61 protein-coding genes, 1 pseudogene and 1 riboswitch (2 of these 63 cut by a window edge) are annotated in these 57,671 nt (G+C 39.3%); of the genes and pseudogenes, 14 read left to right on the top strand and 48 right to left on the bottom strand.

Translation table 11 applies throughout. From position 1 onward, the window contains the following. From ribD to FZC76_RS11300, 23 genes are all read right to left on the bottom strand, one after another. Positions 1-35, bottom strand: the 5' portion of a protein-coding gene (gene ribD / locus FZC76_RS11415) for a bifunctional diaminohydroxyphosphoribosylaminopyrimidine deaminase/5-amino-6-(5-phosphoribosylamino)uracil reductase RibD (RefSeq protein WP_187442043.1). 1,069 nt of this gene lie to the left of the window's left edge; the window shows 35 of its 1,104 coding nt (coding positions 1-35); it begins with the start codon at positions 33-35; its stop codon lies beyond the left edge, outside the window. A gap of 134 nt (positions 36-169) precedes the next feature. After that, a riboswitch (FMN riboswitch) is annotated at positions 170-320 on the bottom strand. A gap of 228 nt (positions 321-548) precedes the next feature. Then, positions 549-989, bottom strand: a complete 441-nt coding sequence (locus FZC76_RS11410) for a peptidylprolyl isomerase (protein WP_060667024.1) — start codon at positions 987-989, stop codon at positions 549-551. 321 nt (positions 990-1,310) lie between these two features. Then, positions 1,311-2,636: a diaminopimelate decarboxylase gene (gene lysA / locus FZC76_RS11400; RefSeq protein ID WP_148988301.1), complete on the bottom strand. Its 1,326-nt coding sequence runs from the start codon at positions 2,634-2,636 to the stop codon at positions 1,311-1,313. A 222-nt stretch (positions 2,637-2,858) separates the two neighbouring features. Next, entirely contained in the window at positions 2,859-4,334 is a 1,476-nt protein-coding gene (locus FZC76_RS11395) for a spore germination protein (RefSeq protein ID WP_148988480.1), read from the bottom strand. Further along, positions 4,282-4,893 (bottom strand): stage V sporulation protein AE, encoded by a 612-nt coding sequence (locus FZC76_RS11390; RefSeq protein ID WP_148988300.1) that lies wholly within the window; start codon positions 4,891-4,893, stop codon positions 4,282-4,284. Before FZC76_RS11390 ends, FZC76_RS11395 begins: the two co-directional genes overlap by 53 nt. A 6-nt stretch (positions 4,894-4,899) precedes the next feature. Then, on the bottom strand, positions 4,900-5,250 hold the full coding sequence (gene spoVAE, locus FZC76_RS11385; protein WP_148988299.1) for a stage V sporulation protein AE: 351 nt from the start codon (positions 5,248-5,250) through the stop codon (positions 4,900-4,902). Continuing rightward, on the bottom strand, positions 5,250-6,260 hold the full coding sequence (gene spoVAD, locus FZC76_RS11380; protein WP_148988298.1) for a stage V sporulation protein AD: 1,011 nt from the start codon (positions 6,258-6,260) through the stop codon (positions 5,250-5,252). The genes spoVAE and spoVAD overlap by 1 nt, the downstream gene beginning before the upstream one ends. Positions 6,261-6,272: 12 nt before the next feature. After that, positions 6,273-6,731 carry a stage V sporulation protein AC gene (spoVAC, locus tag FZC76_RS11375; RefSeq protein ID WP_148988297.1) on the bottom strand — a complete coding sequence of 153 codons (459 nt, stop codon included), beginning with the start codon at positions 6,729-6,731 and terminating at the stop codon, positions 6,273-6,275. A gap of 14 nt (positions 6,732-6,745) precedes the next feature. Next, positions 6,746-7,168 (bottom strand): stage V sporulation protein AB, encoded by a 423-nt coding sequence (locus FZC76_RS11370; RefSeq protein ID WP_148988479.1) that lies wholly within the window; start codon positions 7,166-7,168, stop codon positions 6,746-6,748. Further along, a complete protein-coding gene (locus FZC76_RS11365) occupies positions 7,158-7,778 on the bottom strand; it encodes a stage V sporulation protein AA (protein WP_148988296.1) in 621 nt (206 codons plus the stop codon). Before FZC76_RS11365 ends, FZC76_RS11370 begins: the two co-directional genes overlap by 11 nt. Before the next feature lie 127 nt (positions 7,779-7,905). Then, positions 7,906-8,661 carry an RNA polymerase sporulation sigma factor SigF gene (gene sigF / locus FZC76_RS11360; RefSeq protein WP_010194391.1) on the bottom strand — a complete coding sequence of 252 codons (756 nt, stop codon included), beginning with the start codon at positions 8,659-8,661 and terminating at the stop codon, positions 7,906-7,908. A gap of 12 nt (positions 8,662-8,673) precedes the next feature. Continuing rightward, positions 8,674-9,114, bottom strand: coding sequence for an anti-sigma F factor (gene spoIIAB, locus FZC76_RS11355; protein WP_148988295.1), 441 nt, complete (start codon positions 9,112-9,114; stop codon positions 8,674-8,676). Beyond that, on the bottom strand, positions 9,114-9,464 hold the full coding sequence (gene spoIIAA, locus FZC76_RS11350) for an anti-sigma F factor antagonist (RefSeq protein WP_060667032.1): 351 nt from the start codon (positions 9,462-9,464) through the stop codon (positions 9,114-9,116). The genes spoIIAB and spoIIAA overlap by 1 nt, the downstream gene beginning before the upstream one ends. Before the next feature lie 131 nt (positions 9,465-9,595). Next, the gene (locus FZC76_RS11345; RefSeq protein ID WP_148988294.1) at positions 9,596-10,759 is read right to left on the bottom strand and encodes a D-alanyl-D-alanine carboxypeptidase family protein; all 1,164 of its coding nucleotides are present in this window, start codon (positions 10,757-10,759) and stop codon (positions 9,596-9,598) included. Between the two features lie 350 nt (positions 10,760-11,109). Further along, positions 11,110-12,414 carry a pyrimidine-nucleoside phosphorylase gene (locus FZC76_RS11340; protein ID WP_148988293.1) on the bottom strand — a complete coding sequence of 435 codons (1,305 nt, stop codon included), beginning with the start codon at positions 12,412-12,414 and terminating at the stop codon, positions 11,110-11,112. Between the two features lie 186 nt (positions 12,415-12,600). Then, complete coding sequence (locus FZC76_RS11335; protein ID WP_148988292.1) at positions 12,601-13,416, bottom strand: purine-nucleoside phosphorylase; 816 nt, start codon at positions 13,414-13,416, stop codon at positions 12,601-12,603. A gap of 13 nt (positions 13,417-13,429) precedes the next feature. Further along, on the bottom strand, positions 13,430-14,614 hold the full coding sequence (gene deoB / locus FZC76_RS11330; RefSeq protein WP_148988291.1) for a phosphopentomutase: 1,185 nt from the start codon (positions 14,612-14,614) through the stop codon (positions 13,430-13,432). A 219-nt stretch (positions 14,615-14,833) separates the two neighbouring features. Then, positions 14,834-15,724 carry a site-specific tyrosine recombinase XerD gene (xerD, locus tag FZC76_RS11325; RefSeq protein WP_148988290.1) on the bottom strand — a complete coding sequence of 297 codons (891 nt, stop codon included), beginning with the start codon at positions 15,722-15,724 and terminating at the stop codon, positions 14,834-14,836. A gap of 6 nt (positions 15,725-15,730) precedes the next feature. Then, positions 15,731-15,958, bottom strand: coding sequence for a YqzK family protein (locus tag FZC76_RS11320; protein ID WP_148988289.1), 228 nt, complete (start codon positions 15,956-15,958; stop codon positions 15,731-15,733). A 126-nt stretch (positions 15,959-16,084) separates the two neighbouring features. After that, complete coding sequence (gene fur / locus FZC76_RS11315; protein WP_148988288.1) at positions 16,085-16,552, bottom strand: ferric iron uptake transcriptional regulator; 468 nt, start codon at positions 16,550-16,552, stop codon at positions 16,085-16,087. Positions 16,553-16,662: 110 nt separating this feature from the next. Continuing rightward, complete coding sequence (gene spoIIM, locus FZC76_RS11310; protein WP_148988287.1) at positions 16,663-17,304, bottom strand: stage II sporulation protein M; 642 nt, start codon at positions 17,302-17,304, stop codon at positions 16,663-16,665. A 533-nt stretch (positions 17,305-17,837) separates the two neighbouring features. Beyond that, positions 17,838-19,004, bottom strand: a complete 1,167-nt coding sequence (locus FZC76_RS11305) for an endonuclease Q family protein (RefSeq protein WP_148988286.1) — start codon at positions 19,002-19,004, stop codon at positions 17,838-17,840. 9 nt (positions 19,005-19,013) lie between these two features. Continuing rightward, positions 19,014-19,565, bottom strand: coding sequence for an NUDIX hydrolase (locus FZC76_RS11300; RefSeq protein ID WP_148988285.1), 552 nt, complete (start codon positions 19,563-19,565; stop codon positions 19,014-19,016). Positions 19,566-19,637: 72 nt separating this feature from the next. On the opposite strand from FZC76_RS11300, the gene mciZ reads away from it, so the two are divergent. The 3 genes from mciZ (at position 19,638) to FZC76_RS11280 (ending at position 21,351) form a co-directional block, all read left to right on the top strand. Continuing rightward, a complete protein-coding gene (gene mciZ / locus FZC76_RS11295; RefSeq protein WP_010194366.1) occupies positions 19,638-19,769 on the top strand; it encodes a Z-ring formation inhibitor MciZ in 132 nt (43 codons plus the stop codon). A gap of 114 nt (positions 19,770-19,883) precedes the next feature. After that, positions 19,884-20,744 (top strand): aldo/keto reductase, encoded by an 861-nt coding sequence (locus FZC76_RS11290; RefSeq protein ID WP_148988478.1) that lies wholly within the window; start codon positions 19,884-19,886, stop codon positions 20,742-20,744. 292 nt (positions 20,745-21,036) lie between these two features. Beyond that, the gene (locus FZC76_RS11280) at positions 21,037-21,351 is read left to right on the top strand and encodes a hypothetical protein (RefSeq protein WP_148988283.1); all 315 of its coding nucleotides are present in this window, start codon (positions 21,037-21,039) and stop codon (positions 21,349-21,351) included. 64 nt (positions 21,352-21,415) lie between these two features. Here the strand turns inward: FZC76_RS11280 and FZC76_RS11275 are convergent, their stop codons facing one another. Next, a complete protein-coding gene (locus FZC76_RS11275) occupies positions 21,416-21,670 on the bottom strand; it encodes a YqkE family protein (RefSeq protein ID WP_148988282.1) in 255 nt (84 codons plus the stop codon). A gap of 199 nt (positions 21,671-21,869) precedes the next feature. Here FZC76_RS11275 and katA point away from each other — a divergent pair, with 199 nt between their 5' ends. Together katA and FZC76_RS11265 are read left to right on the top strand one after the other, a co-directional pair. Further along, positions 21,870-23,327 carry a catalase KatA gene (katA, locus tag FZC76_RS11270; RefSeq protein WP_187442042.1) on the top strand — a complete coding sequence of 486 codons (1,458 nt, stop codon included), beginning with the start codon at positions 21,870-21,872 and terminating at the stop codon, positions 23,325-23,327. A 119-nt stretch (positions 23,328-23,446) separates the two neighbouring features. Beyond that, the gene (locus FZC76_RS11265; RefSeq protein WP_262372551.1) at positions 23,447-24,739 is read left to right on the top strand and encodes an ATP-binding protein; all 1,293 of its coding nucleotides are present in this window, start codon (positions 23,447-23,449) and stop codon (positions 24,737-24,739) included. Positions 24,740-24,792: 53 nt separating this feature from the next. Here the strand turns inward: FZC76_RS11265 and FZC76_RS11260 are convergent, their stop codons facing one another. The 4 genes from FZC76_RS11260 to FZC76_RS11245 form a co-directional block, all read right to left on the bottom strand. Continuing rightward, positions 24,793-26,514 (bottom strand): WG repeat-containing protein, encoded by a 1,722-nt coding sequence (locus FZC76_RS11260; RefSeq protein ID WP_148988280.1) that lies wholly within the window; start codon positions 26,512-26,514, stop codon positions 24,793-24,795. A gap of 153 nt (positions 26,515-26,667) precedes the next feature. Then, on the bottom strand, positions 26,668-27,816 hold the full coding sequence (locus tag FZC76_RS11255) for an SMP-30/gluconolactonase/LRE family protein (protein WP_148988279.1): 1,149 nt from the start codon (positions 27,814-27,816) through the stop codon (positions 26,668-26,670). A 235-nt stretch (positions 27,817-28,051) separates the two neighbouring features. Continuing rightward, complete coding sequence (locus FZC76_RS11250) at positions 28,052-28,609, bottom strand: dihydrofolate reductase family protein (protein ID WP_148988278.1); 558 nt, start codon at positions 28,607-28,609, stop codon at positions 28,052-28,054. A 98-nt stretch (positions 28,610-28,707) separates the two neighbouring features. Continuing rightward, positions 28,708-32,934: a tetratricopeptide repeat protein gene (locus tag FZC76_RS11245; RefSeq protein WP_148988277.1), complete on the bottom strand. Its 4,227-nt coding sequence runs from the start codon at positions 32,932-32,934 to the stop codon at positions 28,708-28,710. A 196-nt stretch (positions 32,935-33,130) separates the two neighbouring features. On the opposite strand from FZC76_RS11245, the gene FZC76_RS11240 reads away from it, so the two are divergent. Beyond that, positions 33,131-33,436, top strand: a complete 306-nt coding sequence (locus FZC76_RS11240) for a hypothetical protein (protein ID WP_148988476.1) — start codon at positions 33,131-33,133, stop codon at positions 33,434-33,436. A gap of 29 nt (positions 33,437-33,465) precedes the next feature. On the opposite strand, the gene FZC76_RS11235 is transcribed toward FZC76_RS11240, so the two are convergent. Continuing rightward, positions 33,466-34,746 (bottom strand): MFS transporter, encoded by a 1,281-nt coding sequence (locus tag FZC76_RS11235; RefSeq protein ID WP_392396835.1) that lies wholly within the window; start codon positions 34,744-34,746, stop codon positions 33,466-33,468. Positions 34,747-34,898: 152 nt separating this feature from the next. Here FZC76_RS11235 and FZC76_RS11230 point away from each other — a divergent pair, with 152 nt between their 5' ends. Beyond that, complete coding sequence (locus FZC76_RS11230) at positions 34,899-35,609, top strand: vanadium-dependent haloperoxidase (RefSeq protein WP_148988275.1); 711 nt, start codon at positions 34,899-34,901, stop codon at positions 35,607-35,609. 73 nt (positions 35,610-35,682) lie between these two features. Here the strand turns inward: FZC76_RS11230 and FZC76_RS11225 are convergent, their stop codons facing one another. Next, the gene (locus FZC76_RS11225; RefSeq protein ID WP_148988274.1) at positions 35,683-36,510 is read right to left on the bottom strand and encodes an EcsC family protein; all 828 of its coding nucleotides are present in this window, start codon (positions 36,508-36,510) and stop codon (positions 35,683-35,685) included. A gap of 108 nt (positions 36,511-36,618) precedes the next feature. Here FZC76_RS11225 and FZC76_RS11220 point away from each other — a divergent pair, with 108 nt between their 5' ends. After that, positions 36,619-36,930 carry a hypothetical protein gene (locus FZC76_RS11220; protein WP_148988273.1) on the top strand — a complete coding sequence of 104 codons (312 nt, stop codon included), beginning with the start codon at positions 36,619-36,621 and terminating at the stop codon, positions 36,928-36,930. A 140-nt stretch (positions 36,931-37,070) separates the two neighbouring features. Here FZC76_RS11220 and FZC76_RS11215 read toward each other — a convergent pair whose 3' ends face one another. The 14 genes and pseudogenes from FZC76_RS11215 to FZC76_RS11155 all read right to left on the bottom strand — a co-directional run bounded on the left by FZC76_RS11215 (position 37,071) and on the right by FZC76_RS11155 (position 50,830). After that, positions 37,071-40,310: a hypothetical protein gene (locus tag FZC76_RS11215; RefSeq protein ID WP_316246605.1), complete on the bottom strand. Its 3,240-nt coding sequence runs from the start codon at positions 40,308-40,310 to the stop codon at positions 37,071-37,073. Positions 40,311-40,387: 77 nt separating this feature from the next. Next, positions 40,388-40,732, bottom strand: a complete 345-nt coding sequence (locus tag FZC76_RS23765; protein ID WP_455771344.1) for a YunG family protein — start codon at positions 40,730-40,732, stop codon at positions 40,388-40,390. 30 nt (positions 40,733-40,762) lie between these two features. Then, positions 40,763-41,482: pseudogene (locus FZC76_RS11210) on the bottom strand (alpha/beta fold hydrolase); the annotation flags it as partial. An 11-nt stretch (positions 41,483-41,493) separates the two neighbouring features. Continuing rightward, complete coding sequence (locus FZC76_RS11205; RefSeq protein ID WP_148988271.1) at positions 41,494-42,318, bottom strand: DUF4037 domain-containing protein; 825 nt, start codon at positions 42,316-42,318, stop codon at positions 41,494-41,496. A gap of 16 nt (positions 42,319-42,334) precedes the next feature. After that, complete coding sequence (locus FZC76_RS11200; RefSeq protein ID WP_148988270.1) at positions 42,335-42,742, bottom strand: GNAT family N-acetyltransferase; 408 nt, start codon at positions 42,740-42,742, stop codon at positions 42,335-42,337. 100 nt (positions 42,743-42,842) lie between these two features. Further along, complete coding sequence (locus tag FZC76_RS11195) at positions 42,843-43,325, bottom strand: NUDIX domain-containing protein (protein WP_148988269.1); 483 nt, start codon at positions 43,323-43,325, stop codon at positions 42,843-42,845. 26 nt (positions 43,326-43,351) lie between these two features. Then, on the bottom strand, positions 43,352-44,164 hold the full coding sequence (locus FZC76_RS11190) for a protein phosphatase 2C domain-containing protein (RefSeq protein WP_148988268.1): 813 nt from the start codon (positions 44,162-44,164) through the stop codon (positions 43,352-43,354). Positions 44,165-44,174: 10 nt separating this feature from the next. Continuing rightward, positions 44,175-44,867, bottom strand: a complete 693-nt coding sequence (locus FZC76_RS11185; protein WP_148988267.1) for a Type 1 glutamine amidotransferase-like domain-containing protein — start codon at positions 44,865-44,867, stop codon at positions 44,175-44,177. Then, positions 44,864-45,454 carry a YdcF family protein gene (locus FZC76_RS11180; RefSeq protein WP_148988266.1) on the bottom strand — a complete coding sequence of 197 codons (591 nt, stop codon included), beginning with the start codon at positions 45,452-45,454 and terminating at the stop codon, positions 44,864-44,866. Before FZC76_RS11180 ends, FZC76_RS11185 begins: the two co-directional genes overlap by 4 nt. A gap of 1,180 nt (positions 45,455-46,634) precedes the next feature. Continuing rightward, the gene (locus tag FZC76_RS23690; RefSeq protein WP_148988265.1) at positions 46,635-47,027 is read right to left on the bottom strand and encodes a tryptophan-rich sensory protein; all 393 of its coding nucleotides are present in this window, start codon (positions 47,025-47,027) and stop codon (positions 46,635-46,637) included. 500 nt (positions 47,028-47,527) lie between these two features. Then, the gene (locus FZC76_RS11170; RefSeq protein ID WP_148988264.1) at positions 47,528-47,818 is read right to left on the bottom strand and encodes a hypothetical protein; all 291 of its coding nucleotides are present in this window, start codon (positions 47,816-47,818) and stop codon (positions 47,528-47,530) included. Between the two features lie 436 nt (positions 47,819-48,254). Then, the gene (locus FZC76_RS11165; protein WP_148988263.1) at positions 48,255-48,917 is read right to left on the bottom strand and encodes a CoA transferase subunit B; all 663 of its coding nucleotides are present in this window, start codon (positions 48,915-48,917) and stop codon (positions 48,255-48,257) included. Positions 48,918-48,935: 18 nt separating this feature from the next. Beyond that, positions 48,936-49,625 carry a CoA transferase subunit A gene (locus FZC76_RS11160; RefSeq protein WP_148988262.1) on the bottom strand — a complete coding sequence of 230 codons (690 nt, stop codon included), beginning with the start codon at positions 49,623-49,625 and terminating at the stop codon, positions 48,936-48,938. Between the two features lie 20 nt (positions 49,626-49,645). Then, positions 49,646-50,830: an acetyl-CoA C-acetyltransferase gene (locus FZC76_RS11155; protein ID WP_148988261.1), complete on the bottom strand. Its 1,185-nt coding sequence runs from the start codon at positions 50,828-50,830 to the stop codon at positions 49,646-49,648. Positions 50,831-50,975: 145 nt separating this feature from the next. On the opposite strand from FZC76_RS11155, the gene FZC76_RS11150 reads away from it, so the two are divergent. Both FZC76_RS11150 and FZC76_RS23460 read left to right on the top strand, forming a co-directional pair. Further along, positions 50,976-51,896: a hydroxymethylglutaryl-CoA lyase gene (locus FZC76_RS11150; protein WP_148988260.1), complete on the top strand. Its 921-nt coding sequence runs from the start codon at positions 50,976-50,978 to the stop codon at positions 51,894-51,896. A gap of 55 nt (positions 51,897-51,951) precedes the next feature. Next, on the top strand, positions 51,952-52,086 hold the full coding sequence (locus FZC76_RS23460) for a hypothetical protein (RefSeq protein WP_262372548.1): 135 nt from the start codon (positions 51,952-51,954) through the stop codon (positions 52,084-52,086). Between the two features lie 356 nt (positions 52,087-52,442). Here the strand turns inward: FZC76_RS23460 and FZC76_RS11145 are convergent, their stop codons facing one another. Then, positions 52,443-52,769 (bottom strand): YnfA family protein, encoded by a 327-nt coding sequence (locus FZC76_RS11145; RefSeq protein WP_148988259.1) that lies wholly within the window; start codon positions 52,767-52,769, stop codon positions 52,443-52,445. Between the two features lie 146 nt (positions 52,770-52,915). Here FZC76_RS11145 and FZC76_RS11140 point away from each other — a divergent pair, with 146 nt between their 5' ends. Further along, positions 52,916-53,131, top strand: a complete 216-nt coding sequence (locus FZC76_RS11140; protein ID WP_148988258.1) for a hypothetical protein — start codon at positions 52,916-52,918, stop codon at positions 53,129-53,131. Positions 53,132-53,710: 579 nt separating this feature from the next. On the opposite strand, the gene FZC76_RS11135 is transcribed toward FZC76_RS11140, so the two are convergent. Next, entirely contained in the window at positions 53,711-54,619 is a 909-nt protein-coding gene (locus FZC76_RS11135) for an aminoglycoside phosphotransferase family protein (protein ID WP_148988257.1), read from the bottom strand. Positions 54,620-55,523: 904 nt separating this feature from the next. On the opposite strand from FZC76_RS11135, the gene FZC76_RS11130 reads away from it, so the two are divergent. Beyond that, positions 55,524-55,706: a hypothetical protein gene (locus tag FZC76_RS11130; protein WP_148988256.1), complete on the top strand. Its 183-nt coding sequence runs from the start codon at positions 55,524-55,526 to the stop codon at positions 55,704-55,706. A gap of 53 nt (positions 55,707-55,759) precedes the next feature. Here the strand turns inward: FZC76_RS11130 and FZC76_RS11125 are convergent, their stop codons facing one another. After that, on the bottom strand, positions 55,760-56,131 hold the full coding sequence (locus FZC76_RS11125) for a VOC family protein (protein ID WP_148988255.1): 372 nt from the start codon (positions 56,129-56,131) through the stop codon (positions 55,760-55,762). Between the two features lie 130 nt (positions 56,132-56,261). On the opposite strand from FZC76_RS11125, the gene FZC76_RS11120 reads away from it, so the two are divergent. Then, positions 56,262-56,798, top strand: coding sequence for a GNAT family N-acetyltransferase (locus FZC76_RS11120; RefSeq protein ID WP_148988254.1), 537 nt, complete (start codon positions 56,262-56,264; stop codon positions 56,796-56,798). Next, complete coding sequence (locus FZC76_RS11115; RefSeq protein WP_148988253.1) at positions 56,795-57,556, top strand: class I SAM-dependent methyltransferase; 762 nt, start codon at positions 56,795-56,797, stop codon at positions 57,554-57,556. Before FZC76_RS11120 ends, FZC76_RS11115 begins: the two co-directional genes overlap by 4 nt. A 7-nt stretch (positions 57,557-57,563) precedes the next feature. On the opposite strand, the gene FZC76_RS11110 is transcribed toward FZC76_RS11115, so the two are convergent. Further along, positions 57,564-57,671: the end of a VOC family protein gene (locus tag FZC76_RS11110; RefSeq protein WP_148988252.1), read on the bottom strand. The gene runs 291 nt beyond the window's last position; only the last 108 of its 399 coding nucleotides appear in the window; the start codon falls outside the window, past its right edge; its stop codon occupies positions 57,564-57,566.

Here is a 57,671-nt window from a genome sequence, read left to right as displayed (position 1 = left end):
TCAATAGCAAATTTCATATAATACTGATCTTCCAAAACTAATCCCCTCCTAAATACATCAAAAAATAATAAAAACCTCTAAGCATATCGCCTTAGAGGTTTGAGTGGATTAAAATTGCGTATAGGAAAATAAACAGTGTCATAAATAAATTTTTCACTGCTTGCAATCTATAATCCTTCTCCCATCCAGACTTTCACTGTCGGCCCTGGAGTTACACCAGATCCACCGCTTTTCTTTTACAAGAAAACCGGGTCACGGACTAAGAAACATAATGCTTCATCACCGCCGGTAGGGAATTTCACCCACCCCCGAAGGACATTCATATGTAGTTGTATACCGTTATTATTTTAGCATATCTTCCTGATAAGTAAAATTTAAAGTTTCAGATAGGTTTGTTAAACGATGAAAAACCAGTAAATGATGCCCCAGACTAGGGACATTGCCAGCAACACGCCTAGTAAGATCAAATTCTTTTTATTCATGGTAGCTACCTGCTTTCTTTTCTTGTAAAAAAAGAGAGAGCATCTCTGCTCCCGCTTTTAAAACTATTATTCAGCGTCAGTTACTTCTACTTTCTCCATAACGTCGCCATTTTTCATGTTTCTAGCTGTTTCAAGTCCAGAAGTCACTTTACCAAAAACAGTATGAACACCGTTTAAGTGAGGTTGTGGCTGGTGTACGATGAAGAATTGGCTAGAACCAGTATCTCTTCCAGCGTGAGCCATAGAAAGGCTTCCTGCTTCATGCTTATGTGGGTTACCTTCTGTTTCACATTTGATTGTAGTGCCGCTACCGCCTGCACCTGTACCAGTTGGGTCTCCACCTTGGCTAACGAAACCAGGGATAACGCGGTGGAATGTCACACCGTTGTAGAATCCTTCGTTTGCTAATTTTTCAAAGTTTGCAACTGTGTTAGGAGCTTCGTTTGGGTAAAGTTCGAATTCGATTTTTTCTCCGTTTTCCATAAGTATGTATCCTGTTTTTGCCATTATGAACATCTCCTTGTATATAAAATTAAAATGAACCAGTTATTATCATACATGATTATAGTAGGAAAAGGAAGTCAGACGGCCGGTCAAGCTGCTATTTCGTTAGCAGACCTCATAGTAACCGCTGTTGATTGGAGTGGAAGGTGCATAGACGCCCGCGGGAGGAAGGGACAGGTGAGACCCCGCAACGGAGTGAGGAGGCTCACGAACCGCACGCAGGCAAGCGGAGCGCCTGGAACGGAAATCAATATTGTTTAATATTTCTTACCTCTAAAAAAAGCCCACCCTTATTTAAAAGGGTGAGCTTTTGTTGGAATGGGCTTATTTCGTTAGCTTGGTTTTTGCTTGGAAAGGCAAATCCAATCTTACCAAGTCTTCAAAGGTTTCTCTGCGGATGACGAGTTGAGCTTCGCCGTCTTCTACAAATACAACTGCCGGTTTGGTGATTCGGTTATAGTTGTTTGCCATTGCATACCCATATGCTCCGGTACAGAATACTGCCAAATAGTCTTCATGATTAGCTTTTGGTAACGGAAGGTCCCAAATCAACATGTCACCAGATTCGCAGCATTTTCCTGCTATGGAAACCTTGTCATCTGCTTCGTCTTCCACTCTGTTCGCAAGTACTGCTTCGTATTTTGCCTGATACAACGCCGGACGGATATTATCCGTCATTCCGCCATCGATGGCCAAATAATGCCTAATATTAGGAATCTCTTTTTTGGAGCCGACAGAATAGATGGTCGTCCCCGCATCTCCAACTAATGAACGGCCGGGTTCAATCCATATTTCCGGCATTTTTAATCCATGATCTTTTACAAAGGATTTAACATCGGTGATAATTTCTTCAACGTAAACAGATGCAGGTAGGGGATTGTCTTCTTCCGTGTATCGAATTCCAAATCCACCGCCAAGGTTTACTACGCGTGCTTCGAATCCATCTTTATCGTTCCATTCATTTAACGTTTCAAACAGTTTGCCTGCTGCAAGTTTGAATCCTGTTGTTTCAAAGATTTGAGAACCAATATGACAATGAATTCCCAGCAAGTCCAAATGAGTCGCATTAGAAGCAATCTTCATTGCTTTGTGCGCCTGACCGCTTTGCAAGTCAAACCCAAATTTGGAATCCTCTTGGCCTGTCAAAATATAGTCATGTGTATGTGCGTTGATTCCCGGTGTAACACGAAGCAAGATTGGCATAGTATAATCATGCTTTTCACATATATCCTGTAGCAATGTCAATTCCAAAAAGTTATCTACAACAACACAACCAATTTTCTTCTCCACAGCCATTTCAAGCTCTTCTACACTTTTGTTGTTGCCATGAAAGTGGATGCGATCTACAGGAAAATCCGCAACGAGTGCCGTATAAAGCTCGCCACCAGATACTACATCTAGAGACAACCCTTCTTCTTTTATAAGCTGAAACATAGCAACAGAAGAAAATGCTTTGCTTGCATATGCCACCTGTGCTTTGACACCAAGATTTTTGAAAGTGGTTTGAAAATCTCGTGCACGCTCTCGAATTAGTGCTACATCATAAACATATAGTGGAGTGCCATAATCGCCTGCAAGTGTAATTGTGTCGACTCCTCCTATTTCTAAGTGTCCTTTTGCGTTTACTTTACTAGTTCCATGAAAATACATATGCCGTTTCCCCTCGCGCAGTTAGTTTATAAGTAACTCTATTTAATACCATATTCTCTATTAGAGGATTGTGGATGTGTTCTAGCCCTGATTAAAAAATTTAAGCAAAAGACAGCTAAACAGAATCTTTAGCTGCCTACAAACTCTTTCATTCTGTACTTGATTAAACTAAACTTTACCACACATGAATGCCTCTATCAAGCGAATATTCTTACTAGTTTGTTATTGAGGTTGCCTAAAACGATTTCTTGGATGAACGATACTCGGACGAATTTTTGCACCCGGTGTACTTCTTCTTACTAGGATCATTAGCAATGCTTTTGGACTGAATGGAATGAATGGCCATAAGTAAGGCGTATTTAACGAACGAGTTCCTGCAAGGAATAATATTAATAATGTGATCCCGACAACCAGTCCTGGTACGTGGAATAAAGCAACCAGTGCTAAAAGAGCCAATCGCATTATTTTATTGGCGACACTAAGTTCATAACTTGGGGTTGTAAACGAACCAATAGCTGCTACCGCAACGTATAGGATAACCTCAGGTACGAAAAGTCCGACATCAATAGCAATTTGCCCAATCAAAACGGCGGCAATTAAACCCATCGCAGTGGATAGCGCGGTTGGTGTGTGAATTGCTGCCAGTCTTAGAAACTCCACCCCGATATCAGCAAGAAATATTTGAAATACCACAGGAATATTAGACTCTTCATTTGGTCCTATAAAACTAATCTGTTCAGGAAGTAGACTTGGTTCTAAAATCATTAAGAACCAAAGCGGCAAAAGGAACAAAGAAGCAAAGATACCGCAAAAGCGAACCCAGCGGACAAAGGTACCTACAGCTGGAGACTGCCTGTATTCCTCTACATGTTGCACATGGTGGAAGAATGTAGTCGGGGTGATGATGACACTTGGGGACGTATCTACCATCACAATGACATGGCCTTCCAACAGGTGAGTCGCTGCAATATCAGGCCTCTCTGTGTAACGTACGAGCGGGAATGGATTATAGCCTTGTTTTACAATAAACTCTTCTACCGTTTTATCTGCCATGGTAAGCCCGTCAATATCAATATTTTTCGTTTCTTTACGAACTATATCTACCAAATCAGGGTCTGCTACATCTTTTATGTACGCAAGACAAATGTCTGTTTTTGATCGTTCGCCTACTTGGAAAATTTCATAGCGAAGCCTCTCATCTCTTATCCTTCTTCGTGTTAAGGCCGTGTTCACAATAATATTTTCAACATACCCATCCCTAGCTCCCCTGACCACTTTCTCTGTGTCAGGCTCTTCTGGACTTCTTCCCGGGTATGCACGAGTATCAATGACAAAGCCGCTGTCTTCGCCTTCAAGTAAAATGACTACGAGTCCGCTAAGCACTTGGTCGACCACTTCATCCATATACTCAATATTGTTCACTTGCTGATTGACCAAACGATTGTTTACAATCTCTTTTACTTTGTAAGTCTTTTTTTCAAAGTCATTGATATGAAGCAATTCTTCCATAAGTTCGATGATAAACATTGTGTCACAAAGACCATTTACATAATAGAGGTTCAACTCTTTTCCAAGAATGGTGAACTTCCTTACGCCAAGGTCAAAGCTGACATTTAACCCAACCTCGTCTTTGAAAAATTTCTCATTAATCGTCAGCTTCGGTGATATCGGTACTTTTTCCATTCCATTGTGAGACATCATACCCATTCCTCTCTAAAATGATTTCGACCGCTTTGCTGGTAATGGGAGCTCCTCGTTTTACATCATCTCGCCTTGCCATCTTGCCTATATCGCCAATTCCGACAATAAGAGGAAAATGCAATTCATCTAAACAATACACGGTATCTCCATTTATTCTTCCAATATCCATTTCCTGTATTCCACTTTTGTCAACTCCATAAGAGGAGACTTCCAAATCACGATCAACTGTCAGGTGCACTTTTGTCCATTCCGATTGATGGGTTTTAGAAGCAACCGCGATTACTCCTAAGACTTCAATTTGTTCATGGGTGGCAACATAACGGAGAGCCCGTTCTCCTGCCCCCTCTCCAAGAAAGCCACTATCATCAAACATTACAAAAACGGGTTCACTTTTCGCCTGCAATATCAGCTTTACTAACTCCTCCCCACTTAACAGGGTAGGATTTCCAAAGGAAGCGGAAATACATCTGCCACCATAATGTTTAGCAACAAGCTGTATCGTCTTCTTGGCATATACATCTCCATCCGTTATTAAGATGACCCGTTTTGTAATCACATCTATCTACCCTTTCGGTTTAAAGATAAGTGCGGCGATAAAAGCGAACAGAATGGCAGCTGAAATTCCCGCAGAGGTTAATTCAAATATCCCCATCCCAATCCCGATAAAGCCATGTTTCTCTGACTGGTGCATGGCACCATGTAATAACGAATGACCAAAGCTCGTAATTGGAACGGTTGCGCCTGCACCAGCAAAGTCAATCAGCTTATCGTATATCCCAAAACCGTCCAGGATTGCTCCAGCTACAACAAACGTACTCATCACATGCGCAGGTGTAAGCTTGGCAAAATCCAATAATAATTGTCCAATTACACAAATTAATCCTCCGACTACAAATGCGATTAGATATTCCATTATGGATCCACCCTCTCTAATACCACTCCATGTGCGATCGTTGGAATCGATTCCTTTTGTTGTATCATCGTAGGGCTTAGCAATGCTCCAGTTGCAACTACAAGAACTTTCTTCATCATTCCAGTCATAAGCTCATTAATCAGATGGGCATAGGTTACAACTGCACAACATCCACAACCGCTTCCCCCGGCAAAAACCTCCTGATCTGGCCTGAAAATCATCAACCCGCAATCACTATGCTTCACCGTTATATCATAGCCTTCTTCTTTTAGAAGTTCTTTGAGAATAGGACTTCCTACACCAGATAAGTCCCCTGTCACAATCAAGTCATAAGTATCAGGATTGACATTTAGATCTTCAAAATGTGCTTGAATAGTATCAGCTGCAGCAGGTGCCATGGCAGAACCCATATCAAATGGGTCTGTGATGCCAAGATCCATGACCCTTCCAATGGTCGCTGAGGTAATGCGTATTGGGCTTGGCTCTTTGCTGACTAGCGCAGTTCCGGATCCTGTTACAGTAAAGGTTGCAGAATCCGGTTTTTGCCCGCCATATTCAGTCGGATAGCGGAACTGCCTTTCTGCAGTGGCATTATGGCTGCTAGTCGAGGCAAGTACCCTGTTTGCAAAGCCACCGTCCACAAGCGCTGCACCGACTGCCAATGTTTCCATCGAAGTAGAACATGCACCAAACATACATAAAAATGGAATTTGATGATGCCTGGCCACATAATTAGCCGTTACATTTTGATTGAGTAAATCTCCGGCAAGGAAAAAGTCAATGTCCTTATATTCCAAATTCACTTTATTAAGACATGTTTGAACGGAATGTTCCATCAATCTTCTTTCTGCAAGCTCCCAATTTTCCTCCCCGCAGTGGAGCTCATCATATGTTTTATCAAACAAGGAACCAAGCGGTCCTTCCGCTTCTTTAGGTCCAACGACGGTCCCAGTTGAGTTGATATAGATTGGTTGTTCGAATACCCAACTTTGTTTTCCAGTGAGTCGCACTACTTTTACCCCCTAACCAGTAAAGCTCATATTTAATAGATATCTGATCATGCCTACCACATAAGCAGCCACCACTCCAAAAACAATCACACTGCCTGCAAGCTTAAACATATTTGTCGCCACTCCAAGGACTATGCCTTCACTTCTATGTTCCATTGCTGCGCTTGTCATGGAATTTGCAAAGCCAGTTACAGGTACTGCAGAACCAGCTCCAGCAAATTGCCCAAGTTTATCGTAAATGCCAAGACCTGTTAGCAAGGCAGATATTAGAATAAGAGTAGCAACAGTTGGGTTTCCTACATTTTTTTCAGAGAAGTCAAACACCTTCATGTAAAAATTCTGAATACCTTGGCCAATTAAACAAATTAGCCCTCCTACAAGAAAAGCCTTCACACAATTAATAACGTAAGGTGTTTTAGGCTGATATTTTTTTATGTTATTTTTATAATTATCCTTAAGCTTTTCACTCATGATTGTCCTGCCTCCTACAAATTGACAAACACTAGCCAGTGATATAATGATCCAATTATTTTTCCGAATACAATGGCCATTAAAAGAATTGCCATCTGACCATCCACCCCGATTCTTTTTGCCAGAATCGGCAACACATTCAATACTTCCGTCAAAGCTGCAGCCAGTAAACCTACAAACACCCCACAAAACAACCCAATTGGTATCGCAAGAATGGAAGGAAGATGAAAAGTCACACTGTTTAAACTGATCCAACTTCCAAACAACGCGCCCCCAATTACTCCCCATTCATAGCCATACACAAACTTTGTTGTTTTGGTCAATTGGGTCAACCTTGGAATAATCCCCAGCACCGCAAGAAACGCAACAAAGCCAGATCCAACAGCAAGCCCCCCAGCCAAACCGAGAAATACAACAAATACGATATTAATCGTCATCAATTTTCTTCGAGCTCTCCTTGTTTTCATGCATAATTACATATTGATCAAGGTCCTGTTGATAGTTGAACATTTCCACTTCGAGGGGGCTTGGCTCTTCATTAATCCGTTTACGGAAAACATGATTAAAAAACAAGATCATTCCCAAACCCAAACCAATGGAATAGGGAATCTGAAGTAGAAGCGGTTTGTCATCCTCAAGGCCAGTGATGGTTTTGAAAATCTTCTGATGAACAATTCGCATGCTAACATCTTCATGAAAATTCATGATGGCGAGTGCTGCACCTAGAAAAAGCAAGAGCCAAACACCGACAAAAAACATTGGACGGAATCGTTTTTTCTTATATACAATCTCCACAATGGTCTGAGCAGGTCCAAAAGTCTGAATATCCACTTCTCCATCCACTTTTCTAATCTCTTTAATCAACCGCATTACATCTAACACGACGATGGACTTATCACTCATGTTTATTTGATGTATAGAAATATTCCGTACCTTGTCCAAAATTTCTTTATCTGCAACTAACTGGGCTATATCTTCTATTTTTATCATTTGATTGGGACGAGCTTGAATACGATGACGAAGGCGAACATATAGCGATTTATCCATCTTCCAAACACATCCTGCCAAAAGATATTGTATATGTAGTATGGATTAGCGGGAGAATTACCATGCAAAGGAAAAAAGAACACCAAGAATTACCACGTTTGCTCCACAAGAAAAAACCGTACGGACATCATTCATCCATACGGTCTTTCATTTGTTGCAATATTTTCTTTTCCAATCGGCTTACCTGCACCTGGGATATACCAAGACGCTGGGCAACTTCGGTTTGAGTCTGGTCTTTATAGTAACGCAGATACACAATTAGCTTTTCTCGTTCATCCAGCTCTTCAATAGCCTCTTTTAAGGCAATCTTATCAAACCAGCGATGCTCAGAATGATCAGCGATTTGATCCAATAGCGTTATAGGGTCCCCATCATTTTCATAGACGGTTTCATGGATAGAGGAAGGTGCGCGTGCAGCTTCTTGTGCTAGCACCACTTCTTCCGCTGTGATCTCCAAGAATTCCGCTATTTCATTGATGGTCGGCACTCTACCATATCTTTTGGATAACTCATCTTTCGCTTTTCTGATCTTGTTTGCTACTTCCTTCAACGAGCGGCTAACCTTCACACTTCCGTCATCCCTGATGAATCGCTGAATTTCTCCAATGATCATGGGAACGGCGTAGGTGGAAAATTTTACGTCATAGGAAAGGTCAAACTTATCGACTGATTTTAAAAGGCCGATGCAGCCTATCTGAAACAGGTCGTCCGGCTCATAGCCTCTGTTCATAAAGCGTTGAACCACCGACCAGACAAGCCTCATATTCTTTTGCACTATCGTATCTCGCGCTTCTTGTTCGCCAGATTGACTTCTTTTTATCAGTTCTTTCACTTCATGATCTTTTAGGTATGTTTGTGTTTGGTTCTTGACCTCAACATCCATAGGCTTAGCTCCTTAATTACAAAGCGCTTTGCTCTTAGCTAAATACTTGGTCATACGGATTGAGGTGCCTGTTTCTCTAGATGAATGAATTTCTACATAATCCATAAAGTTTTCCATGATGGTAAACCCCATACCAGAACGCTCGAGCTCAGGCTTAGTAGTATATAACGGCTGTCTAGCTTCCTCTACATCATCAATTCCCATACCTTCATCCTTGATGGTGATATGGACAGCTCCGTCTTCTAGTTCGACAGAAATGTAAACAGTGGCATTAGGGTCATTGTCATAACCATGAATAATAGCATTTGTCACTGCTTCTGAAACGACTGTTTTGATCTCAGTCAACTCATCCATGGTCGGGTCCAATTGCATGATGAAAGCCGCTACTGTTACCCTTGCGAACGATTCATTTTGGCTTAGGGCAGAAAATTGAAGGTTCATGTGATTTTTCATTATGCCACCCCCAATTTTTGCAGGGCGTTTTCTTCACTTTCTTCTAAACGGATAATTTTAAATAGCCCGGACATTTCAAACAAACGCTTAACAGCAGGTGAAATAGAACAAACCACCATTTCTCCCCCATTATTTTTAATTTGTTTATAGCGACCCAATATGACACCGAGTCCTGAGCTATCCATGAAGGACAACTGTTCCAAATTTAAAATAATATGAGTGATCTGATGTTTTTCAATTATAGCTGTAGCTTGGTTACGTAAATTTTCAGCTGTATGGTGATCCAATTCACCTGCTAAACGTACACAAAGAACATTTTGTTTGACTTCCAAATCAACGGTAAGACTCACTGCACTTTCCCCCTTGTGGAAACTTTGTTCAGTGAGTCAATTTCTCTATTCTATTTCCGTTTTCCTGCCTACAGACAAAACTAGTGTTTATTCGCTAAAAAAACATGTTCTATATTTGTGGGAATTCAAAATTATCCTAACTTGGAAAAGTGCCCCATAGAACGTTTGAAGAGTTGCCACCAGCTTGCTTCGTTACTGTCTTTTGCAGCTACAAGGTCACTTTCAGAAAGAACCTTTCCACCTTTTTTAAGGACAATCTTACCTACTTTGTCTCCTTTTTTAACTGGCGCCTTCACATTTTCATCTACCGTGATTTCTTTCTCCACGTCATCGGTATTCTCACCTTTTTTCGTGAGTACAGAGATCGGTTCGCTTGTCACAGCATCTACTTCTTTTTCAGAACCTTTACTGATTTCCACCCTACCTACGGTTACGTTTCGTTCATACATCGGGTGTGTTTTGTACTGACTGAATGCAAAATCCAGCATGTTCGTGATCTGAGCATTCCTGTCTTTTGGTGTCGGTGCACCAAATACAACTGCAATTACTCGCATGTTGTCTTTCTTGGCAGTAGCGGTTAAACAGTATTTTGCTTCTTGAGTAAATCCTGTTTTCACTCCATCTACTCCAGGATAGAATCTGACTAGTTTATTTGTATTCACCAACCAGAATTTCTTTTCGGAATCTTGTCGGAGATAGTCTTCATATTGACCTGTATATTTGGTGATGCCTTCATATTTCAATAGTTCTTTTGCCATTACCGCCATGTCATTTGCCGTGCTGTAATGATCTTTTGCCGGTAAGCCTGTTGGGTTTTGGAATAGTGTGTTTTCTAATCCAAGATCTTTTGTTTTAGCATTCATTCTGTCTACAAATGCAGCTTCAGATCCCGCGATACGCTCTGCCATAGCGACAGAAGCATCATTACCGGATGCAATTGCAATACCGCGAAGCATTTCATCTGTCGTCATTTCTTCACCAGGTTCAAGGAAGATTTGCGATCCTCCCATAGAGGCTGCATATTCACTTGTCCTGATTTTTTCATCCCACGTAAGTTCACCTTTATCAATAGCTTCCATTATTAAGAGCATTGTCATGATTTTTGTCATACTCGCCGGAGGCAATTTTTCGTGTCCGTTTTTTTCATACAGCACTTGACCCGTGTCGCGTTCAATCAATATAGCAGATCTAGCATTTTCAGTAAGTTGAACACTTTTTTCTTCCGCCCCTGCAACAGGACTAAATGCGGAAAAAGCAAAAGCAATTGCAATTATTGCGATGGTTAACTTTTTCATCCTTAGACCTCCATTCATATTCCTACTTCACATTTTTTCCAAAAAGTTAAGTTTTATACTAAGTATTGGTAATGGAGGGAAATAATTTTAAGAAAATAAAAAAGCGCTTAACATCTGGTAACTGCTACAGGGCCAAGATACTTTGAAATATTGGCAGGACCTTGCCTTTGCTCTTTATCCTCTGACGAATGAGGACTTCTCTCATCTTTTTTCCTCGTCACTCAGGACTTCATAACGGGGATGAAGACTTCTCTCCTCCTTTTTTCTCGTCACCGAGGTCATCATAACGACCTAAACAATAAAAAACAGCCCCACCAAAACGGCAGGGCTGCTCTCAACAGTATTCACTATTATTCAGAAATCGTATCATAAACAAGTGGTGGAACCTTTACGTCGCCAATTACCACTTTAATGCTTTCATACAACGCTTCTTTTACTTTCGTTAAATCTTCTTGGTTACTGTGGATCGTTGCAAGAGATTCGCCGGCTTCCACTTTGTCACCAATCTTTTTGCGTAGAACAATTCCTACTGCAAGATCGATTTCAGAGTCTTTTGTTGCGCGGCCAGCACCAAGTAACATAGCTGCAGTTCCAACAGAATCAGCCACAATCTCAGATACTACTCCAGCTTCTTTTGCTTCAAGCTCCACAACATGCTTTGCTTGCGGTAATTTCTCCGGGTTATCTACAACTGACGCGTCTCCACCTTGTGCTTCCAAGAAGGTTTTTAAGGTTTCAATTGCAGCTCCAGAACGAATAACTTCTTCCAGCATACCGCGAGCTTCTTCCAGGGTAGATGCTTTTTCCGCTAAAAGAACCATGTAGCTACCTAACTCTAGGCATAGCTCTTCTAAATCCTTTGGACCTTCACCACGTAATGTGTCGATCGCTTCTTTGATTTCCAAAGCATTACCAATCGCAAAACCAAGTGGCTGACTCATATCAGAAATAACAGCCATTGTTCTGCGTCCCACATTGTTTCCGATATCCACCATTGCTTTTGCAAGTTTTTTCGCTTCATCCAAATCTTTCATAAATGCGCCGGCACCTGTTTTTACGTCCAAAACAATTGCATCTGCACCCGCGGCAATCTTTTTGCTCATGATAGAACTTGCAATTAAAGGAATGCTGTTAACGGTAGCTGTTACATCACGCAATGCATAAAGTTTCTTGTCTGCAGGTGTTAAATTCCCACTTTGTCCGATAACGGCCACTTTATTTTTGTTTACGTAGTCGATGAATTCTTGGTTGTCGATTTCCACGTGGAAGCCTGGTACAGATTCAAGTTTATCAATTGTCCCACCAGTATGACCAAGGCCACGTCCACTCATTTTGGCAACAGGAACACCAACAGCCGCAACTAGTGGTGCAAGTACCAATGTAGTCGTGTCGCCAACGCCGCCTGTACTGTGCTTATCAACTTTGATACCTTCAATAGCAGATAGGTCGATAGTGTCACCAGAGTGTACCATTGCCATGGTAAGGTCTGCACGTTCTTGGTCACTCATTCCTTGGAAGAAGATAGCCATGGAGAAAGCGCTCATTTGATAGTCAGGAATGGATCCGTCTGTGAATCCTGTTACGATGAATTGGATTTCCTCTGTTGTTAGTTCTTTTCCGTCACGTTTCTTTTGAATAAGGTCTACCATTCTCATGCCGAAACACCTCTATTTTCTATAAAATAAATGCCTTAAAACTCCGCTGTTGATTTCCGCACCAGGCTTCACTTTCCGCGGGGCGGTGCTTGAGCCTCCTCGCTGCGCTGCGGGGTCTCAAGTCTACCGCTACTTCCAACCGGAGTCTTAGCCCATTGCTACAATCAACAGCTAATGTATTTTTTTTTACATACCTTTAACGATTGTTTTTACGAATTGTAGGAAGTTTGCTTTTACCATTTCGGTTGTTTCCATTACTTCGTCGTGTGTTAATGGCTGGTCAAGGATTCCTGCAGCCATGTTGGAGATGCAAGAAATTCCAAGTACTTTCATTCCACTATGACGGGCAACGATGACTTCTGGTACAGTGGACATTCCAACTGCGTCTCCACCTAGTGTGCGAAGCATTCTAACTTCTGCAGGAGTTTCATAAGAAGGACCTGTGTTGCCTACGTATACTCCCTCTTGAACCTTTAAGCCGATTTCTGCAGCAACGTCTTTAGCCAATTTGCGAAGATTTTTGCAATATGGTTCTGACATGTCCGGGAAGCGCGCGCCAAGCTCATTATTGTTCGGTCCAATAAGCGGGTTAGTCCCCATATTGTTGATGTGATCAGTAAGAATCATTAAATCTCCCGCTTCGAAGCTTTCATTCACTCCACCGGCAGCATTCGTTACGATTAATTTTTCCACACCAATATATTTCATCACGCGAACTGGGAACGTTACTTTCTCCATTGCATAACCTTCATAGAAATGAAAACGACCTTGCATCGCGATAACAGTTTTTCCTTCCAGTTCACCAATTACAAGCTGGCCAGCATGACCTTCGACAGTGGATACTGGGAACTCAGGAATCTCTGCGTAAGGAATCACGACAGGATTTTGAATCTCTTCTGCTAACACACCTAGACCAGACCCAAGGATTAGGCCGATTTCTGGTTTATTTGATAATTTGGCATTAATATATTCAGCTGATTTTTTGATAGCTTCTAAATTCATTTGTAGGTTCCTCCTAGTTTAAATCTTGTAAAAAGCTTTTTCCGTGCTTAGGCATTCTTGTATTAAAGTTGTCCGCAATTGTAGCGCCGATATCAGCAAAAGTTTTACGGATGTCTAACTGTTTACCTTCTTTATGTTTAGGGGAGTACGCTAATAATGGCACATATTCTCTCGTGTGATCTGTTCCAGGCGCTGTTGGGTCATTGCCGTGGTCAGCGGTAATAATCAAAAGATCATCCTCTTTTAAATTGGCAAAGACTTCAGGAAGGCGTGCATCATACTCTTCCAAAGCTTTCCCATACCCTTCTGGATCTCTTCTGTGACCGTACACTGCATCAAAATCAACCAAGTTCAAGAAACTGATACCAGTAAAGTCCATGGTTGTCGTTTCAACCAATTTGTCCATTCCATCCATGTTAGAGATGGTGCGTAGTGATTCCGTTACCCCTTCACCATCATAAATGTCAGAAATCTTACCGATGGAAATAACATCAAATCCACTATCTTTCAATTCATTCATAACAGTACGTTCAAATGGTTTTAATGCGTAGTCATGACGGTTGGATGTACGTTTCCAGTTACCTGCTTCTCCAATAAATGGGCGTGCAATAATACGACCGACCATGTATTTTTCATCTAACGTTAATTCACGTGCAATTTTACAAATGTCATATAGCTCTTCAATAGGAACAACATCTTCATGCGCTGCAATTTGAAGAACGGAATCAGCAGAAGTATATACAATCAATGCTCCTGAATCTACGTGTTGCTGACCAAGTTGATCAAGAATTTCCGTTCCACTAGCAGGAATATTCCCGATGATTTTACGGCCAGTACGTTCTTCTAGCTCTCCAATTAGCTCATCTGGGAATCCATCAGGGAAGACACGGAATGGTGTATCAATACGCAAACCCATAATCTCCCAGTGACCTGTCATTGTATCTTTTCCACTTGATGCTTCTTCCATTTTCGTAAAATAAGCTAAAGGCTTTTCTGCCTTAGGGACACCTTCCACTTCTTCAATATTACTTAGACCAAGTTTGGCCATATTTGGCATGTTCAGCCCGTTCATGCGTTCTGCAATATGCCCTAATGTATCAGCGCCTTTATCACCAAACTTTTCAGCATCCGGTGCTTCGCCGATTCCAACAGAATCCATCACTACTAGAAACACTCTTTTATATGTATAAGAACTCATTTTTTAACCTCCTACAAACTTTCGATCTGATTTTACCTCTTGTATTTTCCCCTTTTTTATCTAGGATAGTCATACAAGACTACACTTCTACTTGTCAGAAGTCTGACCTCTTATTCCAGTATAAACAAGCGCTTTCAATGTTGCAATTAAAATGATAAAAAAAGACTGTTCAGATAGTTTGAACAGCCCTTTCCACTGTTCCCGCAAAAGAATCTATTGTTAAGCTCTTGGATGGAACATCGAGTAAACATCCTTCATGCGGGTCTTCGTGACATGTGTGTATATTTGAGTAGTAGAAATATCCGCATGACCTAGCATCTCTTGAACGGCACGAAGATCTGCCCCATTTTCCAAAAGATGTGTAGCAAAGGAATGTCGCAATGTATGAGGAGTCAACTCTTTTTCAATACCTGCTTCCTTTGTCAACTTCTTTAATATTTTCCAGAAGCCCTGTCTAGTAAGACGGTTACCATAAAGATTCACAAACAATGCATCAGTGGTCTTTTTCTTTAACAGCTGGCTTCGACTTTCTTCTATATAATTGGTGATGGCATTTTGAGCCATTGATCCAAGTGGAATGATTCTTTCCTTGTTTCCCTTTCCAATACATCGGACGAACCCCATTGTTAAATGCACATCACTAAGATTTAGGGATATTAGCTCAGAGACACGCATACCAGTTGCATACAATAGTTCCAGCATGGCTTTATCGCGAATTCCGAATACTTTGGCTGTATCAGGCGAATCAAGTAATGCTTGCACCTCTTCTAAAGACATCACTTGTGGAAGCTTTTGTTCTTGTTTAGGACGGTCAATATGTACGGTAGGATCTTGAGTTGTGACCTTTTCCCTAAGCAAAAATTGATGAAATGAGCGTATGGAGGCAATATGTCTGGCAATGGTTTTGGATGATTTCCCATTTTCCGTAAGAAACTTTAAAAATTGTATGATGGTAGACCGAGTCACCGCATCTAACGATGACATCTCCTCTACCTTATTCAAATACAAAATGTAAGATTTCAAGTCTCGCTCATAGGAAACGACAGTGTTTGATGCCAGGCCTTTTTCCACTACTAAAAAATGAATAAAATCTTTTAATTGATCCTGCAATACCCTCTACTCCCCGTAATGATAAAAGAAAACCAAGCGCTGCACCCAGCCCTCATCCCTCTCTTCTACCATTTTTGTCACTTTCACCGCTGCCCCTTCAGGCTCGTCATAGCGGTGATAATTTTGATACTCTTGATTAATCCACATAATTCCATAGTAAAATAAGACCGTACAACCGGTGAATAATATAAATACTTTAAATGTATTATAGCATGAATCTATAATTTTCTTCATGAAAGACTACCTCCAAATATGCAAGTTAAGCAAATAAACTTGTCTTATTAGAAGGTATGACAAATTCAAGCACAATTATACCTTTAAAACAAAATAAAAACCTTTTCCGTGTTCGTCGGAAAAGGCTTATGTACTTTCTTCTTCAGTTTGATCTTCCGAATCTTGGCATCGATGGCAAACTCCATGAAAGGTTAAACGATGATCCTTAATTTTGAAGTTCCAATCACGTTCTACAATCGCCTCTACATCTTCTAAGAGATCATCTTGAATTTCATCAACGGCTCCACACTCTATACAAACTAAGTGATGATGGAAATGCTTAGCGCCCTCTTGGCGTAAATCATACCGAGATACTCCATCGCCAAAATTTATTTTATCGACAATTTTCAATTCCGTCAGTAGTTCCAAAGTTCGGTATACAGTAGCCAGTCCAATTTCAGGTGACTTTTCTTTCACGAGGAGGTATACATCTTCCGCGCTCAAATGGTCCTCTTCATGTTCCAGCAAGACCCGGACTGTTGACTCTCGCTGAGGAGTTAGCTTATAGCTTGCGGAATGCAGTAGCTTTTTTATGCGATCTATCCTAGTTTCCATTTTGTTCCCTCCCTCGCTATACCACTTTATTTTATCGAAAGCGTAGGGAACTGTCAAAGAAAAAAAATAATGATTATAAATAAGAGAAGATAATAATTATCATCTAGTTATTATTCCAATATAGAAATGACTGACTTCATGAATACTGGTGATGCCAGCGCTTCAATTAATGATGCACCGACAAGCAGTAAGCAAATAAGCCCCATCGCCATCGTGTACCTCATAAACTGTTGAAAAAACGGTTCTTGTATTCTTTTTAAAAATTGCTGCCTGATCATTTTTAAGGAAAAGGCCACTGATAAAGTCCCGATAATAATGTACGCCGGAATGGCAATCATGTTCTGTGGAAGAATGGCCACAAAGGAAAACAGGAACCCTTTCCAGCTAAGTTGATTCACTAAGAACCCCACAGTAAATCCAACTACCACTCCTTTTAAGAACAGCAGTATTAAAATAACCGGAAGTCCAATGATGGATATCCCGAGTACCCACATGAGAAGAACATATTTAATATTATGAAAATAACTCTGGAAAAATATATCTTTCGAGCTTGCAAACTGCCCTTCTTCCACCTGACCAAAGAAGCGGCTCAAATAGACAAACAGATCTTGTTTTTGTGAAAAGTTCATGCTATTGACCACGATGGCCCCAAAGATTACTCCCATAAAAAAAAGTACCACTATAAACAAATATAGAGAGGAGTGTTCTTTTATATGCCCTAGTAAAATAGTAAACCGCGACTGTTTTTTCATCCCTCTTCCTCCTATCACTCTCTTACTAGATTGTATGATAGAGGCATGGAAGTATGACTTTTTTAAAATTAGAATTTTAAAAAGGGGGATTGCGTCTATGCGAGGGGAACAAGGGGAACAAGTGGAATCTACGGTGTATGAGGACAATGTTTCATGTGTTTTACCTGTTGAGGGAGTCATTGGACCTCTATGAGGACGATGTTTCACGCATTTACCCTCTTGAGGGAGTCATTGGCGCTCTATGGAGACAATGTTCCTCGTGTTTCCTTTCATGAGGGAGTCATTAACACTCTATGAGGACAATGTTCCATGCATTTCCCTTCTTGAGGGAGGCATTGACACTCTATGAGGACAATGTTCCTCGTGTTTCCTTTCATGAGGGAGTCATTAACACTCTATGAGGACAATGTTCCATGCATTTCCCTTCTTGAGGGAGGCATTCACACTCTATGAGGACAATGTTCCTCGTGTTTCCCTTCATGAGGGAGTCATTCGGGTCCTCCCTCCCCACAACCAAGTAGAAACCAATCACGTTATTCATCACTTACCTTACCAAACCTGCCCCCACCGCCAGCTTTAAACGCCAACTTTCCGCTTCGAGCAGCCACTATCAGAGAAGCTACTTTTTCTCCTAGAACTTCCACTAATTCGTCGTAATTTGCTTCATGCAGGATTCCCATCTCGGTTCCAAAAACTCCGCGTAACTTTGATAAAGTTTTAGGGCCTATACCTGGTATGAAATCTAAAGGAACCTGATGAATATATGGCGGGCGGTGCCTCAAGGGGTCTTCATTATCAGCCAGCTCTTCAATCCGATCTGAAACACCTTTAACAAATTTGGTGTAGTCACAATTGGTACATATGTCTTTCCCCTGTAATAAAGGAGTAAAGCACTTTTCGCAAACTGTTGTATAGTACTTTCCTAGCTGCGGACTCAAACCGTAATTTGCCACCACTTTTCGCCCATCTACTTCCTTCAGAGCAAGCCGCAACTCCTCAAAACTTGGTTCCATCATGCGCACCTTCTGATACTCGCGAGCAATTTTCCCCACAGAATGAGCATCAGAATTTGAAAGAAACGCATACCCGGCCAACTCACTTAATCGGCCCGCCATCGACGTGTCCGCACTTAACCCTAGCTCGATTGCATCAATCAGCTCTGGATCGAATACTTCAGACAAACTCTTTTTTACTCCTTTGCCATACAAACTCTTAAAAGGTGTAAAAACATGAGCCGGAATAAAAAGGCCATCTAATCGATGAACTTCATGCTGAATATCAACCGCATTTGCATAAACTCGCTGTGTGGACAATGTGACATTTTTCATTCGCTTGCTTAGCCAGTTTGAGAACTCCACCATTTTCTCTACTGTCTTTATATAACAGAGTGCATGTATTAACCCCTGACAGTTCTCATCATAAATTTCGATTTCCGCACCAAGAATCAACGTAATATCACCCATCCGTACACCGCCATCAACGAGCTCCTCCAACTCACCAGTTGCAATACTATTACGAAGACTGATAAGTACTTCAGGTACCTGGCAATCGATAACTCCGACCACGTCTAAGCCTTTTTTAAAACGAGCCTCTTCCAAAACAGCCTCCAATGTCAATTGATTGGAGGCTGTAATTTTTACTGGCTTACCACTTGCTGTCCGGCCCAAATGTATATGTAAATCGACAAAATAATCTTGCATGGAAGTCCCCTACTTTCGAAGCAATGTTTGCAATTGCAAATACTGCACCGCATAAGCAGTCTTCGCATCAAAAATTTCCTTCTTTTCGATAAGTTCACGTGCTTCATCTATTGATACTTCCAATAGATCTACAAACTCATCTTCATCTAGATGATGTTCTACCGTGTCTTTGCGCAACCCTTTTGCAATGAATAAGTGCACCAATTCATCTGCAAAACCAGGTGAAGTATAAAAAGAAATCAACGGCTCCAATTCATCACATGTATAGCCAGTTTCCTCCTGAAGTTCCCTTTTTGCGGTAACAATCGGCTCTTCCCCTTTTTCTAGCTTACCTGCAGGGATCTCCACCATTACACGTTCCATCGCTTTTCTGTATTGGCGGACCATAATGATTTTGTTCTCTTCCGTTACAGCAATAACCGCCACTGCTCCTGGGTGTTTAATAATTTCTCTTTTACTTGTTTTACCGTTTGGAAGTTCCACATCCTCCAAATATAAATCGATAATTCTTCCTGAGAATAATTTTTCACTATGTAATGTTTTTTCTTTTAAATGATTCATCTGACCGCTCCTTGTTCTGTAGTCATCCATTTCTTCATACATTCTACCATACAAGGGTTAGGAGGGAGCAAATTGAAGGTCTATGTCCGTCCAAACAATATCGTATTAGTAGGTAAGGCATGGGAAATCCGCAACAAGCTTAGGGAATATTCCCTTCATCACGTGTATGTCAAAACATGGATCAACGCCTTAAAAGATGAATGATTTGTAGCAAAACCCTCCTTTTCGGTAAAATAAAGAAAAGGAGGCGTTTTTTTGTTACCTAAAAATCGACTTGGCAATTCAGAACTACTTGTAAGCCAATTGGGACTTGGTTGTATGTCCCTTGGTACGGAAGAAACTAAAGCGGTAGATATCGTAAAAAGAGCACTTGACTTAGGAATCAATTATTTAGATACTGCTGATTTGTACGATTTTGGACAAAATGAGGAACTCGTTGGAAAAGCTATAAAGGGGCAACGTGACAAAGTGGTTCTTGCCACAAAAGCTGGGAACAAATGGACGCAAGGAAAAGAAGGCTGGGAATGGGACCCTTCAAAACAGCTTATTCAATCAGCAGTCAAAGATAGCCTGCGCCGCCTACAAACAGATTACATCGATTTATACCAGCTTCATGGTGGAACAATAGACGACCCAACCGAAGAAACAATCGAGGCATTTGAGGAGTTAAAAAAAGAAGGGTACATCCGCGAATACGGGATATCTTCCATTAGACCGAACGTTATTAAACGATTTGTGGAAAACTCCTCGATAGTTTCGGTAATGATGCAGTACAGTCTGCTTGATACACGTCCAGAAGAATGGTTGGATTATCTTCACGAAAAAAAGATTAGTGTAATAGCTCGAGGCCCATTAGCGAAAGGACTCTTGTCGGACAACGGTCTTGATAAGCTACGGAACAAATTTAAAGGTAAAGATTTTCTTGATTATAGTCACGAGGAATTGGAGAATCTCTTACCAAAGCTATTGAACATTACTGGTGATAATCCTCTTCAGGCAACTGCCTTCCACTATTGTTTGGCACACCCTGCCGTAGCAGCTGTTATCCCTGGTGCAAGCTCTATTGAACAATTGGAAGCTAACGTCAATGCCATGAATAAACAAACACTCTCAGAACAAGAGTACACAATCATCAAAGAACTCGTTAAACGATCTAATTACGACTCACATCGTAATTAATATCAAACAGCTTCCTTTTTAGGGAAGCTGTTTTTTGTGTTTTAGAAAAACGGTAAGTTTTTGAAGGCTCATAGCTGTTGATTGAAGCAAAAAGCGAAGACTCCTGCGGGAAAGTAGCGGCGATGATGAGACCCCTAAAGCGTTATCAGGAGGCTCAAGGTCTCCGCGCGGTAAGCGAGGCCATTTGTGGAAATCAACAGCGGTGTTTGGCGGATATTTATATCAAAATTTTGAAACTTATTCCATTTTTTATACGTAGATTAATATAACTATGTATAAAGGAGGAAACATAATGGTCAAATACCTTATCACTTTAATAATTGTGCTTGCAGTAGAAATTGGCATCTTACTGGGAATCTCCACCTATTTTGCCTTTAACCTCTTAAGCACCATGTTTTTCGGCTCTCTTGCATTTGTCTTCCTTGCCTTCTTCTCTAGTTCCTCAGGAGACATTTTCACTAAAAATTCAGAAGCAGCTGTTTTTGATTCCATGGCTGGTCGTTACACCCCACAACAACAGAAGCCAACACTACACATCGGGCCATTTTTACTAGGATCTCTGTTATGTTTAGCTGTCTACTTCGTCATGGCTTTTTTTCTTTCCTAACAAAAAAGAGAATGGTTATCTAGACAGACCATTCTCCCTTTTCAATTAACCCACCCAGCCAAACTCACTTGAATTCCTTCCAATTTTGACTACTTTCTTCAAACAGTTCTTCAAACGATTTGTTCTTCTCCCTTAATCGCTTTTCTTCCTTTTTTCTTTCAGCTTCTTCTGCTTTTTGTTTTTGTTCTGTTTGAACAAGCTGGTCCTTCATGGATTTTAATTTCGAGAAAACATCGCTTTCTAATTGGTCCTTCAATGATATCTTCTCTTCTCTATTATTCTTTAAAGGTCTTGGATTACTTTTATTCTTTTTCTTCACCGCAAGTCAACTCCTATCATCACGTTTTCTAGTAGTATAGCAAATTCACAATCAACCATAAACAGTCACGTAAAATATACAGATTACTTAAAGATATATATTATTACTTTATAATAATTATAAAAAAGTATTGATTTTCGTCTAATAACTGTTATCATTATGCGTGTAATATATTTTTTTCAATTTGAGGTGAAGGATTTTGACAACTAATAATAAACTTACAACTAGCTGGGGAGCTCCTGTGGGAGATAACCAGAATTCCATGACTGCGGGTTCAAGGGGACCTAGCCTCATACAAGATGTACACCTTTTAGAAAAACTCGCCCATTTCAACCGGGAACGTGTTCCTGAACGTGTAGTGCACGCAAAAGGTGCTGGTGCACACGGGTACTTCGAAGTAACGAAGGATGTTACAAAATACACGAAGGCAAAATTCCTTTCCAAAGTAGGAAAACGAACGCCGCTTTTTGTACGTTTTTCCACGGTAGCAGGTGAAAACGGCTCTGCAGATTCCGTTCGCGATCCACGTGGATTTGCAGTGAAATTCTATACCGAAGACGGGAACTATGATCTTGTCGGAAACAACACACCAGTGTTTTTCATAAGAGATGCCATCAAGTTTCCAGACTTTATTCATACTCAAAAGCGTCACCCTCAAACGCATCGAAAAAACCCTAATGCCGTTTGGGATTTCTGGTCCTTATCGCCAGAATCCCTTCATCAAGTGACCATCTTGATGTCTGATCGTGGAATCCCGGCTACATACCGACATATGCATGGCTTCGGTAGCCACACCTTCAAATGGGTGAACGAAGAAGGCGAAGGTGTTTGGATTAAATATCATTTTAAAACAGAACAAGGTATTAAAAACTTAACTGATGAGGTTGGTACAAAGATTGCAGGTGAAAACCCTGATTATCATACAGAGGATTTATTCAATGCCATCGAAAAAGGTGATTACCCTGCATGGAGGGTTTACGTACAGATTATGCCTTTAAAGGATGCGGATACTTATCGCTTTGATCCATTTGATGTGACAAAAGTTTGGTCACAAAAAGATTATCCGTTGATGGAAGTTGGAAGGATGGTATTGGATCGAAATCCAGAGAATTACTTTGCCGAGGTGGAGCAGGCGACTTTCTCACCAGGAACACTTGTACCTGGAATTGACGTATCTCCAGACAAAATGTTGCAAGGTCGCCTTTTTGCCTACAATGACGCGCATCGCTACCGTGTTGGAGCCAATCATCAGGCGCTACCCATTAACCGAGCAAGAAATGAAGTTCACACCTATCAACGCGATGGCCAGATGAGGTTTGACAACAATGGTGGGAGTTCCGTCTACTATGAACCCAATAGCTATAACGGGCCAAAAGACACACCTGAAAACAAGCAAGCAGCTTACCCTGTATCAGGTATAGCAGATAGCGTTGCCTATAAGCAAGATGATCATTATACTCAAGCAGGTGATTTATATCGTTTGCTAAGTGTGGAAGAACGTACCCGCTTAATTAAAAACATTGTAGCTGCGATGGCACCTGTGGAAAGCGACGAAATTAAACTTCGTCAAATCAACCATTTTTACAAAGCGGATCCAGAATACGGCATGTTAGTTGCTGAAGGTCTTGGTTTGAAAGCTTCACAAGTAGCTCGATAAAATACATTTTCATTTCTCTTTTATTCTCACTTCTGTCAAGCAGGCACTAAAATTTGGTGCCTGTTCCTGTTTGTTAGAAATATTTACACATAGTTACTATTATTAGCTTCAAAATTTTAATGTTTCTGCTATTATTAATGGGAATGGAAGTTGCAACAGAAGGGACGTTTAACCTCTTGATTGAAACATTATTATTGAATTTTCTTTTTTTGATATTACCTATTATCATCTATCTAGTATTTTTTGAAGACAAACATCATACATTTAATAGGTGGATGTACAGTTTATTTGCCACTATTTCCATGGTGCTATGTATGTCTCACCCTATTCATTTACAATTAGGGTTCATTTTCGATTTACGCTATATCCCTTTTTTCATTATTGCGCTATATTCTGGTCATAAGTATGCTTTTCCGCTTTACATAGTCTTAAATTTATTCCGTTTTTATATCGGAGGGGAAGGAACTCTCAATTCTTTCCTTACTTCTACAATTGTATTTTTATTCGTTCCATTTCTAAAAAATATGTTTTTGACATTTAAACCAAAGAATAGATTGATATTTTCAGCTGGTATAATAACGGTGTTTATGGGAATCTACCTTATTCTACTAAGTCTGTATTTCGAAAAATTAACTAGCGAATTTATCATGCTAAGTATATATGCCGTCACAACGCATGCAGCGTTAATGGGAGTTATTATCATACTAATAGAAAAGATCATACTTAATATTCGAAATCGTGAGCGCTACATCAGTGCCGAACGACTAAATGTGGTAAGTGAACTGTCTGCAAGTGTTTCGCATGAGATTAGGAATCCATTAACGGTTACGAGCGGTTTCCTTCAATTACTGGGTAAATCAAAGACAATTGGTGTGGAAGAAAAGAGATATTTAGATCTCTCCTTGCAAGAATTAAAACGAGCAGAAAAAATTGTGAGTGACTACCTATCATTTGCAAAACCACAATCTGAAAATATGGTCTACTCTAATCTAGAAGAAGAGGCTGAATATACAAAAAATCTTATCATCCCATATGCAGCCATGCATCAGGTCGAAGTTCAATATTCCTTTTACAACACATTGAAAACGTCCTATGACCGCAACCAATTGCAACAATGTTTCATTAACCTTTTCAAAAACAGTATAGAGGCGATGAAACCTAATGGAGGTATACTTTCTATTGCAATTACGGAGGTAAAGAACGACATCATTATTACAATAAATGATTCAGGAATTGGCATGACTTCCGATGAAATAAACCGGTTAGGTAAGCCGTATTTCTCAACGAAAGAAGAAGGAACCGGCCTTGGAATGTTGATGGTGTACAGTACAATCAATAAAGTCAAAGGGACCATAAATGTAAAAAGTAAAAAAGGAAAAGGCACCACCTTTATCATCACCATTCCTACATAGAAAAAAGGTAGACTTCTGATGAAGAAGCTACCTTTTTCTTTATATCTATACAATTAATGAAACGACCGCCAAAACGCGCCTTTTTTGTCAATGATGTTATTTATCTGTTTGAAAGGGATTTCAAATGTAGGGAACCCAGCTGCATATGGGGCTATCTCATATGGCGTAAAATAGAGGAACAACGCATCACTAGATAAATAGAATGGCTGATCAGGTTGAATCCCTTTAAATGAATCTGGGAAGTAGTTATCAGGATTTTCCTGTATTTGTTCTTCAACCAAATCACTTAATACTTTCACGTAATCACTGTTGGGTTTGAACAAGTCTTTCAACACGTATATTTTACCTGTGCTGATATCTATTGGCACCATGATTTGTGTTGGCATGCCATGTGCTGCTCCAAAAGGATAGTTGTAGCCATTAAGCTCTAGTATTAGTAAGTTCTTTTTATAAAATTGCACAGAAAAATCACCTGTGTAATTATAATCCAGCTGTTTATCCGGGGGAATAGGAATAATTTGAGATTGTGTACGTAATACTTCGTTGACTTTTTTCTCTGCTTCTTTATTTTTCATTCCCTGTAACTGTGGATAATACACGAGATAATCTTTGTTTGGCCGGTATTTTTCTTCGCGGATTGAGACATTCCTATTTACAGGAATGACTGAATTTTGAGCATACACTAGATTGCCAGCTTTATCATAATAGGACAACCTCTGATCCACAAATGCCCTCACCAACTGCCCTTCGATAGAAAGCGTTCCAATGCCATCTATAACAGGAAGGTCTTTTGCCTGTCTGCCGCTTTTGTTGATAAAGAAACTTTTAAGCCCTTGCGTCACAGAGCTATATTCCCCTTTGTAGTTGTTCACTGTATCATATTGAAACTCAGTCATTATCTGTCCGCTCACCGTATCCGCTATGGCATATGTCGAGCCAACAAATGGTTCTTCAGGGTTAATGGCTCTTCCGATAGCTGCCCTGTTCCCACCAAGTTGGTTCACATCGTTATATCTTGGAGGAATGATATAGTTTCCGCTCTTATCAATTAAACCGAATTTATTTTTATAATCATTGGAAGCATTGACAACTGCCCTCCCCCCCTGAAAAGGTAATGCCATACCAAATTGCGGTTTTATGACGACATTCCCTGACTCATCTACATACCCCGCTTTATCCTGATAGGTTTTCTTGAAGGAGAGTAGCCCTTCACTTAATCCATTCATCTGTTCGTACGGATACGTTTGTAGTTGGGTGCCAGTAGAATTTAATAAAGCATATAAGCTATCTTTCACCTGTACGAGTGCTTTGCCGCTACTCATATCAAAGGCATACTGGAATTGAGCAGGAATTGCTACATTACCGTTCAGATCTAAGTATCCATAAAGTGTGGTTCCCCCATCTTGAGAATCTTGGAAAACTGCACGGCCCCCTTGATAGGGACTAATAAACGAATATGTTTTTTGCGTCAATACTTTACCTTTTTCATTTAAGACTACTGAACCACCCTCATTCAACATAGCTATGGCGCGGCCCTCTGTAAATGGAAAAATGGAGCTGTACTTGGGGCGAACCACAAATTTACCGGTTTGTGTAATAACCCCTGCCCCACCTTTACGAACAATCGCTAGCCCGTTTTGCTGAAACTCCCCCGCATCTTCAAAGCTAGGCTTTAACACAAACTTCCCCTTCTCATCTATATATCCCCACTTTGTTCCTTCAACCGTTCTTACCGATGCAGGAAACAAACGCGGTTTAATAATTCTTCCGAACATATATATGGTCACCCCATTAGTTTTTGATATCTTATGGAATAATGGGGTGATAGGTGAAGGCCTAACATGAACGGTCGAACGATTAAGGGATTCTTTCAGCTCTTATAACAGCCATTTTTTGCGGAAAAGAAAATCATCTTTTCACCCTTTCTTCTACAAGCCAACATCTTCTTTATACAGTACCCCGATCGAATTCATTTCGTTAAGATGATGAAAATATAGGTTGTCTTCTGTTTCGGTTACTCCTGTAATAGAAGTAAATGGAAGAGAATCACTTTGCATATCCTCTACTACTTCGCCTGATTCATTAATTGCAATAACATGCGAGTACCCAGACCCTTTAGGTAACATCTTAGCTGGAAGACGCATTGCCATTTTCCTTAATATGGGCTTATCAGAACTAAATTCCAAAAAGTCATTTCTAGGCATAATTAAGCCAATCCAGATTCTACCGTCATTTCCACGCATCATATTATCAGGTAGTCCAGGTAGGTTATCTATTAGAACTTCTAAATATTCACTTTTATTCTTTGTACTTATTGTTTGATCTGATTCTAGATTTAATTTCCAGACGCGGTATCTTCCCGTTTCATTTATTAAGAGATGTTTTTCGTCCATACTTAATGCTAATCCGTTTGCAAAACTAATATCTTTCACCAGAACTCTAGTTTTTTTCGTAGTCGGATCATACTCCAATACTCTTCCTGTACTGCTATTTTCGAGAATATCTATCTCTCCAGCCCGTCCAACATCACCGATCTCTTTCGCTTTTGTTCTTTGAGAAGCATCAGTAAAATAAATGATTCCACTATTAGAAACTACTACCGCATCAACAAACCTAAATGGAGCTTCGGTTTCTTCAGCGGTGTCTGTTAAAAGTTCGATTTCTGGATCACCTTCTTCATAGTTGCTTATTTTAAGTAATCCGCCATGATTACCATAAAGGGGGTCAGCAACCACAATTGACCCTTCGTTATCAAAGTCAAAGCCTAAAGGTCTGACTTTCATATTGGCAATTTCCTGTAATTCTGTACCATCCTCTCGTACACGAATGATTGCACCTGTTTTTGTGGCAGCGTACAACCATCCTTCCCGATAGACGATATGCTCAGGCTCTTCATATTTTCCAATTGAAAGAAATTCCATTTCATTTAATCTATTATTTTTTTCGTAAGCACCGATGTATCCCTTCGATTTCGGAGAATCCCATACAACAGGGTCAATCGAGACAGGCCACAATAACAGATACAAGATTAATACCGTACAGAGAAATGAAAGAGCTTTGATGATGGTTAGTTTCATAATTTCCCTTTACCTCCAATAACTACCATATAGCTTATTATCTCTCACAAATAAGGTTGAGTCCACGCAAAATTGTAGAAGTTTTGAATTTGAAGGTAGAAGTTTGGCTGGGAAATGTAGAAGGTTATCCGGGAAATGTAGAAGTAGGCAGTTTAACGGTCGAAGCGGGCAAGTAAACGGTAGAATCTCCTTTTTTCCCAATCAAAATACAAAAAGCAGTTGCACTCCAAAAGAGTTACACCTGCTTAATTTCGTCTCTTATTACTAAATATCGATTCTGAACCAGTCCTGAAGAGAATGACTTACTCTCCAAAAGCTCTAGCTTATTTTCTTGTTCGGTTTCTTTAAATAATCTAATGCCATTCCCAATAAGGATTGGTATTGTTGATAGGACATACTCGTCAATTAGGTCTTGCCTGACGAACTCTTTTATTACTTCCGCTCCGCCATCAACAAATATATGTCCTCCACCAGTTGAGCGAATGTTATCAATTAATTCTTTTACATCGCCTGTGTAGTATTCAACATTATTATCTGATCCTTCTTTAGAATTGGAGAGAACATAGGTTTTTCTTTCCTTGTGGGGAAATTCCACGCCAAAAGACAATACTTTCTCATACGTTCTTCTACCCATTATAACTGTGTCCACACTTTCTACAAAAGCCAAATACCCATAATCTTCTCCAGGGGTATCTACCATGGAAAGCCAGTCGATATTATCGTCTTTTTTTGCTATAAACCCGTCCACACTTTGTGCGATGTATACAATTACTTTTCTTGAATGTTCCACCATGTTTCCTCCTATAGAAAAAATTACAATTATTTTAATGATAGTAGCATGTAAACAAAACAGGAACAAGCACCATGTGCATTGCCCCTGTTTCCTCTCCACTATTGCTCTGACACTTCCAAAGGAAACATTCCTGCTTCCTTCAATGGTTCCAAATCTTCATCATTCAACGACATTTCAATGAAAACCCCATCCTCATCTGCTTCGAATAATTCAGCCAAGTGAGTGGCTGATTCCTCGAATTCCCCTAAAAGAGACAAATAGCATGCACGATTATATAATAGCATAGCGTCTTCAGGACCAATTTCTAATGCCTTATTCACCAACTCTAATGCTTCATGGAATTCACCATTTAACCTTAAAGCTATACTAGCTTCATTCATAATCTGCGTGTCGTCCGGAGCAATTTCTAATGCTTTCCATATTGTATCCTTCGCTTCTATAACGCGGTTGGTTTCTCTGTAAAGGAGTGATAACTGATAGTAAGCAGCCGGATCGTCGGATTCAAGTTCAATAACTTGTTGATAGATTGATTCCGCTTTATTAAAATCACCAAGTAGCTTGAGCACATAACCATACTGTGACAGATACCTAGGAGCTTCTTCTTCTGCCAGACATCTTTCCACCAGTTCTTTCGCTCGCAATAAATATTGTTGATATTTTTTCTCTGGCGCCTCTTTATCTAGTAACTCCAGTATCGTAGAGGTTAGCTGGTAGGCTACATCAGATTCCCAATGGTACTTTAAGAATTTTTCGTAGGACTTGATGGCGTCCGTTTTCATTTCAAGCTGTAGGTAAACATCTGCCAGCCAGAATACTGCGGTGACATTTTCCCTATCATGTTTGAGTGCGTTTTCGTAAAGACTGATCAGAACACCAAAGTCCACACTCGCTTTGCCAAAATTCTTCAGCTTCTTGAACCAATTTCGTTCGGATAGATCATACTCTTCCTTTTCTCTTCTCGCCATAAGCACTTTGTCAAAGGCCGCAGCTGTGTACATGCTGACCATACTCTTATCTTGGTCAGAAAGTTTAAGTCGATTTACGACTTTTTCCAAAGTTAGCATAGAACCCGCACCGACATGAATTTCTACAAACAACTCATACAAATTCCGGTTTTCGATGTCCTTACATATTAATGGTAAGATTTCTTTCTTGGCTTCTGCATATTTCTTCTTACGCAAGATAATTTGTATCCGATGCATAAGAAGTGGGATCTCGTCTGGTTCCAAACCAAGGGCTTTCAAGACATACTCCTCTTCTGCCCCATGATCTCCAAGCGCTCCATATATATATCCAAGGCTGTCATAAACAAAAGAAGCATTTCTTTCATTTAGAAGACTATCTAATTTCTCTTTCAGTTCCAATAGTTCATTTTTCTTTAAAAGAGAGGCAAAATACTCGATATTTACAGCATACGGGTTAAGTGCAAACGCCTTACGGATATGAAAAAGCTCTTGTACCTTATGGTTTAGTCGATGACAGATATCAGCAATATTAAGGTGGGCCTGAACATGAGTCGAATCAAGTTCAAGGACCATTTTGTAACATTTTCTTGCTTCCTTATCTTCCCCTAGCTTAACCAAAATTTCCCCAAGACGGTATAGAGGAAGTAGTTTGTAAGCTTTGGAAAGAGCTAATTCATAACATTCCTTCGCTTGATACCACAACCCTCTACTCTCATAAAGACATCCCAAATATGATGGATATAGATAATTTTCTACATCTTCTTCGTGTTTGTTTTGCAGGAACGTGAATCCTCTAGCATTATAAGGAGTCTCTTCAATAAGATTAACATAGAGTTCCAATGCATCTTCCACGTTTGCAGGGGCGCAATTAATTCCTTTTTCCAATAAGGATAATGCCTGTTCTAAATGTCCTGGTGGCGCATCCATTGCCAGTGCAGCTTCCCACATATATTTTCCTGCATTCACCAAATACTCACTGTCATCCTGAAATCTCTCATAGTTCTCATTTAGCCATGCATACGCGTCACTGAATTTCCCTTCTTCTTTTAATAAATGACCAAGATTTACCCAGCCAGCAGAATCCTCCGGATACTTCTCTGTTGCTCCTAAGTATTGAACTCTTGCTTTTTCATACTCTTTCTGGCGCTCATAGAAGTCACCAAGTTCAAGAAGTAGAAGAATTGCTTCGTCTGTTTCTTTTAATCCAACATGTAAAAGCGGTTCCACTTTCTCAGGTTGCATATAGACAAATTCGTACAGCTGGGAAAGATCGCGATATGGTACAGCAATTTCAGGATCGAGTGAAATCGCTGTTCGAAATCCCCTTTCTGCATGACGGTACCGTTCTAATTCTTTGTCACATCTTGCTCTTTCAAACCAAGCATGACTGTGCGACTTTACTTCCTTCAGGACAGAGCTGAATTGTTCTCTTGCCTCTGTATAAAACTTATTATCAAACAAAATCATTCCATGGTTGATTCTGGTGAATGTATCTAGATCGTTAATATCCATTGCAATGGACGAGTAACGTAGAGCCTGTTCATCTAACCCTCGGAAGGAAGTGGAAAGCGCTAGATAGGACCAGAGAACAAAGTCATCCGCTTCAAAAGTAATACCTTTTTGGAAGCAGCTTGCCGCCTCTTCATGTTCGTTCTTCTCGTAATGAATTCTTCCTTTTAAATACCAGTAAGCAGATGGATAATAATGAGGTTTTACATATGCAAGGTATTCTTCTGCCTTACCCCATTTTTTTATGCGAACATATGCCATTGCGATAATAAGATATTTATATTCTTTTTCAAATTTGGACTGTTCAACAACGTCTGCTGCTTGTAACAGCAAATCTTCCTCACCCTGTTTTGCTAGGAATTTCAAGAAACTTGCAGCGACAATTATGTTTGTTATGTTTTCACGAATAAAGGTTTTGTCCTCTTCGGAAAAGTCCTCATTACAATTTTCTCCGAGCACTTGTGTTCTAGCAGCAATTTCATGTTCTTTATCGTCTAAAAAATGGAGAAAAGCTGCCTGTTGTGATGGAACGACTGCAATCGCCAGCGCGTGGCTATTGGTGAATTCTTCCTGAAACTTCTCATATTCCACATAGAGAACATCTGTCAAGTTCGGATCCTGAATAATTAGACACTGCAGATTATCATCATATCCAACCACCACCTGTACATGGGAAGATGTAGGATACTCCAAGCTCATAATGACCGAGATGCCTGATTGTAACATCTGTTTGATAAGCTTCGCATCGCTATAAAAATATCGGCTGTAAAAGCCTCTTTCCTCTAATAGCGTAATAGCTTTGGAAATGCTAGAACCTGAAACGGTAAAGATGGACTCTGCCACCTCCTCTTGTGAAACGTGTTGATTATACATGCTGAACACCATCTCAAGACTTGCTGGGACACAGTAGTTGTTTTTTTGAAGGGTCGGTTTGTACATATTTATTAATATAGATTCACTTTTCACTGTTTCCGGTAGATGCCTAAAATGGGATTGGGTAGCTATCGTATCATTCTTTTGAAGAAAATCTCGCAAAGCGGAAATATCATGTTGATGGTACAAACTCTCTGCCACCCACAAGCTGTTGACTGTCTGATAGCTATGAAAAGGAGTAACATGCTGAAGCTCTTTAACTGCCTCCCTTAGTTCGGACCACTCTTTTGTTTTATAAAGATAGCGAATTTTCTCCATTTGTAGCCTCGGAAAATTTGGATATTGTAGGATTGCATGGTCGATATACTTTTTCGCCTCCTGCAAATTACCTTGAAGCATATAATGCCTGATTAACATTCCAAAGGCGTAGGCACCGTCTTTCTTATCCTGTAACCCTTCAAGGAGTTGCTTTACTCCTTCCTCCCACTCACCTTTTTGGAGATAATAGTAACCCCAGCGTGTTTTCATCGAGTTGGGAGTCAGTTCTTCACATTTCTTCAGATAGTCATAGGCAGCTTGATAACGGCGCATACGGATACAGGCAATAGCGAGGTTATAGACAACTTTTTCTTCTTCTTTTTTTGTTAGGTCTTCCTGTATTAATGTTAATAATAAATCCTCTGCATTGATAAAATCTCCAAGATCAATAAGTTCCTCACAATACCAGATGCTGGATGCTACTGTTTTCTTTTTTCGATGATTTGCTCTTATCAGCATTCCAGAAACATCATCCATCAGAGCAAGGTCCATAACCTGTAAAATGGGCCTCAGTTCCTCATCCGTAAGCGCTAGGACCTCCCGGAATGCTAATAATCTTGGCTTTTTCGTATAATCGGTAAGAGTACTTATAAAAAGTTGGAGTGCAGCTTGATAATTATTCTCTTCCATTAATTGTGCCAACTGTTTGGTATTTATCATAACTTCTCCTCAGATCCCATTCGAAATTTTCACATAACTAGATTAAATATACGATGTTACATTACTCTTTACCATCTATTTTTTATAGGTGAAAAGAACTGTTAAAATAAGAAATGGCTGCCACATGAGAAGATGTTGGTTCATTAGCCTATTTCCTATATAATGAGTTTACAAGAAACAAAGGAGAAATTAGATGATGGACAAAAAAGATTTGGAACAAGCAATTATACAAAACTATCAAAAAGAGGAGAATATGATGATATTGGTTTTTGCACAATGGTGTATTAACCATAACTTAGACCCATTTACACTCTATACAAAGGCATATCCTGATCAAGCAAATAACCCTGCACTGGCTCAAGCCTTGGATTTAACAGTGTCTAAAGAAGAGGCAGGGGATATTTCGAACGATACAGTATTAGGAGTGTTAGCTATGTTTGGGAATGACGACTTAGCTTTTGTTGTGTCAGAGGAAGTGGAGAAGGCAAAAACGAAAAAATAAAAAAACGGCGTAAGCAGTCTGTATTCTGCTTACGCCGTTCTTTTATTTTTCACCTGTTTATCAGTTAGATTTACTCTACTAGCCCATATGATTAAAGGTAATAACAGGAGGGAGAATAGCCCACCACCTATAGACAGCAGCGAAAAGCTGGTATGTGAGACAATCACTCCTGACATTATGCCGCCTGTTGCCCCAGATAATGCAACCAACACATCCATAGAGCCTTGGACCTTGGCACGTGAAGAAGGCGTAGTGGCATCTACAATGGTTGCCGTGCCGCTTATCAAACCGAAGTTCCAACCTAAACCGAGTAGCGCTAATGCCATTATCAATACAAATAAATTATCACCAGGAGCAGTCGCTGCAATAATCCCTGCTAGAAGTAGCGTTACACCAGCTGCTGAAGCCATAGTGGTACGTCCAACCTTATCGACTAGAATCCCGGTAACTAGTGAAGGCAGATACATAGCACCAATATGAATCCCGATTACAAGTCCGATTGCATCTAGGCCGTGTCCATGATGCCCCATATGGATGGGTGTCATCGTCATGATTGCCACCATCACCATCTGAGTCAACACCATTACAGAGCCACCGATGATGATTCCCCGGTTATTCTTTTTTGGACTAGTTAAGGGAGGGTTCTCCGCATTCTTCCAATTTTCATTTTCCAATGCTTTAGACACCAGTAAAGGATCAGGTTTCATATAAAAAAGTAATACCAATCCAGCCAAAATAAAAGCTGCTGCTCCTAAAATAAAGGGACCCGCTAATGATGGGACACCTATGGAAACAGCGAAATCTCCCATCACACCGACTAAATTAGGTCCCGCAACTGCCCCAAATGTAGTCGAAACTAGTGCAATACTAATTGCTTTCCCTCTTTGTTTGGCAGATGCCAGATCTGTACCGGCATATCTTGCTTGAAGATTAGATGCCGTTCCTGCCCCGTAGAAAAGAAGCGAGAAAAACAGCAACCACACATTATTGGTGACAGCTGCAAGCACTACACCTAATGCACTGATTCCTCCGGTTAAAAAGCCGCCTGCCAAGCCAACCCTTCTTCCAAACCTTTGTGATACACGTCCAATCAAATATGCCGCTCCTGCTGAACCAAGTGTCAATAAAGCAACAGGAACACCAGAATATGCATCTGTCCCAAGCATGTCTTGAGCCAACAATGCCCCTACCGTGATACCTGCTGCCAGACCAGCCCCACCAAATACTTGCGATAGAACGACAATAAAAAGAGTTCGTCGAAATATTAGTTGTAATTTCTCAGGGGAAGCGACTATCTCTTCTGAAGTTATTTTATCACCTTTCAATTATCTCTCCCCTTTGTTCAATTAAGACATTTCTTCCTATTTTAGCATGCTTCCATCATAAGAGCTTATTATTTTTATCATATATTTCATCCATCTATCATAAAGAATTTAGAAGAACTTTCTAAGGGGTTGAATCAATGCGCACAGAATATAGGCAATGGTCTCAGTATCCATATGAAGGAGAGCAATCACCACCTATTGGAAATCCTAATGCCGGCTTTTGGCCGATATTTTTCATCAGACGAGAGGGAGCCAATAGGTTCCTAGACCCTTTTGGAAAAGAAATAACTTGGCAAATAAGAGAGCCTTTATCAATAGATTGGAACAACGAACTACATATTGTCGAACAAACCATGAGCACCCTAACCCCACAACAAATCCAAAGTGCACATTATTGGGCTACCGGTGAAATTGCAGAAAGATTTTCAACCATGCTGTATGATTTTGCAGAGCAATATCCGATGGGCTCTCCAAATTGTGCCCGAATGCAAGGATTTTTCCATGCAACCATGAATGACGTTTTTGTAGTTTGCTGGTATTTAAAGTATTTATGGGATGTTGCCCGTCCCAATCAATATGGAAGAAATATTAGAAAGATCATGGATACACCGAGATTTCCTGCATACCCCTCTGCACACGCAACCTTAGCAGGAGCGGCTCAAGAGATCATGACGTACTTTTTTCCTCAAGAACAATCCCGAATAAAATCTACTACCGAGGCTTCTGCTCAATCCCGCTTGTATGCAGGGGTTCATTTTCAAGTGGACAATGATGAAGGAATACGACTCGGCAGGCAAATTGGCAGGATGGTAGTGGAAGTGTTAAAGGTTCAGAATGTTAATCAGTAATAATTCATTATCATTAAAGCCTACTGACCTTTATCGGTAAGGTCAGTAGGCTTTAAAAAATTCTTTCTTTGGCTTACGATTCTTTTGTTTTCTCGGTTTGAACCTCTAAACGTTCTACTCTTTCCATAATTCTTCTCTTCTGATAGAGCATAGTTCCAGCTTCTGTAAGATCGCTCACCATCGTACGATTGGCAAACGCTCCAAAAAGAATCCCTGCAACCGGTACCAATTGAAAAAGCTTTTTCCAACCAAAGGACTCTGTGAATGACACGGTTACTTCTCTCCAACCTTGAAGTTGGGAGAATACCTCTTTTGATTTCATTTCTTCATTCGAAAAATCAACCAGCTCATTTAGAATTGCCTGCTTCCCAACAATATCTGCCGATGTAAATTGTAAGCATTTCAAGATAAATATTCTCTCCGCTTTCTCTTTTGGATCATATCCATGCAGAATCGCAATTTCCTGTAATGTTTTTAGAGAAATAGCTAAGATTGCAGGAATATCAATTACTAAAGTAAAGATTCCCCCGATACCTGTACTTGCTCCTTGGATAGTAGCTGCATTTTTACGTGTTTTACCTAATTCAAGAGAAGCTTCTTTCATTTCAACTACAGGAACTTCTTGAAAATCTTTAAGACTTGTAATCGTTCTGCCCGTTTTTTTCTCAAAATAATGAAAGACACTTTTCTCACTTGATAGATAACTTCCTCCATTTTGAATAAAGCTCCCCAGTTCATCAAGAAGGCTTCCTATCTTCCCTTGAATAAATCTTGGAGTCAATCTATCAAGCAGTTTAAAGGGAATACGGCCGATTCGCTCCCATAACCATAGCCCCTTTTGATCTTTTTCCCATTTCTCTATTAACTTTAGTTCATTTTGCAGTGTTTCTTTTGTTTCCATTCCTGTTTCTCCTTTAGATATATAGTCGTGTTGTCATCTGTTACTATTTGAAACTTTTCCTTTCAGCATACGTATATACATTGTCACAACCATATTTAGGAGGCAACGATGAAAAAGGAATTATCCATGAAAAATTTATTGAACATTATAGGGCTCTTAATTTTTTTAGGCATGATAATCATGGCAATAACTAACCCTTTGACCATAGATCCCAACTTAGGAATCTATCAAACCGAAAAGGCTGTTATTAAAGGAAAAAAACTATACAAATTCGTATGGTTTCTTCTAATTTCTAGTATTACTTATTTTCTTCTCGTTCAATTATACTTTTCAACTCCAAAAGGACGAAAGCTGTTTTTCATAATTCTTTCTGTTTTAGCCATCGCGGCCCCAATGGCTGCTATCTACCTTGAAAGGTGATTACTGGTTGAGTCTCTTTTTTTGTTTAAGTAATCTAGTTTCATAGATAACCAAAAACGAAAGAAGTGGAGGCATCATTTCATCCTCCACCCATGTTTATTTGAATAGCTCTAAATTGCATGGAATATCTGTGTAACCTATTATTTCATTTCAGAAAACAGTTTCTGAATCCTATAGTAAGATTGTTTTAAGCGTTCATGATAAGTTGGCATTTCCCATTTTTCCCATGCATATAAGAAGTAATCTTCCTGCCTGCTCTTTCCGTTTACTGTTTTTGGAAGACTATCCACAACATTTCCATTGGAATTGGACACGGCAATAGCACCTATTTGGATTCCATCAACCCATGCACTGCTATTCAATCCATTATCTGTCCACATATCCCCCATCACTTCTCGTTGACCTGGATCCTTCACATTGAGCAACGCCCATGGAATACGAACTTCTAACAAGCCTTCCTCCTCATTTAAATAAAAATCTGTTAAAGAATCGAAGTTTTCTTCGTTGGGATTGGAATTACCAGAACGTAATATACCAGTTTCATAGCTGTCAAACGGGACAATCTGTTCCTCGCCATTTTCATTTTTAACCGTTAACTCTTTGTTTAAAGTTAACCTTATAGGATGAAAAATGCCATTATCTTTTTTATCAGCATACTCCTGCTTCTCTACCATACCTAGCTTATGGCCATACATGTAGTAGAAACTGTCATAATAACTATCTACAAGCATTCTAGCTTTTTTACCATTCTCCACGTTAAGAAGGAAATCTATGCCTTCCGTGAAATAATCAGACCCAGGTACCACCTTTGACTGCCCCTGGTTATTCATTATATTAAACAATAAAGATATCTCATGTTCTTTAAAATTATCCGCCTTCAACTTTACATATAAAAACCCTTCATCATGTGTTACTTGCATCTCTTTTATGATGGAAGAAGGGCTGTACACTGATTTTTGGTCTAAAGCTTTCCAGTCCTCTTCTTTTCCGTCAATAACTATCTTTTGTGCTTGACCGGGTTCAAATGTCAACATTCCGAACATCTGCTCATTTGTCTGGACGTTTTTCCAGTAAGGTCTCTGGTCCGGGTTATCAAAATCCATCGTATTCCAAGTCCGCTTGAACCACTCGTCATGCCATGAAAAGATTAATCCACCTGCCATTTTTTCTTCCACTATATCTTCAAAGAGATGCGCTAAAATCTCTCCCTGCTCTTTTTCGGTATGACCGCCCTGGTTCCAACCGTATATATTATTATGAGTATTCCCTCTTGAAGATGGAATGCCGAATTCAGCAACTAATAGCGGCATGTTGTGTGCTTCTTTCATATGTTGTAAATACCCTGCGTAATTGTTTTTCTCTCCCCGGTGGTCAATATATTCCACATACCGTTTTTCAAAATTAAGGAAATCCGGATAGTATGGATAGATGTGGTAGGAAGCGAACATACCTGCTTCAAACTCATCTTTGAAGAATATCAAATTAGGATTGACGCTTACAAGATCCTCTTCTTCTGAAGGTTCAGATGGATGATCAAGCAAATCGGTAGTCACCCAGTTTGTAAAACTCATTGGCCGCTGCCATTGATAGGTCTCCTGTTCGTAGGTAATCGTATACTCCATCATTTCTGCAAGCCACACTTCAAATGGCTGAGCGCCTTGTGTGAAAAGGAATTCTCCATTAAACTCAGATATACCTGTATTTTTCCTATTTGTATTCAGCACTACTTGCGGATCCCACTCTACCCCGAGGACCCACCCGAGTACATAGGGTGAAACGTCTGCCGTGTATTTTCCATGTGCATGACCAGGACGCTCTTCTAGAACTACATCTCCATGAATTAAATCAACGGTTTTTTGGATTTCTTCTTTAAAATCTTTGACATTTTCCTCCGCAAAAGCATCATTTGACTCCAGGAAAACCTCTTCATTTATCCAGATGCCATGAAATAGATAGATGGGTTCCTCTGCCATACGATTGTATTCAGCCAAAGCCTCATAAAAGTGCGGAGGATGAATCGTATAAATTCGTATAGCATTAGCATTCATGTCGCCAATCTGCTCAAACCAACGGTAATACTCTTGCTTCGTAATAGCTGTTTCACCTGGCCACGTTCCTGGTTTCGCTATTCCCATGTTAACCCCTTTAATCAGAAAATTTTCCCATTTTCCATCTTTTTGTATTTGTAAATAATCACTGCCTGCTCTGCCTGGAATATAGGATTCACCTACAAGATTAGCATTTACTTCCTTTTTTACAGTGCTCTTATTTTTCTGTTGCTGCATAATTTCACTCATCATAGGATGATACACTCTCCAATAAAAGGATTTTAGATCATCTTTATTCCTTGCCTGCCATTTCTTCAGAGCCGTATATCCTTTTGCTTGATAAAGGGATGGGAGTTCTGCCTGGTCAGCGAAATCACCTGAGAAATAGTAGCTTTCATGAGTAGGGTTTACATGATGTATGACGGCTGGAAATTTGACAGGAATCCCATTTTCTATTAATTTTTCTTCTGCTTCATTTGTTAATGAAAGGGAGAAGGATGCAAGCACCTCATCATTTTCTTTGGGTGCGATAATATCAAACCAATACTGATAGGCTGCTCTATCCTCAAGATTAAAGTGTTCTTTGCCATTTTGCGTAAATTCAAACATGACATGTTGTTTTTCCATATCTTCCTCTGTTAAGACTAAGAGCTGATCGCTATCATGAACGAATACCATCCCTTTACCACTAAAATCCCACTCTTCCCCGTACTGCTCAAGATAATTCTTTTTTGCCCAGACAGGTACTTCTGACCCTTCAAGCTCTGTAAAGAATCTCCCTATCCAGCCTGTCCACTCTAAATTATACAGTTGGTAAAATGACTCTTTTACCTCTTCTGGAGTAGGACTTCCAAATGTGTTAAACTCTCCAATTAATGTTGTACCATGTGTAGATACAGCTTCTCTTATATAGTCCACATCCTCCGATGTCATGCCCCCGTATATCAGGTCGGAACGTTGCCCTTGAACATTGCCTGTTGTGATATCCTCTTCATATACACCGTATCCATCTGCTATATAGATTACATCGTGCACCTTATTTTCAGGAAATGATCTAACTTTATTAGAAACATCACTTTTTGGGTCATATCCGACGTAATCTGAATGCAGATTGTAATTACTTCCGTCTGTTTTGCGTATTTTTTGCTGGTTAAGTAACCACGTCAGCCCTAAATGCTCCCTGTAAGAATCATCTGGCACCGTTTTATCTACAATTAACACATCAAGTGTTGTAGAAGGCTTAAGCAGCCATCCTATTACTGGTGAACAAAAACCAAGAATTAATAACAGTATTAATATTACCCACAGCCACATTCTTTTCTTTTCCATCATAACCATGCACCCACTTCTGAAAGGGGAGTGATTTTGACTTTATCGTACATAGTCATATTAATAATCTCCTAAACTCTTCATCTATTTATCTGGTATGACAACATATTTTTCTTTAACGTAAGGTATTGTTCCAGGTTTGTATCCTGAAATGCTTCTGCTCTATTGGAAGGAATATCGGAGTAATGTACTCCTTTATCAAACTGAGAGGATGTATAATCATAGCGAATACCATTTATCTTGTTATAGAAATGCCAACCTTTAGGCATCAAAGTCTTAACAATTTCCCCTCCCAAAAAGTCTTGAACTATTAGTGAGGTTACTCCACATTGGCCTTTAGCAGGATTCTCAGGACTCCACTTTGAACTTGTGTTTATAGACCAAGATTCAAAAAGGACATCTATTAGATTTTTCTCGTTAATCATTTTTCTATTTTTTGAACGATTAGTGTTTGATAAAGATTTTATATACCTTAGGATTATGTTTATTACCAGCTTCGGTTCATCGTTCTGAATGTAATGAGCACTATTTTCAGCAATTAAGAATTGACCGTTTGTCGTGAATCTTAGAATCTCTTCTTGCATCCTGTTCCATAAGGCTTGGGATTCCTTGGAATAATGGTCTTTTTTCCCTGCTGACAAAACAATGGTGGGTGTACCTGAAACTCTATTACTTTTGTGTAGTTGTTTCAAACTCTCCATAAACTCATGGAAGTTCCCTTCACGAGTGAACTGCTTTTTATAAGCCACTTTGAATTCTTCAGACATAGTGGGGAGAAATCTTTCCGCGTAGTCTTCTGGAGTAGAGTCTATCAACACTAAACCAGCCACTTCCTGAGGGTACAGATTATTGAATAAACGCATGTTGACACCACCGTACGAATGACCTACAAGAATATAGGGGGGCAAGACCTTCTTACTCTTTAAGAGCTCTCTTAATTCCTCTACCATAAAAAGGCTGGTCCTCGGATTAGAGCTTCTTTCGCTTTTCCCAAGTCCAGCTCTGTCATATAGAATGACCTGAGTTAATTTTGATAATTCAGGATAGATTGATTTCCAGGCTTTTGAATAGTCTCCATATCCAGCATCCATGATGACAGTTGGAAATTCATTTGATTCCCCATATATTGTACAATCCAAGTGAAGACCGTTTAAATTTGTCTGACTATCATTCATACCGATTCCCCTTACTTTAAATAGCTAATACCAAGCTTTTGTTTTTCTATATTTAGTTTGGGTTTATGTATTTCCACTATGTTGATAACCTCTTCTACTAATTGTTCCAAGCTTGCAAGACTTTCCATTGGATTTCCAAGTAAAATATCATTCATCCTTGAAAGAAATTGATCTGGTTTTATATGCATTTGTTCTATTTTATGAGGCAACCACTTGTATTCAGGATGATGCACATACAGTGAGTTTAAGCCGAATAAAACACCCATTAATTTCTTTTGCACATTACAAAAAACATTGTATAACATTAGCCAATCCTCACGTTCTAGAAGGGCTCGACGGTTATTCCACCTGCCACCAAATTCAAGATTTTCTAAAACCATCTTAATCGCCAGTTCACTTGGGTATTTAACCACACGTTTTTTAAACGTATTAATTAAATTTTTTCCATGTAGCCCTGTTCCATCTTGTATAGAAGCAACTAGGCATTGTTTATCAAAATTAACCTTAGATTTTACCACTACATCTTCTACAACGGATTGAATGGTTGAAGTAAGAAAATTACTAATCTCTAATTTGATTCCTTCACTTGTGACATATGATTCTGACCATTCTTCCTCTTCATAAGGATAATAGGTTAAAATACTTCCATTTACACACCGAATGGGTCCTTTTCTATCTGCATCAGTAGGGGCTTCTTTCCAAAGAATATGTAATTCAATATCTGAAAACTCATCCTCCCAACCCAATGCAACTGATCCAGCAAGGAGAATGGCATCTACCTTTGGGTTCGTTTTGTATATAGCTGCCACTTCAATGGCTTTTTGTTTTAAGTTCATATATCTAACCCCGTGTTTATGTTTTTCTATATCCATAAAATTCTCTAAAACCGTTTTCCTTATAGAAGTCCTTTGATGTGGAAGTGGCAAGTAAATCTAGTCGTGTTGAAGGGTACATTTCATGAACATATTGAAGCAAGAATTTTGCAATTCCTAAACCTCGATATTGCTTGGATATCAAAAGTTCACATATAAATAATGTTATAGAATAATCTGTAAGCCCCCGGACATAACCAACCAAAGAATTTTCCTTCCACACACAATAAGTAATATTTGAATTTTCCCAAGCTTGTTTTGTGAATGTTTCTTTTGATACAAGGTTGTTCCATTTTTCTTCTTTATTTAGTTGTTGAATATAGAGAAAATCATCGCTTTTATATTCACTGACATATATGGATTCTCCATTTCTAAGTTGAAAATGCACTTATTTGTTCCCCTTACTTAAATTTGATATGACTGATCCCTAACTACAACAGACTGAGGTTGAAATTTAATTCTCGGATAATTTGCAAAGCTCCCCACTCCTATTTATCTATTGTATATTCCTCCAAGTTTTGTTCTTCAATTATTTCAATGTTTCTTCTATTCTCTACATAATCATGAATGTGTTCCCTAATATTCGGATATAGAATCACTTTATCCAATTCGGTTAAAGGAATCCATTTTACTCCTGTCTGATTAGGATCTGGTTTCGCCGGCATTCCTGGAATACAGTCTTCTTTAATGTTACATTCAAACATTAGCCCCAAGGAGTGCGTGTCACCGTACTTGTTATTATTTAGGTGAGGGGCATATTCATAAACAAATGCCAAAGTGCCCACTTCCACATCTATAGACGCTTCCTCTTTTGCTTCTCTTTTTACAGCTTCCTTTACCGTTTCACCTGGCTCTGTTCCTCCAGCAGGTAAATTATAATGCAAACCATTTTCATCATTAAATTCAATTAATAAAATAAAGGCGTCCTGTATGATTAATGCGCCAGCTCTAACTCTCATATGAAATGACATTTGTGTAGTACCCACCTTTTTTCTATTCACTTTAAGTCACTGGGAATGGTTGCCTCTTTATTGTTTTGTATCACCCATGAAACAATCGTTGTACTATCCCGTACGTTGTTTGATTGAATATCCTCCAGTAGCTTCCTGACTCCTATCTCACAAGACGCGATACCGTGAAGCATACGGTAGATATCTTTTGCATAGTTATATGGAGCATTCGGACATTCCACTAAACCGTCCGTTGTCATAAAAATATGATTTTCACCAGTCCTCAGTTCCTTCACACCCGTGCTATAACAGGGAACATCTTTGTTGAATGTACTTTCTTTACCGACCCATTCATAAAAGCTGCGATGATTCTGTTGATATTCGCCTAACTTCTCAAGTTCAGGGTGTTGTAGAAGTAATAAACAATCACCTATCGAAAACCACCACAGATAGTTGTCTTTGCGGAAAACAAGTAAACAGGCTGTCTCTCCCTGAACATTCTCACACTCCTGTATGAAACTTTCACTCTGAAAGATACCTAAGACCAAGCGATTCAAACTTTTAAATAAACTGTTTATTGGCAATGTAAAAATATCCAGAAATCTTTTTTCGTTCTTTTCAATTGTTGAAATAACCAATTCAGCACTTTCCGCTGAAAAATGGGCATCTAGTAAAATAACAAACTCCCAATCCTGGTTGTCATCACACCAGATCAAACACCCATCTTCGTTTTTATATTGCCCTGAAGTGGAATTCCCACCAAAACGACCGAGAACAACATCTTCCCCAACTTTCATTACACTAATTTCATCCACAAAATGCTTCTTGCTACCTACCCAGCTTAGTTTCTTTACTACCATATAATCCCCTCTACCCAAGGTATCTTGTTGGAAGTTCTTTTTCAATCAGCATTTTATTGAAATAAACTTTATATGCTTTTGCACTTGGCCTTGAACTAACAATATGCTCGAGTTTATCGTCCATATAATGGAGAGCAACACCATCATCAGTTGCGATACCTGGAATAATGCTTTTGCTTGCAACCATTTCTTGATAGGATGGCCTCCTTTTTATCTCCCCATCATAATGAGGACAGTTGCTACCTTCCAGGAAACCTAAGCACTGAAGAGGCTCCAATACATCACCAAAGGAATCTGTCACCCCTTCTTGAAACCAACAAATGGAACCTGCACTAATGCCTGCCAGTAACACACCCTGGTCATAGGCCTTTTTGAGAATGACGTCTAGTCCCCATTCTCTCCACAGTAGTAATAGATTTCGAGTGTTCCCACCTCCAACATAAATAATATCTTTTTCTAGTAAAAAAGTTTCAAAGTCTCTTGTAGGCGGGTTAAAAAGAGAAAGATGGGAAGGTACACATTCCTGCTTCTCAAAGAACTCATTGAACCTAGCAATATAATTATCCGCGTCACCGCTGGCGGTAGGGATAAAGCATATTTTAGGTTTGGTCTTACCTGATTGTTGAAGGATATAGCGATCTAGCAATGGATTTTCAGGCTCCATGGAAAAGCCTCCCCCACCGAGGGCTATTAGCTGTTTCATATTTCATTTTCCCCTTTCTCTTTTAATAGGTGTATAGTGTTCCACCTAGGAATGATTTCACCGAAATATGTACCAATCTTCTGAACTTCATTCATAACACGATTTATGCCCATTTCTGTTAAAAACCAGTTTTCCTTTGTTATTCCATATCTATCAACACAAGGTGAGACTAAAAACTCACAATCTATTGGAAATTCGGCTTGATAGCATAATAATGAACGTCGAGCATGCCCTGCTTTACAAATCAAGATTGCTTTTTTCGGAACTAAATTGTTCCTATGAAGAACTTCTAACGAAAAGCGAGCATTTTCTAATGTATGTTGTGCCTTGTCTTCTTTTAACATTGCCTTTTCAGGGATTCCATTTTCCATGGCAAGGTTTCGTAAATACTCCCATTCAGTCATTCCAACGTGTGGTTTATATCCGCCAGATGGAAGCACATAAGGAGCCATTCCTTGCTTATACAATTCAGCAGCCTTCTCCATTAATGGAGGATGATTGGCACCTGGCACTAATATTACGTCTGCTGGGGAAACAGCAGTTTCCACAAAAATAAATTCAGTAATACAATCAAACGGGTTTACCATCTGAATAAGCTCCTTTTATATTTTTTAGCGTTCTATGATCACTTTTTATTGAAAAACCTACTGTATATATTAACATAAAATACCATAATCTTTAGATTAATTGATTGTGTATATAGAAAATTTAACCTACAAAAATAACTCAGATCGAAAATGAACTGAGTTAAAGATTGTATATTTTGTTAGGCGCTTATTCAGCAATTGTTTCAAATGTTAGTGGAATAAGTAGTTTAAAAAAGTTAAGGTTTATCTCCTGTAAGCCACGCAAATAGGTATCCGATAAATACAATTATTAGAAACAGTAAAATCTTTGCGACCTTTACGATTTTATTTATTAACAAATTATGCCTTGTCTGTTTTTTAATTTTAATAACATCTAATGAGATAAAATAATGGATAAGTGATAAAAAAGTAATCATTATTGACAGCCTCCAGGGGAGTCTTTAACTTACTTTTCGTTCAATAATTATTGCCCAAAACATATTTAAAGAGCGAACCGCTTAGTAGCAATCGCTCCCGGAAAGTTGAAATAGGACCTGTCCTAATAGAAAATTCCCTTGTCAACTAATTACAACGACCAAAAACTAATTGGTTTCTGGTGATTTTTTATACAATTTCAACATAAAAAACATTAAGATACCTAATATTAATAGCGTGAAGGGTAAAACCATTATATTTCCTTCACCAAATAACGAGACCAAAACCTCGTGGTATGAAGGCATGCCAAACGTGCTCAACGGAAGTAGAGTTGAGAGTAAAGCCCCAGTAACAATCGCAAGCAAAAACAGTTTTTTCTTATAAATTATCATCACCCTCTTTAAACCATTTTAACATACAATTCCTAATTATGTGAAAATTATCAAAAGGAAAAAAGTACTTTTTATGTCGTAGTCAATAACTGTCCCATATTTCCAATCTTCACTTTCTTCCAAAAGATCCACTATTTTATCTTCAAGTGATACTTCCCTACCAATAATATTAATAGGACTAAAGAATATGCAAAATGTGCACTTGTTATTCTACTCACTATTCTAAAAACGCCAATAATTATATAAGAAACAAGCCGTTTCAACAATCGCCCCTAGTTAATTAAAGAGGAGTTTCAAATTATGAATTCTGCAAATATAATCCTAAAGTCCATATTAAATCATACAATAACCATACAAGATACGGTATAAGACCTCTAAATGAATAAACATCGATTTTTTTTAGGGGCTAATGTAACAACAATTATTGAAAATGGAATTAAACTAATAAAGCCTAAAAATGTGCTTTTAAGACCAAAGAATAAATAATTCCATAATTCGTTACCTATCAACATACTTATTGTTAAGATTAGAGCAATTTTTCGCAACTTTGATTCTGAAATATTATTAATCTGTCTGTATAAAATGATTCCTGACATAATGTAATAAAAAATCCCTACAATAATAAATATCCATAATGGTACTAAGTACCAGGGTTTATTAAGATTGGCATACCATACTGTTAATGCATCATCAACAAAAACGTTACCTACAACTGCAAAAAAGAATACAACTGAAATACTAATCAGTATTGACTTAATAGTAATCATCTCCTTTTACAAATAAGTTTATGAATTAGATTCCTAACATTACCATCCATTTTTAAATAGCTATAATCCCAAATTGTAAAAATTTCCACAACAATTTTCTTCAAGAATTCTTCCCATTAACGGAATTACGCTTACGTTGCACCTTATTATTTTAACATAATTTTCCACTAAGCCTATAAAAAATAATTATGCACTTTTACCTAAAAATTGTTATATCTGAATTTGCATCATAAAATAGGTGAATTTGCCGTCATACAATGGCTGGTGTTATGTTGCAAATAAGAGTTACCTTCTATCTGACTGGACTGGAAAAACTTTAATACAACCAAAAATTGCCTATCAAATTAGCTTGCAAATTGATAGGCAAATTATTACTTTTCTATTTTTGCGATGGGTAACGAAATCCGCTTTATTTTCCAGGCTTATTTCATGGGTATTTGTACTTAAGTAGATTTACATTTTAGTGGCGAAGGAATTAGGGGATTGGACTTGAGGAAACATTAAACTTCTGTATTTTTCTCTAACCTATTGATCCTAAATTCCAATTTGGCGTTTTTCTCAATCAGAAGATCTGTATCAAACTTAAACGAATCGAGTCTTTCGTTTGTGGCGTTAAGTCGTAAATCGATCTTTTTCATATCACGCCTGTATTCATCTTTATATTGTTTAAACTCGACTTTAAGCGTATCTACATCACTCTTCAATGTGCTAACATCACTTTTCAACGTGCTAATGTCTGTTTTCATCTCATTGATTCCTTGCAAGATTTGTTTTAACAGTTCATTTTCCACTTTAGCTCACCTCCCTTTACCTTATTATAGCATGCTTATTAATTAGCATGTACAAAACATTGTCATTATATAGGCAAAAAGACCCGAATGTAACTTTCAGAATAATACAAGATTGAATGAACATAGTTTTTTATAAGGAGCTATTTCCGCCTAATTATTACACAAGCTTCAACTAAGGGGTTGACTGCTTTGTACAGGAATAAAAATAAACAATTGATCATATTTTTAGGTATTTTGCTATTGCTAATTCTTGTTGTTAATGTTGTCCATCACGTACGGATCTATGTTGTTTATAGTTCGGGTGTAGGTCCATTCATTCTGGGAGGACTAATTATTTTGGCAATAGTTGTTCTGTATGTTAGAAGGTAAAAATATTGTTCCTAATAAAAAAACAGGAAGGATGACTGCTCCCTCCTGTTAGCTTTATAGCTGAATCCTAAAAAGCCTCTAACTTCACATGCTCATCCACAATCAGCGTCGGCTCTGTCGAATTCTGGATATCCTCCACCGTATACCCGCTTGCCACTTCCACAAGCTTTAAGCCCTGATCTGTTACATCCATTACTGCACGATCAGTGATAATTCGGTCCACCACACCTTTACCGGTCAAAGGCAATGTGCAATTTTTTAAGATTTTTGCTTCACCGGCTTTATTGACGTGATCCATAATGACAATGATACGTTCAGCACCGTGCACAAGGTCCATTGCGCCGCCCATGCCTTTGATCATTTTTCCTGGGATCATCCAATTGGCAAGGTCACCATTTTCGCTCACTTCCATGCCACCTAAGATCGCGATGTTAACATGGCCACCACGAATCATCGCAAATGATTCAGCGCTGTCAAAGTAGGCTGCTCCAGGGATGGCCGTTACGGTTTCTTTTCCAGCATTGATAAGGTCTGCATCCACATTCTCTTTTGTCGGGTATGGCCCGATGCCTAATAGGCCGTTTTCTGATTGCAGGACTACCTGCTTGTTGTCGGATATGTAATTCGCCACAAGAGTGGGCATCCCGATTCCAAGGTTCACATAGTAGCCGTTCTCGATCTCTTTTTCTGCTCTTTTTGCTATTTTTTCGCGGTTATTTATAGTTGTCATCGTTTGTTCCCCTCCTTGCTAGTCTCTTGTGGTAACACGTTCAATTTTCTTTTCTTGCTGACCTACGATTAGTCGTTGAACATAGATGCTTGGTGTCTGAATCAAGTTTGGATCCAAGTCACCAATCTCTACCAGCTCTTCCACTTCGGCAATGGTTACTTTACCAGCTGCAGCAATCATTGGGTTAAAGTTTCGAGCCGTTTTGTTGTAAATGAGGTTCCCCATTTTATCAGCCCTGGTCGCTCTCACTAAACTGAAATCAGCACTGTAAGCTTCTTCAAGCAAGTATTCTTTTCCGTTAAATTCACGGACTTCCTTGCCTTCAGCAATTGGTGTTCCAACTCCCGCTGGTGTGTAGAATGCAGGTATTCCAGCTCCGCCTGCCCTAATCTTCTCAGCAAGTGTACCTTGTGGTGTTAACTCTACTTCTAGCTCGCCAGACAATACTTGACGTTCAAACTCTTTGTTTTCCCCAACATACGAGCCAATCATTTTCTTAATCTGTTTGTTCTTCAATAGAAGTCCAAGACCCCATTCATCAACACCGCAGTTATTGGAAATGACCGTTAAATCTTTTACCCCTGTTTCCACAAGTGCAAGAATTAAGTTTTCCGGAATGCCGCACAATCCAAATCCGCCGACCATGATGGTAGCTCCATCATGAATGTCTTTTACCGCTTCTGTAAAGGATGTATAAATTGGTTTCATCTTAAGTTGCACCTCTCTCTTTATATGTTTTCAACAATTGTAGCGACACCTTGTCCGCCGCCAATACATAGTGTTGCAAGTCCTTTTTTTGCGTCACGGCGTTTCATTTCGTGGATAAGTGTTACTAAAATTCTAGTTCCACTAGCACCTATCGGGTGACCAAGTGCGATTGCACCGCCATTAACATTCAGCTTTTCAGGATCGAACTGCAATTCCCTGCCGACCGCAAGTGCCTGAGCGGCAAAAGCTTCGTTTGCTTCTACGAGGTCCATATCTTCCATGGACTGTCCGCCTTTTTCCATCGCTTTTTTCACGGCTGTAACAGGTCCGATACCCATGATACTTGGATCTACCCCACTGCTTGCATTTGCCACAATCTTAACTAGCGGTTTGATTCCAAGCTCCTCCGCCTTCTCCTTGCTCATTACCACCACAGCCGCAGCTCCGTCATTTATCCCAGATGCATTACCAGCAGTTACTGAACCATCCTTTTTAAAAGCAGGACGCAGCCCGCCAAGCTTTTCAGCTGTGGTTCCTTTTCTAGGATATTCGTCTGTATCTATCGTCAGGATTTCTTTTTTCTTCTTTACTTCTACAGGAACAATCTCATCTTTGAACTTACCGTCTTCGATTGCCTGTACTGCTTTTTGTTGACTGTTAGCAGCAAATTCATCTTGTTCTTCTCGCGTTAACTCGTATTTATCGCAAAGGTTTTCGGCAGTGACACCCATATGGTAATCATTGAAAACACAAGTTAGTCCATCCGCTACCATGCTGTCCACTACCTTTTGGTCTCCCATTCTAAATCCGTCACGTGCACCTTTTAACAGGTAAGGGGCCTGAGACATATTTTCCATACCACCTGCAACTACTATGTCAGCATCTCCAGCAAGGATTGCTTGTGTGGCAAGATGTACTGCTTTAAGACCTGAACCGCAAACTTTATTAATTGTCATAGAGGACACTTCTTGCGGCAGTCCAGCTGCCATCGCCGCTTGTCTTGCAGGATTTTGTCCAAGTCCTGCCTGCAGCACATTCCCCATGATTACTTCATCAACACTATCTGGTGCAAGCCCGGCTTTTGCGAGCGCTTCTTTAATTACTACTGACCCTAACTGTGGAGCGGAAACATCTTTAAATACCCCACCAAAACTTCCAATCGCTGTTCTGACAGCGCTTACAATGACTACATCTTTATTCGACATGATATCCTCTCCTCTCGACTGATTAATTTCTAGATTCATGTCGAAAATCCTTCTTTTTTTATAAAATTTCTATTATTCTTGCTTTTAGTACCCTCTATTCCATAAAATTAAAGATGGGAGAAATTATTGTGAAGGGGGAACAACGATGAAATTGCCGTCCAAAGCAACCATTATTGAAGTCGGTCCACGTGATGGATTGCAAAATTTGAAAACATTTGTACCGACGGATGCGAAAATTGAATTTATTACGGAATTAAAAAAATCAGGTATTCCAGAGATGGAGCTAACCTCCTTTGTCTCTCCAAGGTGGGTACCACAAATGTCAGATGCCGCTTCTATCATCGAAAGTTGCAATGATAGGGAGACTAGAAATTTTGTGTTGGTACCAAACCAGAAAGGCATTGAGAGATTAAAAAGCACTTCATGTAAAAATGCCGCTGTGTTTGTAGGTGTAAGCGATACATTTAATAAGAAAAATATTAATAAAACTACCGAGGAAAGCTTGGTGGAATTGGAACCTTTAGTAAAAGAATTAAAAGAACAGGGATTCTTTGTTCGTGCGTGTATCTCAACTTCTTTTTATTGTCCATATGAAGGGAAAGTTGAGATGAAGGATGTCGTTTCATTATGTAAGCGATTTGTTTCTTTTGGAGTGGATGAATTAAGTGTTGCAGATACTATTGGAATGGCGAATCCAAAGGAATCCTTTCAGCTTTTCTCTGTTTTGAAAGAGGAACTAGTTGACGTAATGTTAACCGCTCATTTTCATAACACCCGCGGTATGGCTTTGGCTAATATTTTTGCTGCACTTCAAGCTGGCGTAGATAGATTTGACACATCAGCAGGCGGCCTAGGGGGATGTCCGTTTGCACCTGGTGCATCCGGAAATGTTGCAACAGAGGACGTTGTCTATATGCTTGAACAAATGGGCATTGATACTGGTATCAATTTGAAACGGATTGTTAGAGCATTGGAGAATCTCCTTCCTCATCTGGATAAACAATATGAAAGCCAATATTATAAACTTGTACAAGCGAATGGAACAGCTGTCCCTCCTGGTGTATAAATCATTGCTTCCTTACTCACATTAATTAGGGAGAATAAGGAAGGGAGAGACCTCTATGTCCAAGCATAATAACCATAATGGTCCCAGCCAAAAGGGACAGCCTAACGCTCAGAGCGTAAAGCAAGTTGTTTCTGCGGAAGAAGTGGAACGCGCAAACCATCCGACAAAGCGTCAGAATTCGGAGCAATAATTTTTGATGGAAACTGCAGTGGTGCAGTTTCTTTCTTTTTTGGCGTTTGATGCCAGTTTCTTGTGTTTCAAGCTAACTTTGTCTTTATTGACTTCCTATGAACCACGGCAACTGAGAATTTATGTTAAGATCATCCCCATTGACCTTCTATGAACCCCGGCAACTCATGATTTATGTAAAGAATGTCCTCATTGACCTCCTATGAACCCCGGCGACTCCTAATTCATGCTAACATTGTCCTCATTGACCTTCTATGAACCCCGGCAACTCCTAATTCATGCTAACATTGTCCTCATTGACCTCCTATGAACCCCGGCAACTCCGCAATTATCCAAACTTTGTCCTCATTCTCCTCATTAACTTCTTGGTGCAAATAACATGACTGAAACTCCCACCAAGCAGATACCTGCTCCGATCCAATCGAAGAAATCCGGGGTCTTCCTATCCACTCCCCATCCCCAAAGTACTGAAAGTATGATAAATACACCGCCATAAGCAGCATAAACTCTCCCAAATGAAGGAAAACTTTGAAACGTTGCCAACACACCATATAACGCCAATGCAATTCCTCCAGCCAATCCCAAATACGCAGATTTCCCCTCCCTAAGCCACAGCCAGATCAAATAGCCCCCACCAATTTCCGCTATACCAGCAATGATAAAAAGTGCAAACGCATGAACCAATATCAACACTCCCTAATAATCATTTCAATTCCACCAACCGTACCTCCAAATGAGGTCTAAAACAATGTTTCCAAACATAATTTGTAAAAAGTGTTATAAGAGCAAGCTCCTATAACCCATTCTAAAATGAAACAGGTGAGTTCTCTATGTATTTCGTTTACTTCATGGAAAATAAGAATGTAGTTTTAAGTCAGTATCGGAAAGAGCTGCCGAACGTGGATGAGGAATTGAAGATAAAGGGGCGCAAAGGGAAAGTCCTCAGTGTAAATCATGTTGATGACCGACATATTAAAGTTCACGTTGCTTTAGAGAAAGTCGTAAAAAAAGGATTTGTGGACTTATCGAAAAAGAAGAAGAAATAGAATCATTCAGGAGGGGTTCTTCAGTGAAGAACTTCTTTTTCCATTCTATTCGACCAAACCACCTTCCAAACCTAAAGAACTGTCCAATAAAAGCGCTCTATTTGACCAAACCACCTTCCAAACCTATAGTTCTGTCTAATAGAAGCGCTCTATTTGACCAAACCACCTTCCAAACCTATAGTTCTGTCTAATAGAAGCGCTCTATTTGACCAAACCACCTTCCAAACTTACAGTTCTGTCTAATAGAAGCGCTCTATTCGACCAAACCACCTTCCAAACCTACAGTTCTGTCTAATAGAAGCGCTCTATTCGACCAAACCACCTTCCAAACTTACAGTTCCGTCTAATAGAAGCGCTCTATTTGACCAAACCACCTTTCAAACCTATAGAACTGTCTAATAGAAGCGCTCTATTTGACCAAACCACCTTCCAAACCTACAGTTCTGTCTAATAGAAGCGCTCTATTCGACCAAACCACCTTCCAAACTTACAGTTCTGTCTAATAGAAGCGCTCTATTTGACCAAACCACCTTCCAAATCTATAGATCTGTCCAATACAGCCATACTCCCAAGCTAAAATTACCGAATCTCCCTATACCAACGAGGAATGTTCTCCCTAAATTCATCATGATCCCTCCATACATCCATTGCATACCTGGACAATAGATCATACTGCTCTTCTCCCATTTTCTTCCCCCACACAAATGATGAAACTACATGCATCGCACTATAGAGGGCAAATAGCTGCCAAAATTCCTCACTGATTTCCTGTCCGCCATTATATCCATCAATGGCACCAATGGAAAAAGGTACACTCACCTTCACACCAAAAAAGCCGAGTTTTTGTAAGTCATGAATAGGATCTCCCCAATCCATCCTCTGAAAATCAATAAATCCAGTGAACTTCTTCTCCTTTACGATGATATTGCAAGGGTGAAAATCATCATGCTGGAATCTGTTAGGGCGGCCATCCATTAAGTACTCATTTGATTTTATATAGCTTATAAGTTTACTAATAACTAAGGTGTCTATTTCTTTTAGTAGCTTTAATTCTTTTATGTATCTATCACTTTTTCTTTTTTTATGTATGTTCCATGGTTCAGTTCCTTCAGGAGCAGGATACTCATGCAATTTTTTTAGTTCTTTCCCTGCTTGAAACCCAACATGATACTGCTCTATTTCTGTCAAACTACTTAACGCCTCTTCCCCATCCTTACCAGGCAGATATGTCAATACCATATAAGCTAACCCTCGCGCTTCCTGTTCGCCAAATTCGATGGCTTCTGGCAGAAAATCCGAAAGGGAGGATAACATAGTAATAGTTTCAAATTCTTTCCTTCTATGATCTGCGTCTTCTAAAGGAAACAGTCGAATAAGGTACTTATCATCAATTACGAACTTCTGATCGTTCGAAAACCCCTTGGTAAGCTGTTGTATCCTGTTTGCTTCTCTCATGAAAGGAATTTCATGCTCCATAACTTTAATCAATTACACACATCCCCTTTACTATCGTATGGACATAATATTATCCCTTATTACTAAATAACGGTCCATAATATTTTTATACTACTGCACTTCCTCTTAGCACTTTCTTCATCTCCCACTTAGAAAATCTCCAAATTATGTCCAATACCCCTGTAATACTTATGTTATAATTGAGTGAAAATTATGGATTTAAAACAGACTAAATGAGGTGTTTAAACATTGGCTGCACTTTTAACACTGCTAGGTGATATTTTCGCTGCAATTGCTACTTCCTTTACACGTAACAAGAATAAAAAAGAGAAGGAATAGCATCAATTATTCCTTCTCCCATTCCAACCCTCTCTTCCCTCCAGCTCTTTATTTGTAAGAACACCATCAACCATCCAAACTTCCCATTATTCATTTTCTATTAATCTATATCAACTTTAACATAAAATTACATATTTTTTATTTCACATTACAATCCTCAATATATTGCTTTCTTCAATTTATGGGAGTAGAATGTTTCTTAAAACCTGGCAGGAAAGTGATCTTGATGGTAAAACACTTTTACATAATAATAGCTACCTTATTTCTTTCCTTTCCTTATTTGGCGTATGGAGAAGTAGCACATTCTTTTCCATTACCCAGTGATACCATAACATCTCATAGTGATATGCAGATTGAACCGGTAGTTCAGGCTCCGGGTACTTTTGTCTGGCAAAAAAAGAAAAAGGACTTTATTTTTCAATCCTCACCTTCAAAATTAATAGAAATTCATCAATTTCCATACAAGCATTCAATCAGAAGGAATAACTTAGCAAATCCCCACCTATACCTTACCCCATACTTTTTTCAGGGGAGTTATCTATCTTTTTCAGTGATTTAAATACTAAATAAAACTAAATCACTGAAAAGAGGAAAGTCATTGAACCAGAAAACTGAGCTCAAAAAGTCTATGGAAACATACGTATTACTAATTTTAATGACAGGAATATTTCTCACAACTATTATGGTTGCGGCTGCATTAACCGACCAAAACGTTTTTGCGATGCTGCCTAAATTTTCTTGGAACATGGTAAATAGTTGGGATGAAATTATAAATCGTTAAAAATAACAAAGTCGACTTGATAAGGGATATCCCCCCTTTACAAGTCGACTTTTTTATCTATGTTGATCAATTAAGATAGGATTGCCGTCTGGATCTTCAATGGTGAAACTGGCTGGTCCCTCAGTGGATTCGTCTGCTTCTGTAAGAATCTTGATTCCTTTTCCTTTAAGACTCTTTTGAAGGTCTCTGACATCCGTAAATGCATCCACGTTCTCTGCATTTTGATTCCAGCCTGGATTGAATGTCAAAATATTTTTCTCAAACATCCCTTGAAAAAGACCGATAATACAATCTTCATTTTTCATAATCAACCAGTTTTGGCTGATTTCCCCTCCAAATACTTCAAAGCCGAGACACTCATAAAATTCTTTTGATTTATGTATGTCTTTAACCGTTAAACTGACTGAAAATGCTCCTAGTTTCATGCTTCCTCCCTCTGGATAGGATTTCCCTAGCCGAATAAAGTTCTCTCTCTTATTATAGCCACAACATAGATAGAGAAAGTAGAGAATTTTCACTTTTTTTATATTATAATGTTTCAATGGGGTGATAAAAGTGAATTTTACATATGAAATAGTACCAATTGATAGGTTAGAAACTTGTAAAGAGATTTGTAATGAGCTTATGGTGTACCAGAAATCATTGGCGTATATTACACCAGAGCGTTTTGACGACATGACATATGAAACGCGATTAATTCCGTCAGTAAAAAAAGCTCAACACAATTATGTGGTGGTAGTTAAAGATCGGGATGAAGTGATTGGATATGTTTATTCGAACATTTCTCCAAAAGAAGTCTATTCGTCTGATTTTGCCACTTTTTTTGATATGAATACCGTGGAGAACACACATGTTGGTTGCTTGTCTCAATTCTACATAAAGGATAAATATCGCAAATACGGAATTGGTTCAAAGCTATTTGCCATGTCGATGGATTGGCTGCAGAGTTTCAATAAAGTGGAAGATTATTTTATCTTTGTTTCCAATGGAAATGAGCAAGCACTTGAGTTTTATAAACGAAAGGGCTTTTATGTAAGTCATGACATTTTAAATGGGTTTATTACAGTTTTAAGAAACAAAAGGGTGGCATGATGAATAGTATCTTCAAAGAAAACCTTGGGAAATACGCAGACGCTATGGAGTATGATCGAAAACATGAAAACTATTTAGTAGATTTGCCATTGATTATCGAATGGGCACCGGAAAGTTGCCCTATGATTGAATTGGCGTGTGGAACCGGAAGATTGACTATTCCACTGGCTGAAAAGGGACATAGAATCATTGGTGTGGACATTCATAGGGGGATGCTCGAACGAGCTAAAACCAAAGCTATTAATAAGAATCTCTCCATTCAATGGTTCTTACAGGATTGCACGCAGTTAACTCTTAAACAATCAACTAAGTTAATGTTCATGAGCGGTAACTCCTTTCAACATTTCTTGACCAATGAGATACAAAATGCATTTTTTCAATCCATCCACCGGCATCTAGAAGATCGGGGAATATTCATTTTTGATACAAGAAATCCGATTATGGATGAGTTAGGAAAAGTGGATAAGTATGAAGAGCATTTTAAGCACTCTAATGGTATGCAGGTGGCCGAGTATCATGAGCCCATGACACAGATACTTCACTGCGAGACAGAAAGGAGATTTTTTAAGGGGACAAATTTAGAGTCAATTGAGAAAGATAAAATTTCATTACGTTACGTCTTCCCAATGGAGATGCGCCGGCTTTTAAATGAACATGGATTTGAGGTGTTGCATGAATACGGAGACTGGAACAAAAGTTCATTAACCGCAAAAAGTCCTCAAATGGTCTATGTTTGCCAAAAGAAAGGGAGTAGTTAAAAAGCGACTACTCCTTTCCATGTAAGTCCTTCTGATCTACATTGAATTCAATCAAATTATTGGAGGGATCCATACAAAAGATTTGTGCAAAACTGCTTTTACTATTTGGTTTTTG

This window comes from Sutcliffiella horikoshii (assembly GCF_008180725.1).
In the GTDB taxonomy this organism is placed as follows: domain Bacteria; phylum Bacillota; class Bacilli; order Bacillales; family Bacillaceae_I; genus Sutcliffiella_A; species Sutcliffiella_A horikoshii_B.
Note: the sequence above shows the minus strand (reverse complement) of the source record. Positions and strands in the feature narration are given on the sequence as shown.

Bases quoted from the DNA above. Each gene is read 5' to 3' on its own strand.
- FZC76_RS11115 (WP_148988253.1), top strand. From the start codon at position 56,795: ATGATGAATAGTATCTTCAAAGAAAACCTTGGGAAATACGCAGACGCT.
- FZC76_RS11195 (WP_148988269.1), bottom strand. From the start codon at position 43,325: ATGTCATTTCATATGAGAGTTAGAGCTGGCGCATTAATCATACAGGAC.
- FZC76_RS11165 (WP_148988263.1), bottom strand. From the start codon at position 48,917: ATGACAACTATAAATAACCGCGAAAAAATAGCAAAAAGAGCAGAAAAA.
- FZC76_RS11255 (WP_148988279.1), bottom strand. From the start codon at position 27,816: ATGAAACTAACCATCATCAAAGCTCTTTCATTTCTCTGTACGGTATTA.
- FZC76_RS11140 (WP_148988258.1), top strand. From the start codon at position 52,916: ATGTATTTCGTTTACTTCATGGAAAATAAGAATGTAGTTTTAAGTCAG.
- FZC76_RS11260 (WP_148988280.1), bottom strand. From the start codon at position 26,514: ATGTTCGGAAGAATTATTAAACCGCGTTTGTTTCCTGCATCGGTAAGA.
- FZC76_RS11220 (WP_148988273.1), top strand. From the start codon at position 36,619: ATGAAAAAGGAATTATCCATGAAAAATTTATTGAACATTATAGGGCTC.
- FZC76_RS23690 (WP_148988265.1), bottom strand. From the start codon at position 47,027: ATGATTACTATTAAGTCAATACTGATTAGTATTTCAGTTGTATTCTTT.
- FZC76_RS11190 (WP_148988268.1), bottom strand. From the start codon at position 44,164: ATGGTAGTAAAGAAACTAAGCTGGGTAGGTAGCAAGAAGCATTTTGTG.
- FZC76_RS11320 (WP_148988289.1), bottom strand. From the start codon at position 15,958: ATGAAGAAAATTATAGATTCATGCTATAATACATTTAAAGTATTTATA.
- FZC76_RS11225 (WP_148988274.1), bottom strand. From the start codon at position 36,510: ATGGAAACAAAAGAAACACTGCAAAATGAACTAAAGTTAATAGAGAAA.
- FZC76_RS11250 (WP_148988278.1), bottom strand. From the start codon at position 28,609: ATGGTGGAACATTCAAGAAAAGTAATTGTATACATCGCACAAAGTGTG.
- FZC76_RS11365 (WP_148988296.1), bottom strand. From the start codon at position 7,778: ATGGATAAATCGCTATATGTTCGCCTTCGTCATCGTATTCAAGCTCGT.
- FZC76_RS11240 (WP_148988476.1), top strand. From the start codon at position 33,131: ATGGACAAAAAAGATTTGGAACAAGCAATTATACAAAACTATCAAAAA.
- spoVAC (WP_148988297.1), bottom strand. From the start codon at position 6,731: ATGAGTGAAAAGCTTAAGGATAATTATAAAAATAACATAAAAAAATAT.
- spoIIM (WP_148988287.1), bottom strand. From the start codon at position 17,304: ATGAAAAAACAGTCGCGGTTTACTATTTTACTAGGGCATATAAAAGAA.
- deoB (WP_148988291.1), bottom strand. From the start codon at position 14,614: ATGAGTTCTTATACATATAAAAGAGTGTTTCTAGTAGTGATGGATTCT.
- FZC76_RS11215 (WP_316246605.1), bottom strand. From the start codon at position 40,310: ATGATGGAAAAGAAAAGAATGTGGCTGTGGGTAATATTAATACTGTTA.
- FZC76_RS11230 (WP_148988275.1), top strand. From the start codon at position 34,899: ATGCGCACAGAATATAGGCAATGGTCTCAGTATCCATATGAAGGAGAG.
- FZC76_RS11345 (WP_148988294.1), bottom strand. From the start codon at position 10,759: ATGAAAAAGTTAACCATCGCAATAATTGCAATTGCTTTTGCTTTTTCC.
- FZC76_RS11150 (WP_148988260.1), top strand. From the start codon at position 50,976: ATGAAATTGCCGTCCAAAGCAACCATTATTGAAGTCGGTCCACGTGAT.
- FZC76_RS11265 (WP_262372551.1), top strand. From the start codon at position 23,447: ATGTTTCTGCTATTATTAATGGGAATGGAAGTTGCAACAGAAGGGACG.
- FZC76_RS11370 (WP_148988479.1), bottom strand. From the start codon at position 7,168: ATGACGATTAATATCGTATTTGTTGTATTTCTCGGTTTGGCTGGGGGG.
- FZC76_RS23765 (WP_455771344.1), bottom strand. From the start codon at position 40,732: ATGATTAACGAGAAAAATCTAATAGATGTCCTTTTTGAATCTTGGTCT.
- FZC76_RS11155 (WP_148988261.1), bottom strand. From the start codon at position 50,830: ATGTCGAATAAAGATGTAGTCATTGTAAGCGCTGTCAGAACAGCGATT.
- FZC76_RS11205 (WP_148988271.1), bottom strand. From the start codon at position 42,318: ATGAACTTAAAACAAAAAGCCATTGAAGTGGCAGCTATATACAAAACG.
- FZC76_RS11160 (WP_148988262.1), bottom strand. From the start codon at position 49,625: ATGAAACCAATTTATACATCCTTTACAGAAGCGGTAAAAGACATTCAT.
- lysA (WP_148988301.1), bottom strand. From the start codon at position 2,636: ATGTATTTTCATGGAACTAGTAAAGTAAACGCAAAAGGACACTTAGAA.
- FZC76_RS11305 (WP_148988286.1), bottom strand. From the start codon at position 19,004: ATGCAAGATTATTTTGTCGATTTACATATACATTTGGGCCGGACAGCA.
- sigF (WP_010194391.1), bottom strand. From the start codon at position 8,661: ATGGATGTTGAGGTCAAGAACCAAACACAAACATACCTAAAAGATCAT.
- fur (WP_148988288.1), bottom strand. From the start codon at position 16,552: ATGGAAACTAGGATAGATCGCATAAAAAAGCTACTGCATTCCGCAAGC.
- FZC76_RS11180 (WP_148988266.1), bottom strand. From the start codon at position 45,454: ATGGTAAACCCGTTTGATTGTATTACTGAATTTATTTTTGTGGAAACT.
- FZC76_RS11280 (WP_148988283.1), top strand. From the start codon at position 21,037: ATGGTCAAATACCTTATCACTTTAATAATTGTGCTTGCAGTAGAAATT.
- FZC76_RS11340 (WP_148988293.1), bottom strand. From the start codon at position 12,414: ATGAGAATGGTAGACCTTATTCAAAAGAAACGTGACGGAAAAGAACTA.
- FZC76_RS23460 (WP_262372548.1), top strand. From the start codon at position 51,952: ATGTCCAAGCATAATAACCATAATGGTCCCAGCCAAAAGGGACAGCCT.
- FZC76_RS11410 (WP_060667024.1), bottom strand. From the start codon at position 989: ATGGCAAAAACAGGATACATACTTATGGAAAACGGAGAAAAAATCGAA.
- FZC76_RS11185 (WP_148988267.1), bottom strand. From the start codon at position 44,867: ATGAAACAGCTAATAGCCCTCGGTGGGGGAGGCTTTTCCATGGAGCCT.
- spoIIAB (WP_148988295.1), bottom strand. From the start codon at position 9,114: ATGAAAAATCACATGAACCTTCAATTTTCTGCCCTAAGCCAAAATGAA.
- FZC76_RS11335 (WP_148988292.1), bottom strand. From the start codon at position 13,416: ATGAATTTAGAAGCTATCAAAAAATCAGCTGAATATATTAATGCCAAA.
- FZC76_RS11290 (WP_148988478.1), top strand. From the start codon at position 19,884: ATGTCCCTTGGTACGGAAGAAACTAAAGCGGTAGATATCGTAAAAAGA.
- FZC76_RS11245 (WP_148988277.1), bottom strand. From the start codon at position 32,934: ATGATAAATACCAAACAGTTGGCACAATTAATGGAAGAGAATAATTAT.
- FZC76_RS11125 (WP_148988255.1), bottom strand. From the start codon at position 56,131: ATGAAACTAGGAGCATTTTCAGTCAGTTTAACGGTTAAAGACATACAT.
- FZC76_RS11300 (WP_148988285.1), bottom strand. From the start codon at position 19,565: ATGAATCATTTAAAAGAAAAAACATTACATAGTGAAAAATTATTCTCA.
- FZC76_RS11395 (WP_148988480.1), bottom strand. From the start codon at position 4,334: ATGTCTCACAATGGAATGGAAAAAGTACCGATATCACCGAAGCTGACG.
- spoVAE (WP_148988299.1), bottom strand. From the start codon at position 5,250: ATGGAATATCTAATCGCATTTGTAGTCGGAGGATTAATTTGTGTAATT.